The sequence below is a fragment of the Actinoplanes sp. NPDC049802 genome (assembly GCF_040656595.1).
Taxonomy (GTDB): domain Bacteria; phylum Actinomycetota; class Actinomycetes; order Mycobacteriales; family Micromonosporaceae; genus Actinoplanes.
Window position 1 is genome coordinate 57147 of the sequence record NZ_JBFAMR010000028.1, and the last position, 47814, is coordinate 104960.

Below are 47814 nucleotides of genomic sequence, written 5' to 3' on the forward strand. Positions count from 1 at the left end.
GTCCGTCGAGTTCGGCGACCTGACCGGCACCGGGCGCTTCGACATGTTCGTCAGCAACATCACGACGAGCTGGGGTATCGAGGAGAGCAACTTCCTCTGGAAGAACACCGCCACCTCCGCGGAGGACGCCAAGGCGAAGCTCAGCTCCGGCGTCGCGCCGTTCGACCAGAAGGCGGCCGACTACGGGATGGCGTTCACCGGTTGGGGCTGGGACGCCAAGATGGCCGACTTCGACAACAGCGGCCACCCCGCGGTCGTCCAGGCCGACGGGTTCGTCAAGGGCACCATCAACCGCTGGTCGTGGCTGCAGGAGCTGGCCATGAGCAACGACCTGATGCTGCAGAACCCGGACATGTGGCCCCACGCCCGCCCCGGCGACGACATCTCGGGGCACGAGGCCCTCGCGTTCTGGGCCCGCGGTGAGGACGGCGCCTTCACCAACATCAGCAAGGAACTCGGCATGGCGGTGCCGGTACCCACCCGCGGCATCGCGGTCGGCGACACCGACGGCAACGGCGGCCAGGACTTCGCTGTGGCGCGCCAGTGGGACGAGCCGATCTACTACCGCAACGACAACCCCGGCGACGGCGACTTCGTCGGCCTGCGGCTGCACCGGCCGGCGCTCGGCGACACCACCGGCGCGGCGACCACCCCGGCGTACGGCGCCAAGGTCCGCCTGACCACGGCGGACGGGCGAACCCAGCTGGCCCAGGTGGACGGCGGCGGGGGCCACAGCGGCCGGCGCAGCTTCGACGTCTTCTTCGGCCTCGGCGCGAACGGCGACCGGCCGGCCACGGCGGAGATCAGCTGGGTCGACCTCGACGGCGGCCGGCATGTCCAGACGCTGGAACTGAATCCCGGCTGGCACGACCTGATGCTCACCGAACAGGCAACGGAGGTAGCGGCGCGATGACGGAACTGGCTCAGGAGAAGACGCTTCCCGATCAGCGGCTCGTCGACCGGGCGGCGCCGCAGTCCCCCGCGGTGCCCGCCGCCCGGCCGCTCGCTCCGCGCGTCGACGGCAACGACCCCCGCTACAAGGCGCTGCGCAACTTCGCCATCTCGATGAGCGTCTTCAACATCCTCGGGTACACCGTCCTCGGCTTCGAACAGCCCTGGACGTGGCCGCTGTTGGCGCTGGCCGTCGGCTACAGCGCCGAGATCCTCATCGAGAAGGTCGCCGCCTGGGCACAGGGCCGCCGGCCGGCGTACGAGGGCCACGGCGCATGGGGCATGTACACGTTCCTGCTGCCGACGCACATCACCGCGCTCGCCTGCAACATGCTCCTGTACGCCAACGTCCACTTCTGGCCGATCGCCTTCGCCGTCGTGGTGGCCATCGGGCAGAAGACGGTCTTCCGCGCGCCGATCAGCGGCCGGATGCGGCACTTCCTCAACCCGTCGAACTTCGGCATCACCATCACCCTGCTGGCCTTCTCGTGGGTGAACATCGCGCCGCCCTACCACTTCACCGAGAACGTGCCGGACATGGTCCGAGTGCTGGTCCCGTTCGTCATCCTCACCGCCGGCACGGTGCTCAACGCGCTGCTCACCAGGAAGGTCCTGCTGATCATGGGCTGGGTCGGCGGCTTCGTGATCCAGGCGCTCATCCGGCACTGGATCTGGGACGTGTCCCTGTGGGGCGCGCTGGTCCCGATCACCGGTGTCGCCTTCGTGCTGTTCACCAACTACATGATCACCGACCCCGGTACGACGCCGTCGTCCGGCCGCGCGATGTTCATGTTCGGTGCCTCGGTGGCCGCGGTGTACGGCGTACTCATGCAGTTCAACGTCGTCTACACGCTGTTCTTCGCGGTGACCATCGTGTGTGTCGCCCGCGGCGCGTACTGGTGGTGCCGCCACCTGCGCGAGCGGTGGCGGCAACCGGCGCTCGCGCAGGCCGCAGTATGAGCGCGCCTGAGCTGCCGGGCGGCCTGGACGAGGACGAGCGGCTGACCCTCGAGGCGTTCGCCGACACGATCATCCCCGGCGAGTGCCGGTATCCGGGCGACCGCGCGATCGCGGGCGCCGCCGCCGGTGGCGGTGCGGTGGCCTCGGGCGCCCTCGATCTGCTGACGTCGGAGGAGGGTGGTATCGCCGGCGTGCTGCCGACGCTGGCGGCCGGTCTCAACGACCACGCGCGGAACCTCGCCGACAAGGAGGGCCTGGTTCTCGAGGACGGTGTCCCGCCGTTCGTCGCGCTGAGCTTCGGCGACCGGTCCCGGCTGGCCGCCGAGTTGACCGTGCCCGAGCACCCGGAGCAGGAGCTCTGGGTGCCGCTGGCCATGTTCAGTTTCATGGCCTGGGACACCGGGGCCGCCACCCACACCATCGAGGCCCTCGCCGCCGGCCATCCTGGGCTGACCGGCATGGGGTTCGCCCCGCCCGGCCCGGACGGACTGTGGCGGTTCCCCGACTTCTCCTACGGCCGGGAGCTGGCCACCATCCATCCGCACACCACCGAGTACGGGGATCCGGCATGAGCATGGACAGCACCGACGTGGTCGTCATCGGCAGCGGCTTCGGCGGCGCCATCCCGGCGTACCGGCTGGCGGCCGGCGGCGCGCGGGTCACGGTGCTCGAGCGGGGCCCCTGGCTGACCGCCGCCGATTTCGACCACGATTTCAAGTTCGGCGGTCCGGCCACCCGGGCCTTCGAGTTCACGCTCGGCGAGGGCATGAACGTGCTGGGCGGCAACTGCGTCGGCGGCGGGAGCGTGGTCTACTTCGCGGCCACGCCCCGCGCGCCGGGTTACACGTTCGAGCGCCAGGGCAGTCTCGGCCGCCGGATGTGGCCGCGCGCGATCGACCGCACCGCACTCGACCCGTACTACGACATGGTGTGCGAGTCACTGCCGGTGACCCGGCAGGACTGGAACGACGTCACCTACGCGGGCGGGCTGTTCGCCGCGGCGTGCGACCATGCGGGGCGCACGGCCAACCCGGTGCCGGCCGCCATCGACCGGGACCTGTGCACCAACTGCAACTGGATGATGTCGGGTTGCCGGTTCGACGCCAAGCGGTCCCTGTTGCTGAACTACCTGCCGGCCGCGGTGGACCACGGCGCCACCATCCGGGCGCTGCACGAGGTGCAGCGGATCACCCGGACCGAGGGCGGTTATCGGGTGCACTACAACACCGTGGACGAGGTGGACTACCGGGTCGTCACGGGCAGCGGCACGATCGACTGCCGGCTGGTCGTCGTGGCCGCCGGCACGGTCGCCACCCCGGTCATCCTGCAGCGGTCCGAGGAGGACCTCGGTGAGATGCCGTACGCCGTCGGCCGGTATTTCTCCGGCAACGGCGAGCGGCTGAACACCGCGGTCGTCGACGAGGGCAAGGTACGCGAGCTGTTCGGGTTGAGCCGGCCGGACGGGCGGGCGTACGAGGCGTACCAGATCGGCAAGGGGCCGGTCACCGCCACCTGGGACAAACTCGACGGCTCGCTGCCTGAGTTCAGCCGCCACTCCCTGGAACAACTCTATTTCCCGCCCGGCTTCGGCACGATCCTGGCGCAGGTGGCCGGCACCGACGGGCCCAGCAGCTGGTTCGGTGTGGACAAGAAGGAGATGTTGCGCCGCTGGCAGTCCTGGATGACGGTGTTCATCATGTCCGAGGACGACAACGAGGGTGTCTTCGGCCCGCCGCCGGAGACCGGCAACGCCGACCGGGTGTCGCAGCAGATGCTCAGCCGCGGGACGCTTAGCTACCGGCCCACCGCGAACACCCGGGCCGGCTGGGCACGGGCCGACGCGGACGTCCGCGACATCCTCGAGCGCGACGGCCTGGCCACGGTGATGCCGTGGTCGGACGATGTGATCGGCGCCTACACCGTGCACCCGCTGGCCTCGTGCCGCATCGGCGACGACCCCGGCACCTCCGCGCTGGACGACCGCAACGAGCTGCGCGGCCATCCGGGCATCTTCGTCACCGACGGGTCCGCCGTGCCGGGCGCGCTCACGGTCAACCCGGCCCTGACCATCTCGGCGCTGGCCGAACGGGCCGTGCCGGGCATCGTGGAGGCGGCCCGGGCTCGCGGGGTGCCGGTACGCTACGTCACCGAACCGCCCGCGCGGCGCCGCAGCACCAGCGGGTTCCGCGAGCCGGTCTGACACACGACGGCGGCCCGCCCTGACTTCCGGGGCGGGCCGCCGTCGTGTGTGCGATCAGGGCCGGGGCACGTCGAACAGCGCCGGGAAGCGGTTGACCAGGCCGAGGTCGCCCCGGGCGCGCAGCTTGCCGCGCAGGAACAGCATCCGGGCGCCCGCGTTGCCGGTGGTCATCTTGACGAAGTCGAGGGCGTCGAGCCACAGGGTCAGCTGCGGTGCCTGTGTGCCCGGGTCCCGCACCACGCAGCGTCCTCCGGCGATGTGCAGCTCGAAGACGTCCTCGCCGCCGTCCGGCCGGCCGGTGACACGCCAGTGCACGACGATGTCCAGCGTGCCCGCGCGGTCCGCCCGGAACACCTCCGGCATGCCCTCGACCAGCGGCACCAGGACGTCGTCCCGGGATTCGGTGAGGAGCCGGCGCAGGTCGTCGTCCGGCGCCTGTTTCACCCATGTCGCGAATGCGGCCCGGCCCTCGGCCGGGTTGATCTTCATCACCATTTCTCTCCTCCTTCCGGGAGGTCAGTTGCGCGGCATGTGGACGAAGCGGAGAAACGACGGCAGCAGCCACGGCCGCGGCCCGCCGACCACGACGTCCCGGCGGACCATGGCACGTGCGGCGCTCAGCCGCCCGAACAGCATGAGGTTGAGGCGGGACGGCCGGAACGTCACCCGTACGTCGGCCGGATCACCCGCGCCGCTGACGTGCACCCGCCCGTCGCGCAGCACCAGGCCGACCGGTGCGGTGTACGACGAGCGGAACTCCACGCCGATGGTGCGCTTCGGCGGGCGGCCGCCGTGGTCGAGGAGCACTCCGTAGTCGTGCCGGATCATGCCGACCAGGAACTCCTCGAGGAAGGTCGCGGCCTCGTGGTCCGGCATCGGCCAGGGCCGGCGGAGCGCACCGGCCATGTCCCAGCCGTGCACCAGGAACTCGTTGACCAGATGGGCCAGCACGCCGATGACCGGCACCCGGGAGCCGCCGAGCCAGGGCACCGGGCGCTCCGGGTCGGCCGCGACGGTCGCGGCCAGGAGCCGGTGCACCGCGTCGTGCAGGGCGTCGGCCAGCCTCTCGGGATCCCGCTGCGGCAACTGGTCGAGAACAACGGCATTGGTACGCCGTACGGTGTCGACGTTGGTGCGGGCGAGCAGTGCGGCGAGGCCGTCGACCGGCGGCCCGGGGGCGGCGGGGTCGAACACGGTCGTGTACCAGGAGGCGATGGACAGCACGTGGGCCGCCGAGTCGGCCACCGTCCACTCCCGTGTGGCCATCGCCGACCCGGCTGGTCCCGCGTGGCGCACCAGAGACACGAAACGGTCGCCGCTGTCGCGGGTGGCTCGCCGGACCCGCTCCCACCGCCGGTCGAGTGCGGTCACGCCTCCGGCTCGGACGTCCGCACGTGCAGGGACCGCTCCCGCGCGTTGCGGCGCACCGTCCGCCCGGTCTCGTTCAGTTCCTTCTCCGGACTGAACATGAGCACCTCGGTGCCGGCCCGGTGCTTGAGCGGCGTGTGGCCCGGCGGGGTGTAGAACGCCTCACCGGCGTTGTAGACCTCGTCGGTGTCGCCGACCCGGACGGTCATGCTGCCCTTGAAGACGTATCCCCAGTGCGGCGACTGGCAGCGGTCGTTCGGCAGTCCCTTGAGCAGCGGGGTGGCGTCGATGTCCTCTTCGAACAGGGTGAAGTTGGCCGAGTAGCCGTCGAGGATCTCGAAACGATCCTTGACCGTGCCCACCTCCTCGGACTTGGTGGCACTCTCGCGCGAGACCTTCGGCATGTCCATCAGCTCCTTCGTCGGCTCGACCGCATCCGGGTCAGATGTGGGTCACGTTAAGCGCTGCGCCGTACCGGACCCTCTTCCAAGCTGCGCATCACGTGCGCCACGACGGTGGGCACGACGTCACCCGGGATCTCCCCCACACCGGACCCCGGCGTCCGGCTGGCGCGCGAGGTGCCGGGCGCGGGCGTCAGCACGTGGTGCCCGTCGGCGCGGAGGGTCTCGACCGCCCGGCGGACGGCCGGGCTGGTCCACATGCGCACGTTCATGCACGGCTGGAAGTAGACGCCGGGGCCGTGGGTGAGGATCAGGGCGGTCACCAGGGTGTCGGCGATGCCGGCGGCGGCCTTGGCCAGGGTCGTCGCGGTGGCCGGCGCCACCACGAGGGTGTGCGCCCGCTGCAGCAGGGTCACGTGCAGCGGTTCGCTGGTCCAGTCGTCGTCGGTGTACACCCGGATCGGCAGCTCGGGGACGAACAGCGCCGCCGCGGTCCGGGTGGCGGCCACGGTGACGTCGTCGGCGTAACGCTGGGCCTGCTCGACCAGCCGGCCGGTGGAGACGGCCGCGCTGGATCCGCACACGCAGAGCACGAGCGAGCCCAGCGGAGCCGTCCGGATGCCGGTTGTCATCTGTTCACCTCTTCCGCATCGCCCCTGCAGACGAACCTTCGCCGACGTGGCGAGGGCCGGTCGGTGGTCCGGGCGGCCCCGGCCCTCACCAGGGTCGGAAAGATTCGCCCGATCGCCCTCAGAATGGGAATGGTTCACTCTCGAATCCACTCCCGTATTGCTGGGTACGGATACGTGCCATCGCATTTTTGGAGTGGCCCGGTGCGCCACTGTTGCCGCATTGTTAATGTCACGGCGGGGGAATCCGAATCACCCCGGCAAACAAATCTGGAGGATGTCATGGAGAGCATGACCGCAGTGCTGGCCGCGACCGACGAGCAGCTTCTGACCGCCGCGGACGCGGCCGCGATCGACTTCCGCGACGAGGCTCTCGCCCCGTCGATCGTGCTCGGAGAGCCCTGCGAGAACTGATCCACTGATCGCAGCTGAATGATGGTGCCGCATACGCGGCACCATCATTTGCGTTTCCCGACGGTTCTCCCGGGCGCCCCGAGGGCATGGTGCGCAATCCTAAAGACGTGCGGCCGCGCGGCGACCGAGATCCTGACCCGGTACGTACGTCCAGCGACCCTGAGAGGAGGTCCCCGTGTTCGATGTGATCGTCGTCGGAGGCGGTCCGGCCGGCCTGTCCGCTGCACTCACCCTCGGCCGCGCTGTCCGGACCACCCTGTTGATCGACTCCGCCGAATACCGGAACGCGCCGGCCGAGGAGATGCACAACTTCCTGACCCGGGACGGGACGCCCCCGAGCGAGCTGCGCGCGATCGCCCGCGCGGAACTCGGCCGGTACCCCACTGTCGAGATCCGCGACGCGGCGGTGGACAACGCGCGGGCCGTGGAGGGCGGCGAGGGATTCGAGCTGTCCCTGGCGGACGGTGACACCGTGCAGGCGCGTCGACTGGTGCTCGCCACCGGGCTGGCCGACGACCTGCCGCCCATCGACAACATCCGCGAGCTGTGGGGACGCGGCGTGTACCACTGCCCCTACTGCCACGGGTACGAGACCCGCGGCACCCCGATCGCCGTCCTGGACGCCGATCCCGTCATGGTCGGCCTCGCACTGCATCTGCGGCGTTTCAGCGACGACGTGGTGCTGTGCGCCAACGGAGGCGGGGATCAGCTCGACGAGCAGACCCGGGCGCGGCTGGCGGCCAACGGCGTACCGGTCCGTTTCGAGAAGGTCGTCCGGCTGGAGTCGGCCGGCGGCGAGTTGGAGAGCGTGGTCTTCGACTCGGGTGCGCCGCTGCCCCGGCGTTCCCTGTTCGCCCAGTCGCGGTTCGGGCAGCGGTCGAAGATCCCGGCCCAGCTGGGGTGCCGCCTGCTGCCGGACGGCTGCGTCGCGATCTCCGACTTCCACGAGACGAGCGTCCCGGGCGTGTACGCCGCGGGCGACATGGCGCACCGTGAGAGCCTGCCGATGCCGACCCCGTTCGTCATCGTCGCTGCGGCCGGCGGCACCATGGCCGCGATCGCGGCCGACAAGAACCTGGTCGCCACCGACACCGCCATCTGACCGCGCCGACCAGCAAAACGGCCGCCCGTGTTCGCACGGGCGGCCGGTTCGTGTCCGGGCGGTTCAGGTCCGGGCGGTTCAGGTCCGATCAAGATCTTCCAGGCCTTGAGGGTGGTGATCGTCCGTTCGCGGCGGGCGCGGATCCTGGCGTGGGCCCGGCCGACCGCCTTCCGCCGACGTGACGGCTTCGGCCGGAAACGTCGCCGCATGGGCCAGGGCGAGAAGTGCCCGGCGGCCCGGGTTCAGCCGCCGCCATCGAGATCTGCGCTGGTGGCGGTCGGTGCGGATGCGATCGGCGAGGTGGTTCAGGGTCCGGCGGGACAACGAGATCGTGGACGGACAGGACAGCATGGCGAGGCTCCCGGTCGCGGGCATCGGGTGCTGGCCGGTCTGCTGTCCTCCTGGAGCCTCGCCCTCATCGATCACCGCCCCACGCCGATGCGGGCGGACCTGCGAGATCAGGTTGGAAAAGGCTCAGTGGTGGTGGTGATCGTCGTCGTGGTCCACCTCGACCGGCAGTTCCTCGAGGTACTCCACGCGCCGCGGCCGCTCGCAGTACTTGGCGGTGAACGATTCCAGCATGGTGTCCTCGACGGCGACCGTCCGCCGGTGCTCCTCGCGGCTGCGCCACGGGTACATCATGATCAGGTGGTTCGGGTTCTCGTCGTACTGGTAGAAATGGGCGTGCCCGGCCCAGGCCGGGTCGGCGTGCGCATTCGGACCGACGATGTCGTCGAGTTCCTGCATAATCGGAATCGCCTTCTCGACGAATTCCGGCTTGATGAACCAGGTTTCCACGACGGTTACCATTGTGATTTCTCCGCTCTCGCGCTCGAATTTTGTTCCCGATCATCACACGCCTTTTCCGGCGCTTCTACTTCCCCGATGCTCACCGCACGGCCCGCTCAATCTCGCCCAGCAGCACCGCGACCATCGAGGCGGTCGCGGTGCGCCCCACGAGTCCGATGCGGAACGCTCCGCCGTCGAACGGGCTCAGCCCACCGGCCACCATGATCCCGGCGCCGGCGAGGTGCGCCCGGATCTCGTCGGCACGCGGGTGCCGGACGACGACCACCAGGCTCGCGGCGTGTTCCTCGGGCACCGGCACGGACAGACCGAGCCGGCGCACACCGGCGCGGCACTCGGCGGCCAGGCGGCGGCGCCGGTCGATCCAGGCGGTGGCCCCGGCCGTCCGGATACGCCGCACGCTGCTGCCCAGGACGTGGATCAGGCTGGTCGGCATGGTCACCGGCGTGGGCTCCCAGTCCGGGCTCTCGGCGGCCGCGTGGTCCCACGTGGCCAGGTCGAGATACCAGCTGGCCGGGCGCCTCGACCGGCTCCGGACCCGTCGCCGCCCGTCCTCGCCGAGCGCCACCACGGCGAGTCCGGCCGCGCCGCCGAGCCCCTTCTGCGAAGCGGTGACCAATGCGTCGATGCCCATGCGCGCCATGTCGACGTGCTCGCCGCCGGCTGAGGCGATGGCGTCGACCAGGGTGACCGCTCCGGCAGCCCGGGCCGCCGCGGCGAGCCGCTCCACCGGGTGGCGCACCCCCGTGGAGGTCTCCACGTGGGTCACCAGCAGGCCGTGGCTCCCGGGCATCAGCTCGGCCACCCGGTCCACGTCGACCGGGTGGCCGGGGACGCATGGCACGACGCGCACCCGCAGACCGTGCGCGGACGCGATCGCGGCGAGGCGGTCGCCGAAGTAGCCGGAGCCCACCACGACCACTCGCTGACCGGGCTCGAAGAGGTTGAGTACCGCCGCGTCCAGGCCGGCCGAGCCCGACCCCGGAAGGAGGTAGGTGCGTGCGGCGCCGAACAGTGCGCCCAGGTCGTCGAGGACCCGCCCGAGGTAGGCGGCCCACGGCGGTCCGTAGTGCGGCTGGACCGGTCCGCCGAGGAGTTCGGCGTCGGCCGGGTCGAGCCGGCACGGACCGGGGATCATCAGGTGCTCGACGTGGCCGGCGACCGCGGTGCCGCCCAGCGCGCGCCTGCCGGTGTCAGGCATTCGCCGGCTTCTCCTCGAATACCTCGATCACGTCCGCGTCGTGATCGGTGGGGCGGTCCTCCCAGTCCCAGGCGCCGGCCACCGCGAGGGTGGCGCCGGAGATGTAGTCGGCGCGGCTCGCGACGAGAAACGCCACCGCCTCCGCGATGTCGTCGCCCGTGCCGAGCCGCCCCGCCGGGACGCGCCGGGACATCCAGGCCGCCTGGCGGGGATGCAGGTGGCCGTTGTCGATCAGTCCCGGGGCGACACAGTTCACGGTGATGCCGTACGGGGCCTCCTCGACGGCCAGGGACCGGGTCAGCACCGCGATCCCGGTCTTGGCCACGGAGTACGCCGCGATGTGCGGCGCCCCGCGGACCAGCAGGGAGGCGGACAGGCCGATCATCACGATGCGGCCGTGCCGCTGGGCCCGCATGGACGGCAGCACGGCCCGCGTCATGTAGAACGCCGAGTTGAGATTGCTGTTGATCACGTCGTTCCAGCGCTCGGCGGACGTGGCGGCGACCGGGCTGAGGCTGAACTCACCGACGTTGTTGACCAGTATGGACACGCCCGCGCCGAAGTGCTCCTCGGCCGCGCGGGCGAGGCCGGCCGCCTGCTCGGGATCGCTCACGTCGGCCTGGATGCCGACCGCCGTGGCGCCGCCGGCCTCGAGCTGCGCCACCAGGGAGCGGGCGGCGTCGGCGTCGGAGCGGTAGTTGACCACGACCCGGGCCCCGTCGCGGGCGAGCCGCTCGCAGAGGGTCCTGCCGATGCCGCGGGCGCCGCCGGTGACCAGGGCGACGGGTCCGGAACCGTTCGAATGAGTCATTTGTACGCTACCTCTGCGGGGAGTCGTCCGATCGACGGGTGGTGGTGAGCCGGGTAGCTCTGCCACATCGTCGGCGCCACCACCATGTCCGTGCATCTCGGAAATTGCCTGCATTATCCGCTTATCAGGTATACGGGCATGGGGCCGCATCTGTCGCGCGACCGCCTGTCCGCCCGATCAGGGCGCCAAACCGGTGGACCGTGTCACCGTGGTGCCGGACCGCGGCCCGGCACCACGTCACAACGGGTTCGGTGACCCTGCGCGCCGCGGCGAGGGCCGGGCGGTCCGGCGCCACGTCACAACGGGTTCGGTGACCCTGCTCGCCGCGGCAGGACCGGGCGGCCCGGCGCCCTCGGCCCGACGCCAAGGGAAGGTTCAGTGGCACCCTTCGTGACTCGGCGAGATCCGGTCGCCGGGACCGGCGGGCTCGGCCCGATGCCGGGCCGAACAGAGTCAGTGCAGATACGAGGCTCCGTTGAGGTGCAGCACCGAGCCGCTGGCCCACTCCGCCGCCGGCGAGGCGAGGTAGAGGACGGCCGACGCCACCTCGTCGGGCCGGGCCACCCGCCCGAACGGGCTCTGCGCCATGATCTCGTCCGAGTCCGGGCCGGTCAGGTACGGCTGGGTCATCTCGGTCTCGACCCAGCCGGGCGCGACCGCGGCCACCGCGATGCCCCGCGGCCCGAGTTCGAGCGCGAGCGTCTGTCCCATCGCCGTCAGCCCGGCCTTGCTGGCCGCGCCACCCGAACTGTTGATCTCGCCGCGGTAGGCACCCCGGGAGGACAGGTTGATGATGCGCCCGCCCGGACCCATGTGCCGCACCGCGCACCAGGTGACGTTGGCCGACCCGAGCAGGTTGACCTCGACCTCCGCCCGCCACGCCTCCTGCCACTGTTTGTAGGAAGCCGACAGGACGGGCGCGTCGGTGAAGATCCCGGCGTTGTTGACCAGGACGTCGATGCCGCCGAAGGCGCTCGCCGTCGTCTCGACGAGGCGTTCCACCGCCTCCGGATCGGCGACGTCGGCCTGCACGGCGAGGTGGCCGTCGCCGGGGAACTCCCGGATCAGGTCCTCGGCGAGTTTGCCGGAGGTGTGGTAATTGACGGCCACCCGGTCGCCGTTGGCGGCGAACGCCTTGGCGATCGCCCGCCCGATCCCCCGGGAGGCACCGGTGACGAGGACGGCGCGGCCACTGGACTGAGTCATACGTCGTCTTCCCTCGCGTCGTCGGGCGCAGCCGGCTGCCCCCGGTCGGTCTTCTCGCGCTGTTCCCGGAAGTAGTCGTTGAGCAGCGACTTGCCCTCGGGCACGAACTTCGCGCACACGTGCACATGGTTCTTGCGGTTGCGGGACTGCGCTTGCCACAACCGGGCGCCGGCCTCGGCGACCGTGGCCGGCGCGGTGCCGGCGAGCTGCATCTGTTTGAGGTGGCGGCGCAGCACGCGGAACCGCTCCAGCATCTGCTCGTGCTCCAGATTGAGGGTCCCGGAGAAGCCCGGGCTCAGGAACGGCGGCGCCATCGACGGCCGGATGATCCGCTCGTACGTGCCCTGGCTGAAATCGGAGGCGTAACGCATCGTCGCGGTCGCCGCGTCGTACAGCACGCGAAGGTGGTCCAGACATGCGGTCAGCTCCGGCCAGTGCCCGGACTCGAGTTCCGCGTGGGCGTCGACCAGCAGCGTGTTCATCGCGGTCAGATGCAGGTGGAACAGCTGGTGGCCGAGCTTCCAGCGGAGCACCGCCCGGTCCGTGTCGGCCGCGTCGACGACGCGCAGCGGACCCGGCTGACCGGCCGGAGCCCGGTCGCCCGGGGAACGCCGGCTCACTACGCCGCCTCCCGGCTACGGGTGCCGGACACACCGACCCAGTGCTCGAGCGTGGTGTGCAGCACCACCAGGCATCCGGCGAGGATGTCGCAGCGGTCCTCGGCCGACAGGTCGGTCAGCGCCAGATCGGCGAGGATCCCGCGCTGCACATCCAGGCACGACCGTGACCACGCCTGCAGATCCGGCCGGTCGCGGCGCAGGCGGAAGTACCCGTCGTACTCGGCGGGGCTGGACACCCCGGTGGCCTCGTCGGGGATCCGGCCGTCCGCGGGCAGGGTGATGGGAGCGATGAGCCCGTAGTCCGGCGCCACGGCGTCCGCAGCCGACTGGTCACCGGTCATGACCGTCCTCCAGTTCTCGCAGCACCACGTCGCTCGCGTTGCGGCCCGGCACGCCGAAGACGCCGCCGCCAGGCCGGGTCCCGGAGCCGCAGAGATACAGGCGCGGGACGGGTGTGTGGTAGTCGGGCAGCCCGGCGACCGGACGGCCGGCGAACAGGTCGAGCGGCGACATGACGCCGTGGTAGAGGTTCCCGCCCGGCAGCCCGATCACACGTTCCAGGTCGGCCGGGGTGTCCAGCTTGCGACCGACGACCGCGGCGGTCAGGCCCGGGAGGTACGGCTCCACGTATTCCAGCACGCGGTCGATGTACGACTCCCGGGTCTCGTCCCAGCCGGCCCCCGCGAGCGTGTGCGGCACATATTGCAGGTACATGCTCATCACGTGCCCGCCGGGCGGGGCCAGGCCCGGGTCGAGGACGCTGGGGATCGTGCACTCCACCTGTGGCTCGTCCGGCGCCCGGCCCCGCCGCGCCTCGGCGTGGATCCGGTCCAGGTGGTCGAGACTCGGGATGATCATGATCGTTCCGCGCAGGTTCGGTCCGGCGTCGTCGAGGCCGCGCACCCGGGGCAGGCGATCGAGGGCCAGGTGCAGCTTGGCGGCGATGCCCGGGTAGAGGGCTCCGGTGATCACGCTGCGGTAGCCGACGGGCACGGCGTCGGCGTCCACGAGGCGCTCGAACGTCGTCCGCGGGTCGGCTGCCGAGACGATCGCCCGCGCCGTCAGCTCGCCTCCGTCGCTGAGCTCGACGGCCTCCGCACCGTCGGACCCGACCCGGATTCGCGTCACCGGCCGCCCGGTGATGATGTCGACGCCGTGCCGCCGGCAGTCCGCGGCCAGGGCCCGCGTGATGCCGCCCATACCGCCCCGGACGTGGCCCCACGCGGGCCGCCCCCACTCGCCCGTGGTGAGCTGGTGGTAGAGCATCAGGTACGCGCTGCCCGGTGCGGACGGCCCGCCGTCGAAGCCGGTCGTCCCCTCGGTGCACAGCGGCACCTTCACCTCGTCGGACTCGAACCATTCGTCGAGCAGTTCCCGCGCGCTGCCGAACAGCGCCGTGACGAGCAGCCGCAGATCCTCGTCGGACAGCGCCGTGGCGGTGCTCAGCGCGGTCCGCAGCGCCGGGATGTCCCGGAACAACGGTGTACGGGACGGGCCGGTCAGGTACGGCTCGACCACCTGGGCCAGGCGGCGCATGGTCCGCCCGAACTCGGCGTACGCCTTCGCGTCGCGGGTGGAGAACTTACCGATCTCGGTGGCGTTGGCGGCCTCGTCGGCGCCCAGTGTCAGGGTGCGCCCGCCGGGGAAGAGCGCGGTCACCGAGGGGTCCCGCTCCACGATCTCCAGGCCGTGCCCGGCGAGGTCCAGATCATTGATCAGGTCCTGCGGGAACAGCGCGGTCACCACGCTCGCCGTGGAGAATCGGTGGCCCGGAATCAATTCCTCGGTGACGCAGGCGCCGCCCACCACGTCGCGTCTCTCGACAATGGCGACCCGCCGGCCGGCCCGCGCTAGACGGGCCGCGCACACGAGGCCATTGTGACCCGCACCGACAATGACGGCGTCATACATTTCTTTTTGCAGTCGGGGTGACTTCACCACGCCATCCTCGGCTCGCTGAAAATTGCGCCGCATCTCCGAGAATGCCATCGCCCGGCAATGGCGTCGACTTGTGCTGCGGACGTTGCCGGGCCGCCGGGCAGGACCGCTCTCTGGAAGAAGAATCGCCGCCGCCGGGTCGTCAGGCTGGGTCTTTGACCGCCAGTCTGAGCAGCGTCGCCTCATGATCGACGCTTCGACCGTCTGTCCGGAGGGTGAGCTATGTCTGACACCGTACGTTCCCGCTGGGCCGACTCGGCAGCCGCGGTGCCGGCCGGAACCTTCGACGGCCGGCACTTCTGCACGACAGTCGGGTGGGCCCGGGCCTGGGAGGGGGTGTACACCGAGCGGATACGCGCGTTCCGGCACCTGATCCTCGAGGGTGGCGCCGAGTCCGAACTGGTGCCGTTCTACCTGGTGGACCACTCGCCGATCTGGCGGGACTACGAGGACGTGGCCGGAGTGCCGGGCGTCTTCTCCGGTCCGGTGGTCTTCTCCTCCACCGTCTACGGTGTGCACGGCGGTGCGGGCGGCAGCTCAGCCGCCTACCGGGCGTGCACCGTGGACCTGGGCCTGGAGCAGGCCGAACGGTGGGGCGCCGAGGCGCTCGTGCTGGCCAACCTCACCGGCGACGAGCTGGAGGCCTGGACCGCTGTCCGCCCGTCCGGTCAGGCCGTCCTGCTGGACCAGGCCTACGAGGCGCCGGTCGGCGGCTCCGAGGCGGCGTTCCTCGGCCGGATGACCTCCAAGGTGCGCCGCGAGCTGGGCCGGCAGTGGCGCAGGGCCGCGGAGAGCGGCGTACAGATCAAGATTCTGACCGGCATCGAGATGACGCCGGCGCTCGACGAGTTCACCGCGCTGGCGATCGAGTCCTCGGAGAAGCACACCGACAACATCTACGGGCCGGAGATGTTCCGCAACCTGGCCGCGGCACCCGGCGCCGTTCTGCTGGTCGCCGAGCACGAGGGCCGGATGGTCGGCGCCTTCTACTGCTTCCTCTACCGGGGCGAACTCAGCCTGGTCATCGCGGGGCTGAACAACGACCGGCTGCACGAGTTGAACACCTACGCCTTCCTGGTGTACGAGTCGGTGCGCTACGCGGTCGCCCACGAGGCCGCGGTGATCAACGTCGGTCGCTGCAACTACGCCTGGAAGGAACGTCACGCCTTCCGCGGCTGCGACGTGTGGGCGCTGGTCTACCTGGTCGGGTCACGGCCGGACACCGCCGAGGCGCTGGAGCGGATGAACAAGGGCATCCACGAGTACCTCGCACAGAACTCGGCCCGCGGATGATCGACACCAGTACGGCACGGCTGAGGTACTCGGGGCGCCTCGCCTTCCTGCTCACCACCATCGTCGGCACCAACATCGGCTACACCGCGTTGCTGCCGTACCTGCCCCGGCTGTCCGAGCGTCTCGGGCTGACGGCGACCACCCTGACGATGTTCCTCGTCGGCTTCGCCCTGGCCAAGGTCGCCGGCCAGCCGCTGGGCGGCTTCCTCGCCGACATCTGGGGATTGCGCACCACCGCGCTGCTCGGACTCACCACGGCCGCCGCCGGCATGGTGCTGATCATCGTCGCGGAGTCCGCCTACCCGGCGATCGCCGGCCGGCTGATCTGGGGGGCCGCCGACGGCGTGCTCACCCCGGTGCTGTACCGGGCGCTGACCGTGATCTCAGCCGAGCACGGGCGCGACCCCGCGAGCGGCTACGCGAAGCTGGGCAGCGTCGCGGTGCTGAGTTTCGCGGGCGGTCCGTTCCTGGTCGGGCTGGTGCACCCGTTCGCCGGCTACCAGGCGGTGCTGGCCGGCACCGCGGCGCTGACCGTGGTCAACGCGGTGGCCGCGTGGTTCGTCCTGCCCGACCGGGCACGCAGCCGGCCCGCCGAGGACGAGCCCGCGTCCGGGCCGGTCCGATGGGCCACGATGCTGCGCGCCGTCGCCTTCTTCGGCATCATCGACCTGTTCGCGAACCTGCTCTGGGCGGCCATGGAGCCGCTGGTGCCGCTCTACCTGGAACTGACCCACCCGGATCCGACCGGCCGGTCGGCGTGGGTGCTCGGCTTCGGCATGGTGGTGTTCGCGGCCGCCAACCCGTTGATCGCCAAGCTGCCCGGCCGCTGGCGGATGCCGCGCATGGCCGGACCCGGGCTCGCCGTGCTCGGCGTGTCCACGATGGCGTTGAGCATGGTGAACGACCTCATGTGGGGCCTGATCGCGGTCGGCTTCTTCATGGTCGGTCAGGCCTACATCTATCTCATCGCGCGGACCGGCATCCAGCAGCACGGCGGCGGCTCGGGCCGGGCGTGGGGCATCTTCGGCATGTTCTCCGACACCGGCCTCGTACTCGGGCCGCTGGTCGCGGTGTGGCTGTTCGAGGAGTTCGACTCCCAGGTGTTCCTCGCGCTCGGCCTGGGATCGCTGGCCACCGTCGCGCTGTCCGTGGCGGTCCTCGGCCGGCGTCCCCGGTAGCCGGCACTCACCCGGAACGCCGCGGTCGCCGAGCGCGACCGCGGCGTTCTCGTGTGCCCGTGATCAGGCGGCCGGCCGGCGGATCAGGTCGGCGGCCTTCTCACCGATCATGATGGCCGGGGCGTTGGTGTTGCCGCGCGTGATGGCCGGCATCACCGAGGCGTCCGCGACGCGCAGCCCGGTCACGCCGAGGACCCGCAGCTCGGGATCGACCACGGAACCCATCGCGCAGGTGCCGACCGGGTGGAAGATGGAGTGGGTGTAGCGGCGGATGTAGTCGACCAGGTCGGCGTCGGACTCCGAGGCCGGCGGGCGGAACGGCGTCACCGTGTAGGAGCCGAGGGCCGGCTGCCGGGAGATCTCCAACGCCATCCGCAAGGCCACCACCGCGTCGGCCAGGTCCTGCGGCTCGGCGAAGTAGTTGTGCACGATGCGCGGCTTGGTGGTCGGGTCCTCGGAGGCCAGGGTCACGCTGCCGCGGCTGCGCGGGGTGAGCATCGACGGGCCGAAGGACACCGCGTGCGAGGTCGGGATGCCGAGCCCGGTGTCGACGAACATCACCGGCGCCGAGAGGAACTCCACGTCCGGCGCGGGCAGCCCGGCGGACGTACGGCCGAAGCCGCCGACCTCGGGACCGTTGCAGGTGAGCGGGCCACGTCCCTCGGACAGGAATTGCTGCAGGTTCTCCGGCGCGCCGGCGGCCAGCATGCTGATCGGGTGCTCATGCGTGAAGATCAACGGGATGAGGATGTGGTCCTGCAGGTTCTGGCCGACGTAGGGCAGGTCCGCCACGACCGGGATGCCCAGCGGAGCGAGGCCGGCGGCCGGGCCGATACCGGAGTGCATCAGCAGTTGCGGTGAGTTGTAGGTGCCGGCGGCGAGGATGACCTCCCGCTCCGCCCGGATGGTGAACTCCTCGTCGAGGCGGTACCCGGTCACGCCGGTCGCCGTACCGTTGCCGATGAGGACCCGGTGGACCTGCAGGTTCGTCTCGATCGTCAGGTTCGGCCGGCCCAGCACCGAGTGCAGGAACGCGGTCGAGGAGCTGGCCCGGCGACCGTCCTTCTGCGTCAGCTGGAAGTAGCCGAAGCCGTCCTGCTCGGCGCCGTTGAAGTCGTCGTTCGCGCCGTGCCCCGCCTCGATCGCGGCCTCCACGAAGGCCGTCGACATCGGGTTGCGCGAGCGGTTCTCCGAGACCGCGAGCGGTCCGCCCACACCGTGGTAGTGCGACTCGCCCCGCTCGTTGTCCTCCGAGCGCTTGAAGTAGGGCAGCAGTTCGTCGAAGCTCCAGCCCGGTTGCTTCCACTCGTCGTAGTCGAGCCGGTTGCCGCGGATGTAGATCTGTGTGTTGATCGAGCTGGTGCCACCGAGCACCCGGCCGCGCGGCAGGTAGACGCGGCGCCGGCCGAGGTGGGGCTCGTCGTGGCTGTCGTAGTCCCAGTCCAGCGCGGTCCGGAAGAGCTTCGAGAATGCCGCCGGGACGTGGATGTTCTGCGCGGTGTCCGCGGGGCCCGCCTCGATCAGGCACACCGAGATGTCGGGATCCTCGCTCAGGCGGGACGCCAGCACACACCCGGCCGAACCGGCGCCGACGATCACGTAGTCATAGGTTGACACTTTTCCTCCATTCCTTTTCAGGACCATGATGGAGCACCGTCCGACGCCGCCCACACTTCCAGGTTGCACACTTGCGCGCCATTCTCCGCACTCTGGAACAAAGGTGTTCCCGATCTCGCTCATACGATTTCGACGGACAACCCTGAATCGACGAAAGGTCTTTCACCATGGCGGAGCAGAACGGCACGGGAAAAGGCACACTGGCGAGGACGCGCGCCGAGCAGGAATTCGAAGAGGTGTACCGCCGCTACGACGAGGCGTTCCGGGCCCGGGACGTGGAGACCTTCCTCGGGTTCTACCGGGAGGACGTGACGAAGATCGACGCCGGCGGCGACGTCCAGTGGAGCCGGGCCGAGGTCGCCGAGCTGTTCCGCGTGCTCTTCGAGATGGAGTTCACCTCGGCCTTCGAACCGCTGAAGACGGTGGTCACCGACAACACCGCGGTGGTGGTCCTGGACTGCACGCTGACCTTCGCCGACTTCACGGAGCGTTTCTTCACCGCGCTGACCTTCACCAAGGCGGACGGCGAGTGGAAGGTGCTCGCCGCGGCCAGCACCAACGTGCCGGGCTGAGAAGACACCAGACGGTCCCCGCGCCGCTCACCGGCAGCGCGGGGACCGTCGTTCCCGGACTTGCCTCAGCGGGTCGCGCGGGCCCGGTGTTCCGCGGTCAGCCGCTCCAGCGACGGAATGATCTCATTCGGACTGGGCACACCCAGCTGCTCGATCCGCAGCTGCTCCGCGTTGCGCGCGAAGGACGGATCGTCCAGCACCCGGATGAGCTGCTTGCGCAGCTTGTCGGGAGTCAGGTTGTCGCCGTCGGAGACGTAGACGCCGGCGCCACGCTCCTCCAGGCCGTTGGCCATCGCGATCGAGCCCCACCACTTCACGTGCCAGTAGGTGCCGTTCACGATCAGCTGCGGCACGCCGTACTCCAGCGCCGTGGAGAACGTTCCCGGGCCGCCGTGGTGCACGATCGCCGAGCACGTCGGCAACAGTGCGGCCAGCGGCACGAAGTCCACCACGCGCACGTTGTCCGGCAGACCGGCCGTCGTCCCGCCGAGCTGCCGCTCGTTGAACGTGGCGACCACCTCGATGTCGAGGTCCTCAACCGCCTCGAGCAGCGCCCGGGCCGAGGACTCCACCCCGTGCGACTCGCGGTTGGAGACCCCGAGGGTCAGGCAGACCCGCTTACGGGTGGGCTGGTCGTGCACCCAGTCCGGGACCGTGGCCGGGCCGTTGAACGCGACGTGACGCATCGGAACGTAGTGCACCCCGGCGCGCTGGGTGTGGTGGATCCACTGGGGCGCCGGGTCGATGGTCCACTGCCCGAGGACCATCTCCTCGTCGAACCGGGCACCGTGCCGTTGCAGGATCGGCTGCAGCCACTGTTCCATCGGATCGGGCGTCGTGGCGCCGCCGGCCCGGGCGCGCCGGAAGTCCGCGCGCACCTGCGCCAGCGTGTCGACGCCCCAGGGCATGCGCGCGTGCGCCGCGCCGGTGACCCGGGCGGCGACCGCGCCGGAGAACGCCAGGGTGTTCCAGATGATCAGGTCAGGGCGCCAGCGGCGGGCGTATTCCACCGTCTCGTCGATCAGCGCGTCCGGGCTGAGCATCTTGAAGAAGTCGAAGGCGAGATGGTGCAGCGTCGCCGCCGGGTCGCCCCACCCGTACTCGGTCTGCACCGACTTCGGGCGGGTCAGCGGGTCGGTCGCCGGAGCGACCGGGTCCTGCTCGGGCTCCGCGTCCTCCATGTCCTGCTTCATCTCCGGCCGTGGCCGGCCTACGGGCGCCGGCGTCAGGCCGATGGAGGCGATGTAGTCGGCCATGTCGGGCTGGATGGCGACCCGGACCTGATGCCCGGCGTTGCGCATCGACCACGCCAAGGGCGTCATGAGAAAGGCCTGGGACCTGTTGATGACCGGTACGAAAAGCACGCGCACGGGAATTTCCTCCCAACCTGGTTCGCTCTGTGGGTTTCCAGCGTCGCCGTCGGCGGGCCCCGGAACATCTCCTGACGTGCGCGTCCGTCAGGCTCGGACGGCCCGCGCCGAGGCGATCGCAGCCTCGTAGTCCGGGTGCTGCTCGACGGCCGGCACGTACTCCGCGTACACGATGCGATCGCCGGCATCGATCACGAAGACCGCCCGGGCCAGTAGGCGCAGCTCCTTGATCACCACCCCGTACGCGAGGCCGAAGGAGAGTTCGCGGTAGTCGGACAGGGTCCGCGCGTGTGCCAGGCCGGCGTCACCGCACCACCTCCGTTGGGTGAACGGCAGGTCGACGGAGATCGTCAGCACCTGGACGCCGTCGATGCCGCCGGCCTCCTCGGTGAAGCGCCGCGTCTGCTGGTCGCAGACCGGGGTCTCCAGCGACGGCACGGTGGAGACGATCCGCACCGAGCCGGCCGAGGAGGCCGGCGTCACCGGCGACATGTCGTTGGCCACGACGGTGAAGTCGGGAGCCCGGTCACCCACGCGCACGGCGCTGCCGAGCAGGGTGACGGGCTTGCCCCGGAACGTCGTGATGCCGGTCCGCTCCGCGGTGATGGTCATGATTCTCCTCCTGACGGATGAACCCTTGTCAACGTGGCGTGGCCCGTCGGCCCGGCACCCATGGTCCCGGCGTCTCGGCCGATGCCCTGTCAGGCATGGTTCGATGGGGCTATCCGGCCAACTCGAGGCTGACGTGATCGCTGATGGCCAGGCGGTGGTAGGGACTTCCACGGTCGAGGGAGCGCACGGCCGCTGAGCGGCCGATGACCGAACTCCGCAGGCCGCGGACCGACGAGATGGAGGCGCCGTCCTGGACGATGGACCCGGCCAGGTCGGTATGGGAGAGGACACAGTCACGGCCGATGGAGGTGTTTGGGCCGATCCGGCTGTCCTCGATGACGGTATGTGCTCCGACGATCGCCGGGCCTTCGATCCGGGAGCGGACGATACGGGCGCCGGCCTCGATCACCACGCGCCCGGTAACACGGCTGGCGCCGTCCACCTCGCCGGTGACAGCCGGCCGGAGGTGCCCCAGGAGCCGGGCGTTGCAGGCGAGCACGTCCTCGGGACGCCCGATGTCCCGCCAGTAGCCGTCGTAGCGGCTGGCCTCGACCGCCGCACCGCTGGCGAGCAACCACTGCACGGCATCGGTGATCTCCAGTTCACCCCGGCGGCCCGGGGCGATGGACGCCACCGCCCGGTGGATCGCCGCGGTGAAGAAGTACACCCCGAGAATCGCCAGGTCGGACCGCGGGTGGGCGGGCTTCTCGACGAGCCGCTCCACCGCGCCGTCCCGGCCGATCTCGACGACCCCGAACCGGTGCGGATCGGCGACCTTCTGCACCACGATCTGGGCCGCCGGCCGGCGGGCCTGGAACTGCATGCCGACCTCGGCGATCCCGTCCGGGAGTACGTTGTCGCCCAGGTACATGACGAAGTCGTCGGCACCGAGGAACGGCTCGGCCACTTGTACACAGTGGGCCAGCCCCAGTGGCGCGTCCTGCTGTATGTAGTGCACCCGCATGCCGAACCGGCTGCCGTCGCCGATCGCCGCGCGGATCTCGGCGGCCCAGCGCCCGACGATGATGCCGGCCTCGGCGACCCCCAGCCCGCGAAGGTCCTCGAGAACGTACTCGAGGATCGGCCGGTTCGCGAGGGGGATGAGCTGCTTCGGCATGGAGTGGCTGAAAGGGCGCAGGCGGGTGCCGGACCCACCCGCCAGCACGAGAGCTTTCACGGTTTCACTCGCAATCCGTCAGGTCGGGACGAACCCGGGATCAGCCTTTGATCGGGCTGGTCTGCCGCGAGACGATCCGCCAGTCGCCGCCGGTCTTGACGATGACCCACGTGCCCCGGACCTTGTCGTCGGCCGCGACGGAGTCACCACCGGCGGGGATGATCCCGCCGTCGGTGACGGCCACCGCGACGGAGTCGGTCAGCAAGCGGATCTCGAGGTGCTCCTCGGTCAGCCGGGTTCCGCGCAGGGAACCGCTGAAAGCCTCCGCCATGTACGACCGGATCTGCTCACGGTCGGTCAACTGGAGGTCGCCGACCAGCATGCTGCCGTTGTCGACGAACATGTCGGCGAAGGCGTCCGCGTCGTTGGACTCCCACGCGGCGCGCACGCGCAGAGCCGCGGTGAGGGCGGCTCCGCGCTCGCCGTTGGGGTACTCGCCGTAGTAGGTCGCCCACTGCTTGGCGCTCTCGACGAGCGACGCTGCTTTCTCGGTCATCGTGGTCCTCCCTTGCCGTGATGCGGTGTGGATGTCACCAGCGGAGCGTGGCGCCCTCGCCACGGGGGCTGTTCTGATAGGCGGCGAGCTGCCACTTGCCGTTCCTCTTGACGGTCACCCAGGTGGACCGGACGGCCAGTTCGGGGGCGATCTCGGTCTCGCCGGGCGCGAGGATCCCGCCGTGGGTGCGGATGAGCGCGACATCGTCGGCGACGAATCGCACGTCCACCGGCCGGCCGGTCACGCCGGTGCCCTTGAATGGTCCCGCGAAGGCCGCGGCCATGAACGCGAGAACCTCGTCCCGGCCCTTCTTGAAGACGTCACCCGGCAGGATCATGATGCCGTCCTCGGTGAACACCTCCGCGATGCCGGCCGCGTCGTTCCGCGACCACGCGGCGACGAGCCGCAGCGGCAGACCGAGGGCCTCCTTCTCCTTGTCGCTGGTGAACTGACCGTAGTAGGCGTCCAGCGCGTCATTCTTGCCAGCCACATCCTGCGACGTGCTTGTCGACATGTCGGAACTCCCATTCGAGTAGACCGGTGGAACTTCGGAGTGGAGCCGGTGAGAGGCGGCCCCTGCGTCGCCACACCATCGTCGGCCCGGCTCTCCGGACGGGCACCTTCGTGCTTGCGGCGAGCCGTGTCACCGCGTCTTCGTCAGCCCTTGATCGGGCTGCCCTGATGCGACAGCAGTTCGAGCCGGCCGGGCCCGCGCCGGACGACCACCCAGGTCGCCCTGATCTGATTCCGCGGTTGCAGTCCGTCGTCGGTGGACAGCACGATGCCGCCTTGCGTGACGAACACCGCGACGTCGTTGTTGAGGAACCTGACCTCGAGCGGCCAGCCGGTGACCCGGGCGCCGCGGAACGGTCCGGCGAAACCCGCGGCCATGTAGGACCGGATCTCCGCCCGGCTGGTCAGCTGCTCGTCGCGCATCAGCAGGCTGCCGTTCCCGGCGAACACGTCAGCGAATCGGTCCGCGTCGTTGGCCGCCCAGGCGGCCTGGATCCGCTGTCCGACGGTCAGCGCGGCCTTTTCATCGGCCCGCGTGAACTGCCGGTAGTACGACGGGTCCTCCGTCACCCCGGCGGCCGCCAGGATGGCCCCGGCATCACCCCACGACGAGTTGTCCTCGAACATTCCCATTCCTCTCACCAACAGACGGAGGTCCACCGCAGATCGGCGGACCGGGCGCGCCGGGTGCGCGGAGCAGGCTGCCGGGTGACTTCGGAGACCCACCCGGAGAGATCCGGACGGGATCGTCCGTCACACATACCGCCGGCGACCGTCCCGATCCCGCCGCCTTCCGCGGCCAGATCCCCGTACGAGTCCTGCGGATCGGTCATCGGTTCCTCCTCCGGACGAGTTCCCAAACCGCCGGGCTCCAGCATGCGGCCGGCGGCGGGCCCGGTCTTCTCCTGAGGTGCCGACCGGCGGCGGCCGCGGGAGACGGGCCGGGAAGGCCGATGCGACCCGCTCAGGGCAGCCGAACCCGCGTCGCATGGATCGCGCCGGCTACGTCTTTCGATACCCCGGGTGCACCCTTCGGCGGTTCGGTTGAACGGCGCCCTCCGGAACTCCTAGGGTTCCTAGGTGACAAGCGCGACCGAAGTGCCAGGCAATGCGCCGACATGATAGCGAGTCAGCCATGGTGGTTCAGCAGTTGGAAACGTGGCATCCAAGACCGAGGCCTTTCCGGGTGGGAATCCTGGTGGCCGACGAATGTATCCGGCACGGGCTCACCGTCATGCTGGACTCCCTGTCGATAGTCGACAGGGTGCACATCTGGGGTTCCCCGGATTCCATTCCGTGGATCACCCCGGTATCGCGGGAATGGAATCTCGACGTTCTCATCCTGCGATACGGAGATCTCGGCAACGACGCCACCGAAAGGCTGGCGCGCGATGCCGGTAATCGTGGACTGAAGGTTCTGATCCTGCTGAACCGGGATCAGGAGGACACCCTGGACCGGATCATCGCCATTCCGAGCGACGGCTTCATCGTGCAGGAGGAACTCACGTCCGCGTCGCTGGCGATGGCCATCACCGGCGTCACCGACGGGATGATGCCGGTGCCGGCGATGCTGGCGAACCGGTTGCTGACCCGGGCCCGCGAGGGCGGCCTGCGGCCGGCGACGGCCGGCACGAACCTGACGCCGCGGGAGCGTCAGGTCCTGCAGCTGCTCGTCGAAGGGCTGAGCAACAAGGAGATCGCACGGCGGCTGAGCGTCTCCCAGCATGGCGTCAAGCGCCTGGTGTCGAACGTGCTGGCCAAACTCAACTGCCCCAACCGCACGCAGGCCGTCGCGGTGGCGCTCACCGACGGGATCGTCGCGCAATCCCAGTGACCGTCCACGCAAGTCCCTCCACACTCGACAGGTTGGCAGTCATGGAGCACGAAGCACTCGGTGTCCCCGTCCATTTCGCTCAGCGTGGCGACGGCATGCCGATCCTGGTCCTGCACGGTGCGAACGTCGACCACCGGGAGATGCTGGGCAGCATCGATCCGGTGTTCGGCCGCACACACGAGTACCGGCGCGTGTACCCGGACCTGCCGGGGATGGGCCGCACCCCGGCGCCGGAGAAGCTGAACAGCAGCGACGACGTCCTCGATCTGATGCTGGCGTTCGTCGACGGCGTGATCGGCGACGAGTCGTTCCTGGTCATCGGCCACTCCGCCGGCGGCTACTTCGCGCGGGCCATCACCGGACGGCGCCCGGAGCAGGTGGCCGGAATGGCGCTGATCTGCCCGCTCGGCGAGAGCTTCCAGAAGCTCCCCGGGCATCAGGTGCTGCATTCCTCGGCCGATCCGGCCGAGGAACTCGAGCCGAAGGACGCGCGGGAGTTCCGGGACTACTTCGTCGTGCAGTCACGGGAGACCGTGCGTCAGTACAAGAAGTACGTCGTGCCGTCCCAAGCCCTGCTCGACGAGGCCGGCCTGGAACGGATGGGGGCCAACTGGATGTTCAGCACCAGCCCCGAGAACGGCTCGCCGTTCCCCGGCCCGGCCCTGATCATCACCGGGCGCCAGGACTCCATGGTCGGATACGCCGGGCCGTGGGACCTGCTCGAACACTATCCCCGGGCGACGTTCGCCGTCCTCGACCGCGCCGGCCACGCGCTGCCGCACGAGCAGCCCGGACTCGTCGAATCGTTGATCATCGAGTGGCTCGGCCGGGTCCGCGAGTTCCGCTCCGGGAAGGCCTCCGTCAACCCCCGCCGCTGAACTCCGGGCGGCCGCGCAGCGCGTCCCACGTCCAGCTCCCGACGCGCCGCGCGGCCGCCAGGCTCGCCCAGGAGGTCAGCTCGACAAGTGCCCGGTCGGCGGGTCGGCCGTCCCGGAACTCCGCGACGACCGACGGTCCGACCTGATACGAGGCCCGCGCGGTCAGCAGGGCCAACCTCCCCGCCGGCCGGTCGGCGGCGGAGAGCGCGGAGACGGCGTCCTCGACCCAGGCACGGCTCATCCCCGGGGCGTCGCCGGACCACCCCGACAACTCGGACAGCACCAGCTCGCGGACGGAGACCGGAACCGTCGCCTCGGCGGCCGCATCGACCGCGGCGGTCGCCCGCGCGAACGCCTCAGCGACGTGCGGGCTGCCGGCGGCCCAGCTCAGATCCGCGGGTGCCGTGGCCGGGGGCAGCAGATCCACCGACTCCCCCGGGCGGCGGGCCGCCCGGGTGTGAGGGCCGAGGATCCGGACCAACAGCCGGAGCAGCCGGCCCTGCATCGGGACCGGCAGATCGGACGGGAACGGCGACTCCCGGAGGAACACGTTGACCATGCGGTTGAGGTAATGGAAGGAGACGACCACTCCGATGAGTTCCGCAGCGTGCCCGGCCGGAAACGGCATGTCCCGCCGGTTGCCGGCGTGTCCGCAGCTCTCCGCCCAGGCGTCGATCTCCGCGAGGCCGGGGCCGGGCGCGAGGCCCCGCAGCGTGGCGCTGTGCACCTCCACGCAGTACGGACAGGTGTTGCCCCGGGAGACCGCGGTACCAACCGCCTCCTTGGTCGCCCGGTCAGCCCGCCCGGTGGCGATGAGCGTCTCCCGCAGCATCAGCCAGGAGGCACCGAGCACGTCCGGAGCCGGCGAGTGCAGCGCGATCGGCGGCGCCAGCATCCCGAACTCCCGCTCGAGACGGTCGTACACCCCCGCGACGAGGCCGGTGGCGGCCTCCGGCCTGACCGGGTCGATGTGCCGGATCTGGGCCAGCGAGCTGCGACGTGCGACCCGGCGAAAAATGCCCGCCATGACGTGCTCCCTAACGGCGACGACAAGTGGTCGGCAATCTGTTTCCGATCCCCATTGTTCCGTGCCGCCACGGCCGGCGAAAAGAATCGGTCGGCGTCACCGGCATACCTAGCCACCCGGGTAGGCCGGGCCTAGCCACCTTGCGCCACCGCATAGCTCTGGCGAATACCGAATTCATTGACGACGCTGATAGCAACCGACAAGCGTACGATTGAAGCTGACAACTGTGGAGATCTCATGCAAGCGGTCGAGCAGGCGGTCGAGCGAGCCGTTGAACACGTTATCGAGGCCATTCACGAAAGTTATGGCGAGGAACTCTGCATCGATGATCTGGCACGCACCGCCATGTACAGCAAGTTCCATTTCACGAGGATTTTCCAGCGGGTCACCGGACTCACGCCCGGACGATTTCTCTCCGCCGTGCGGCTGCAGAAGGCCAAGCAGTTCCTCACGTCGACCTCGCTGACGGTCACCGACATCAGCCACATGGTCGGTTACACCAGCGTCGGCACCTTCAGCTCCCGGTTCGCCTACAGCGTCGGGGTGCCACCGCGCACCTACCGGAGACTCGGCGGGGTGCGGCCGTGGACGTCCTTCGCCGACAGCCGGAGCAGCGGGGGTCCCCGAGCCGCCGGGCAAACGCGGGCGTCGCTGCGCGGAGACGTCTCGTTCACCGAGACGGCGGCCTCCGGACCGGTCTTCATCGGGCTGTTCCCGGGCCGCGTCCCCGAGGGCGAGCCGGCACGCTGCATCGTCGTACCCCGGCCCGGGCCCTACGTGCTCGACGACATCCCGCCGGGCTCATGGCACGTGACCGCGTGCTCGCCGCAGCACACGCCGGGCCGTCCAGCCGCCGGCCGCCTCGCCGCGGTCGACGGGTTCGGCCTGACCGCCGACGACCAGAGGATGGCGATCAGCCACCTCGGTCCGGTCACCGTGCACGCGGGGACGACGCGGATCGCCGATCTTCAGCTCCGCCCGATGCGCCCGCTCGACCCCCCGGTCCTGCTCGCGCTGCCCGAGATGCGCCCCGAGATGGCGGTGGCCGCACCGCAGCAGGCGGCCTGAGGCGGTGTCCCGCCCCGGCGGTCAGGTCGGGGCGGTCCCAGTTCTACGGATCGAGGGCGGCCGTTCCTTGACCGTGATCAGCGACGCCGCCGCCGCCTTGTTCACGGCGTCGATGCGCGACACCGCCCCCAGCTTCACGAAGATGTTGCGCAGGTGACGCTTGACGGTGGCCTCCGTCAGGCCGAGCCGGGACGCGATCTGCGTGTTGCTCAGAGCCTGCGCCGTCAGCTCCAGCACCTCCCGTTCACGGGCGGACAGCAGGTCGGACGACGACTCCTGCGCCTGGGCCAGGCTCTCCCTGGAGACCGCGAGGATGACGCGGCCCGGGTCGAAGTGGACGCTGCGGATCGCCGACATCAACTCCTGCCGGTGCACGCTCTTGAGCAGGTAGCCCCGGACGCCCTCGACGAGCAGGCTGCGCAGCAGTTGGGGGCCGTCGTACATGCTCACGATGATCACTTTGGACTCCGGCGCGGCGGTCCGGAGCCGCCGCACCGTCGTGGTCACGTCGTCGCCGGGGATTTCGACGTCGAGCAGGATGACACTCGGGCGCTTCTCCGCGGCCTGCGCCAGGGCGCTCGCGCTGTCGCCGGCCTCCGCGACCACCACGAGGTCGTCCTGCGCCTCGAGGATCTCGCGGAGTCCCTCACGCAGCAGGGCATGGTCGTCGACCAGCATGATCGTGATCTGATCAGGTGCCTGCGGCATCGTCGCTCCCCCATCGAGGGACAGCGGCGGCCGGCGGGAGCCATCTCACCTCGGCCGAACCTCCTCCACGGTCTCCTCAGCGCAGCGCCTTCACCAGGATGCTATCGGAACCGTCCGGCCACTTCGGAATCCGAAAGCGGACACGGCGGCGTGGCGAACGGGGGGATGATGCCGAGATCAGCCCGAGTACGACTTGGCGCTGCATCCGTGAAATGGTGCACCGCTCGCGCCGGGTCACCGCGGCTCGGCCAGGAATGTCGCCACGAGTTCGTTGAAGACCTCCGGCTCCTCGTAGAAGAGCAGATGCGCGCGGTCGGGAAGCACCGCCAGCTCGGAGCCGGGGATGGTGCGGTGCAGCCACTCCTGCGCCATGGTCGGGACGTGGCTGCGGGCACCTCCGACGATCAGGGTCGGAACGGTGATCCGCGGGATGACGTCGCGCCAGTCGCTGTAGACGTAGTCGAACATCAGCGACGCGGCGGCTTCGGCGGGCATCCGGAGCACCTCGCCGACGAGCCACTCCACGTCGGTGCGGTCGGCGGTGACGAACGAACCGACCAGGCGACGCACGACGGCCTCCTGGTCGTCGCGAAGGGATCTCACCATCTCCATCGCCTCGGCCGCGGTCCACACCGCGCCCGTGTCGGCGATGTCCTGCTCGGTCATCTCCGGCGTCCGGCACAGCAGGACGGTGCCGTCGACCAGGACGAGCCGGGCCAGCCGCTCGGGCCCGAACAGGTCGTAGTAGCTCCAGGCCACGGCACACCCGAGTGACCAGCCCAGGAGACTGACCCGCGAGAGCCCGAGCGCATCGATGAGTTCGCTCAGGTCCTTGGCCAGCCGGGAGAGGCGGTAACCGTACGACGGCTTGCCGGACTCGCCGTGCCCGCGCTGGTCGTAGACGATCACCCGGTACCGGTCCCGCAGGCCGTCGAGCTGGTGGACGAAGACCGAGGCCGGCTGGGCGATACCCGGGATGATGATCAGCGGCGGGCCGCTCCCGGCCTCCCGGTACGACAGTCGCACCCCGTCCGATGTCACAACCTCAGGCACCGATCGACTCCCCCACCGCTCGCCGTCAGCTGATCCTTACCGAGCGCAGACGATAAGCCAACCCCGTACCGGGATCGAGCCGGTGACGACGGACCCGCCGCGGGATGCCCCTCAGACGCTGGCCTCGGCGGGAACCTGCACCGGGGCCAGGGCCGGCCGCCGAGCCGCCGGCACGGCGTCACTGCCACGCAGCGCGCGCCCGACCGCGGACCGGGTCGCGGCGACCGCGGCGGCCACCATGTCTTCATCGAGCCCCACGCCCCAGACCGGCCGCACGGCGCCGTCGACCCGGCACTTCGCGTACACCGCGAAGCCCAGTCCGGCGTCGGGGGCCTCCGTGTCCGGGGACGGGGACGATCCCCCGATCTCGGCCACCACCGCGTCGGTGCCCAGCGAGGCGAGCACCGCTTCGACCACCCGGGCGTCGTCGTGCGCCGCGTCGCCGACCCCGCGATTGCGCCGATCGACGTACAGGGTGGCGGACACCGCCGACGGGCGCACGGCCATCGGTTCCAGGTATTCGGTCTCGAAGATCCGCCACATCTGGGCCGGGCTGATCTCACCACCGCACGCGTCGGTGCAGTCCTGCACCACGCGGGCGAAGTCGATCTGAAGGTCGCGCGGCAGGTTGAGGCAGTGCCGGACGCGCATCACGTAGGCCACGCCGCCCTTTCCCGACTGGCTGTTGACACGCACGATCGACTCGTACGTGCGCCCGATGTCCTTGGGGTCGATCGGCAGGTAGGGCACCTCCCAGCTCATCTGCGCGGGCGCCTTGCCCTGCTGCTTCGCCCGGCGTTCGAGCGCGGTGAGCCCTTTGCTGATCCCGTCCTGGTGGAGCCCGGCGAAGGCGGTGAAGACCAGGTCGCCACCGTACGGGTGCCGGGGGTGCACCGGGATGTCGGTGCAGTACTCGGCGACACTCCGGATCCGCTCCATGTCGGAGAAGTCGATACCCGGATCGATGCCCTGGGTCAGCAGGTTCAGCCCTAGCGTGACCAGGCAGACGTTGCCGGTACGCTCACCGTTGCCGAACAGGCAGCCCTCGATCCGATCGGCTCCGGCCACCATGGCCAGCTCTGCGGCGGCCACCGCCGTGCCGCGGTCGTTGTGCGGGTGGACCGACAGGCAGATGTGCTCGCGTCGGGACAGGTGCCGGTCCATCCATTCGATCTGATCGGCGAACATGTGTGGTCCGGACCGCTCCACCGTGGACGGGAAGTTCAGTACGATCTCGCGACCCGGACCCGGCTGCCAGACGTCCATGACGGCTTCACAGACCTCCAACGAGAAGTCCATCTCGGTCTCGTTGAACATCTCCGGGGTGTACTCGAATGCCAGGTCGGTGCCGCCGAGCAGGCTTCCGGCGTACTGCTGCACCCAGCGGGTGCCCTCGACGGCGATGTCCCGGCACTGTCGCCGGTCGATCTGGGACACCAGGCGGCGGCTCACCGGTGCGGTGGCGTTGAAGACGCAGATCGTCGCCCGGCGCGCGCCACGCAGGCTCTCCACGGTACGGCGGATCAGCGCGTCGCGGGCCGGCGATCCCACCGTGATCCGGACGTCGTCGGGGATCCGGTCCTCCTCGACGAGCAGGCGCACGAAGTCGTAGTCGTCCTGGCTGGCGGCCGGGAAACCGATCTCGATCTCCTTGTAACCCATGCTCGTGAGCAATTCGAACATGACGAGCTTGCGCCGGGGGCACATCGGTTCGGGCAGTGACTGGTTGCCGTCTCGCAGGTCGGTGGTGAGCCAGCGGGGCGGGCGGTCGAGTGTGCGGTCGGCCCATTGGCGGTCGGGCAGCTCGATACGACGGAACGGAGCATAGCGGTGATGCGTGTCCATGGGTCCTCTCCCGATCGATCGGACTGGTGTCGAGTTTCCAAATTCAGTCACGAATGTGGCCGCACGTGGATCGGCGCGGACCGCCTCAGACTCTTCCCGTGAAGGTGTTCCTGCACTGTTGACGCCGCATTCCTCGGCAGCTGACGAGTCCGGATCCACCGATCCGCGGACCGCGATCGACAGGTGACAATCTCCTTATCACCGACAAAGGAGCGAACCGCCAGGATCGGGAGCATGGGCTCTTGTCAGGGACGCGTCGAAATTAACTCAGCGCCGACTCGACGGCAACCAAGCGAAGCAAAACCGGACCCGGTCGAACCGTAGGGAACCCTGTGCGGTATCGAAAGTTGTAGGCCGGGCGACCGGCCGACACAACTCCGCCGCCGCGACGCCCGGCCGGCCCGCGCACCGCCTCGCCCAGGAATGCGCCGGCCTCCGTAGCCCTGGGTGTGGCCTGCACGAACGGCCGGACCGGCAGCCCGTGTCGGGGTTCGGTCCCGCCCGATGCGCTCGGGTCGGCCCGCTTGATCGGATCGATCCGGACGCTCATTCACAGCTCCGGACTCGGTGCCACCGGTGTCGGCGGATCGGTATCAGAAGTCGGGATTCCCATATTCCGTCGTGCGGAATGCGGCTTCTCGGCGAGCCGATCTCTTTGCCGTTAGACATCGATCAGCAAGAATCCCCACCATGGACACGTACCTGACCCCGAGCACGCCACGACCCCACGTCATCCCACGGCTGGGCCTCATCGCGCGTCTGTGCGTGATCGATGCACGTCCCACCGTGCTCCTGGTCTTCCTGCTGCGTTTCCTGGTGGGCAGCGCTTTCGCCGGTGCGGACCTCACCCGCGACGCTGTGGTGCGCATCGGCGCCACCGCGCTGGTGTGGGAACTCGCGGTGTTCGCGGTCTACCTGTTCAACGGCGTCACCGACGTCCACGAGGACCGGATCAACGGCTCGCGGCGGCCGATCGCCCGCGGCGACCTGTCGACGACTGCCGCCGGCCGGGTCGTCGTCGGCGCGTCCGTTCTCGCGGTCGGCGGCGCCCTGCTGCTCGGCGACGCCGTGCTCTGGCCGGTGCTGGCCCTGCTGGCGCTGGGCTACTGCTACTCCAGCCCGCGTGTCCAGCTCAAGCGGCACGCCACCACCTCGGTTCTCACCGGGATCACGCTCGGGCTGCTGACGTACTTCGCCGGCCACATCGCACACACCGGCGGCTGGTCGTGGCCCAGTCCGGCACTCGTCGTCTTCGTCGTGGCCGCGAGCGCCTGGATGGGCATCGTGGGCGGGGTGACCAAGGACCTGTCGGACGTGCCCGGCGACGTGGCGGCGGGGAGGCACACCATCGCCGGAGCGTGGGGCGAGCGGCGGGCGCGGTACACGGCGGCGGTCTCGGCGATGGTGCTCGCCTCGGCGTTCGTCACCTCCGCCGCACTGACATCGCCGCTGTTGCTGTGGCCGGGAATATCGATGCTCATCGGTGCAATCGCGATGACCGTGGCATGTCTGGGCGGAATCGCCGGAGCCACCCGGAAGGACAGTCGTGCACCATATCGGGTGTTCATGACTACGCAATACTTCCTCAATATCTCCGCAATCCCCCCCATTCTGTCCGGTTGATGGTTTCGTCGTCCTGGGAACTGATCTCAGCAAGATCCGCTTGTGTATTTGCAGTTGAAATGGGTCGGATGCAGCGCAGCAGCGGCTATGTCACCGATGCGGCGTGGGTTGATCGTGCTGTGACGCAGGACTTTCCAGCGGCCGATCAGGATGGCGAAGCCGCGTTCGCCTGCCGGCGCAGAGCGCGTAGGAGCCGGCTGCAGGCGCGGTCGTCGATGGCGAGGGGTTCACCGTCGGCCGGTTGCTTGACCGGGGTCTTGATGCCTTGGCCGGTGCCTTCGTAGCCGGAGTCGGCCAAGGCGGGCAGGACGAGTTCGGCGGCGGCCCAGTCGAGTGCGGCGGTCACACCCAGGTCGCGGGCGCAGCTGGTGTCGTGCAGGTGCCCGGGCACGACGTTCGGCGGCGAGCAGCCGGCCGAGGTACTGCACCAGGTCCCCGGGGACGTCGACCATGGCACGATGAGCCAGCACGTGGAACCCTCTCGAATGGATCTGTCGCAAGACCTGATCTATCGATCGCTCCACATCCGTTTCGAGGACGTCCGGTACTACCGATTCACCCGTGTCGTACCGATCAACCGCAGTTCCTCGCTGAGATCAGTTCTGTGTAGGATGAACTCGGGCCCAAAAGGGCGAGCGGTTCATCTATATTTCGGGACGAATTCCGGACGATCCGCGTGCGGGTCGACCGCACTACGGGGGTTCGAGCAGGCTGTGGCTGATGACTCCCGCGAAGGCGCGGAGCTGGCGAGGAGCACCTTGGCCTCGCTCATCGAGCATGAGCGCGCCGAGATCCTGGCCGCTTACATGCGCGCGCTGGAGTCCGCGAACAGCACCGTGGCCGGTGACCCCACCGCCCGCGCGCAGACCATCGCGCACGCCGGTCAGACGTTGACCGACATCACGCGCAGTCTGCGGGCAGGCCGGGTTCTGATCGACGGGGGTTCCACGATGCTCGCCTGGGACATCGGCGAGACGCGCGCGTCGCAGGCCATCCCCACCCGGGAGTCCTGGCAGGCCGCGACGGTGTTCGCCGAGACCGTGGTGCAGTGGATGACACACCGCCTGGACGCCGGAGCCCTCGAGACCTTCGGCATCGTGATGCTGACGCTCAACCAGAGCATCACCATCCGGATCCGCGAGGCGACCGGCGCGTACACAGGCTATCTGCTGAACCGGATCCACGAGGCCCACCTCGGCGAACGCCACCGCATCGCCCGGGAGCTGCACGACCGGGTCAGCGAAGGGCTGAGCGTGGCACACCGGCGGCTCGAGCTGTTCCAGGACTACCGCGAGAAGGATCCGCTCAAGGCGGCGGCCCAGGCCGGGAAAGCCCAAGAGGCGGTGCTCGGTTCCCTCGAGAGCCTGCGTGGCGTGATCAAGGACCTACGCCTGGAAGCGCCCTTGAAGAGCCTCGAGAAGGCACTGGCCGGATACATCGACTCGGTTCCCACCGGTGACCACCAGTTGCGGCTGAAGGTGAACGGCGACGAGACGTGGCTGCCGACCACGGTGCGCGAGGAGTCGTTCCTCATCATCCGGGAAGCCATCCGCAACTCTCTGACCCACGGCGCCGCCGGTGTGACGCTCATCCAGGTGGACATCGCCCCTCACGAGCTGCGCGCGGTGATCGAGGACACCGGCGGCGGCTTCGACCCGTCCGGCGTGCCGGCGTCGTCGACCGCCGGCCTGTCGTCGATGCGGGAGCGCGCGGCCCTTCTGGGCGGCATCATGTCGGTGGTGTCCCAGCCCGGACACGGCACCCAGGTGGAACTCACCGTGCCGCTGCAGACCCCGCACGCGGACTGCGACTGAGACCGTCGCGGCTCAGCCGGGCGGACGCCGTCCCCAGCACCTGATGTACGCCCACAGCGTGTCCCGGAAGTCCGGGTCGTCCAGCAGCGCCTGCGCCTCGGCGTAGACCGCCTCGGACACCAGACCCTGCTCCATGAGAAAGGGCCTCACCTGAGCGATCGACGAACGCCAGAACTCGTCGGTCACGCCACCGCCGCCGAAGGTGTCCACTGTGACCGACATGCCGATGTCGGCCAGCCCGGCGCGCCGGAGCTCGACGGACAGCCGGCGTGCCCAGCGCGGATCGGACCCCTGTGCTGTGAACAGCCGTTCCACGGCCGCCCACATCGTGTGCATGGCCGGGTGAGGTGTGGAGTCGACCGTGAACATGTCGGCGTCGCTCACCACCAGCCAGCCGCCCGGCTTCAGCCAGGCCGCCACCCTGCGCAGCACGGCGTCCCGATCGGGCAGGTGCATGAACAGCGCCCGCGCGTGGATGACATCGAAGGACCCGGGCGGGAAATCCCCGCTCCGCACGTCGTGCCGGACGATCTCCAGCCCGCTCGGCGGCCCGTCCTCCAGGAAAGACGTGTCGAGGTCGGTGGCGACCACCCGGCCCTCCGGGCACCGCTCCGCCAGCCAGCGGGCGATGGATCCGGCCCCGGCCCCGAGTTCGAGGCAGTGCCATGACGATTGGATGCCGAGGCCACCGAGGACGCTGATCTCGTCGGGATCCAGCATCTGCTCCATGACCCGCAGACGCCTCAGCTCGGTCGGCAGGCTGTGGCTGAGAATGCCATCGGCATACCTGTCCGCTGCGTCTTCGTCGTGCGCGTCAGCGCCGTCGGCGTCGAGCTGAAACGTCATCGCTCCTCACCAGTTCAGTTCGGGCCGGGCGGCTGATTCACAGTGAACCATCTACCTGGCATCAGGGCCGATTCCTCCGGTCGCCCGACCGGTGCCGGGCCGCGGCCCACGCGCCCCGGGGAAGGTTCGTGTCCGGTAGACCAGATCAGGACGGATACCCGCCGTCAATACTGACGGCCGCCAGATCCTCGATCCGTGCGTGCAGCCGATCGAGATACGCCTCGCTCTCGGGTTTCATGAGCACACTGCGCAGGATGCTGCCGCGCGCCGCGTCGATCGTCACCGTGTGTCCCCGCTCCCGCAGTGCCGTCCCGGTCACCGCGTAGGTGGCCAGGAACACCGGATCCTCCTTGTCCGACATGCCGCGCGCCATGATGTCGCTGGACACCCGGCCGATCGCGGACAGCGCCGGCTCCGCCAGTCGCGGCAGGTAGGTGACGATGTCGAGCTGCGGCGGTTGATAGGGGACGAGCACCTCGGACCGGGTCAGCAGCGACGCCCAGCGCAGCGCGGCCCGCCGACCCGGTCGCAGCACCGCGCCGAGACCGTCCGGTGTCGGCGGGAGCAGCCGGAACGTCAGCCACAGCGCGGCCGCGGCGGCCCCCGCCCGGCTGCACTCCAGGGAGATCTCGCCCAGGTGCAGTTCATCGGAGGTGAAGTAGGTGTAGGGCGAGTCGTGGGCGAAGTGCCGGCCCACCGCCGGGTCGCGATACAGGACCGCGCCGCAGCCGTACGGCTGCAGCCCGTGCTTGTGCGGGTCCACCACGACGGAGTCGCAGTGCGCGATGGCACGCCACGGCTCCGGATCGACTCCGCCGTCCTCCGGTGGCACATCGGCGAGCAGCGTGAAGAATCCGCCGTAGGCCGCGTCCACGTGCAGCCGCACCCCGTATCGCTCCCGCAGCGCCAGCGCCTCGTGGACCGGATCGACCGCTCCCAGTCCGGTGGTGCCGGCCGTCAGCACCACGGTGCCGATCCGGCCGCGCGCCAGCAGTTCCTCCAGCGCGCCCAGGTCCATCCGGCCGTCACCGGTCGTGGGCACCGAGTGGCCCTCGACCCCGAGGAGGTGGCACATCCGGGCGTGTGTGTAGTGGCTGTCCGCGCTGTAGGCCACACCGAGCCCGGGGTGCGACTCCCTGGCGACGAAGAGCGCCTCGAGGTTGGCGATCGTCCCACTGGTGGTCAGGTGACCGAGATGCTCGCCGAATCCGAACATCGTGGCCAGTTGCGCCACTACCTCCTTCTCCATCCGCGCGGTGGCCGGCCCGCCGTCCAGTGCGTGGTTGTTCGGATTGATCTGCAGGGCGGCCAGGTAACCGGCGATCGCCGCCGGATGCGGGGGTTTGAGCATCTGGCCGGCGTACCGGGGATGGAAGAACGGATAGTTGTCGTGCAACCGATCGGCGAACGCACCGAACGCCTCGGTGAAACGCTTCTCGGAGACGACCAGCGAAGGATGCGGCTCGAACGGCCCGAAGCCGTCCGCCCACTCCTGGTACGCGTCAATCGCCGTGCTGGTCCATCGCCGCAGATCCACGCGGTGAGTCTAAGGATCCGCACGTCAGCGAACTTCTCCTGAAATGCCACGTCGCCGGAGTTCCGGGCACCCCCACCGGCGGACAGGGTGCGCAATCAGGAACAAATTCGGGACCGGCCCGCGGGCGACAATCGGGTGATGAACGCACCGGCGATCGAGACTTCGGGCCTTGTCAAAGTGTTCGGCGACAACCGCGCGGTCGACGGCGTCGACCTGACGGTGCCAGCCGGCACCGTCTACGGTCTGCTCGGCCCCAACGGCGCGGGTAAGACCACTGTGGTACGCCTCCTCGCGACCCTGCTGCGACCGGACGGCGGCACGGCCCGGATCTTCGGCAACGACGTGGTGAAACAGGCCTACGCGGTTCGCGGCCGGATCAGCCTCACCGGTCAGTACGCCTCGGTCGACGAGGATCTGACCGGCACCGAGAACCTGGTCCTGCTCGCCCGTCTGCTCGGCTATCCCAAGTCCCGGGCCCGCGAACGGGCCGCACAGCTGCTCGATGCATTCGGCCTGACCGATGCCGCGGACCGGCAGGTGAAGAAGTACTCCGGCGGCATGCGCCGGCGCCTCGACATCGGCGCGAGCATCCTCAACACCCCGGACCTGCTCTTCCTCGACGAGCCCACCACCGGCCTCGACCCGCGCAGCCGCAACCAGGTGTGGGACATCGTCCGCGCCGTCGTGGCCAACGGCACGAGCGTGCTGCTGACCACCCAGTACCTCGACGAGGCGGACCAGCTGGCCGGCCGGATCGCGGTGATCGACCACGGCCGGGTGATCGCCGAGGGCACTCCGGGGGAACTCAAGTCCTCGATCGGCGCGGGCACGGTGCACGTCCGCCTCCGCGACGCCGACCGGCGGCCGGACGCCGAGCGGATCCTGGCATGGGCGCTGAAGACCGAGGTGACTCTGGACCCGGATCCGGTTGCGCTGACCGCCCGCGCCGAGCACTCCGGCTCCGAGCGGGGCGCCGCCGAGCACGCCGCCAGGGCGCTGGCCGAGCTGGCCGCCGCCGGGATCGTGGTCGACGACTTCTCCCTCGGCCAGCCCAGCCTGGACGAGGTGTTCCTCGCGCTGACCGATCGTCCGGCAGTTTCCGCCCCGTCCGGCAGCGCCGTTGAGGAGGCCGTCGCATGAGCACCACCGTCACTTCCCCCGAGACGCCGGACTCCGAGGCGCTCTACGTACCGGCGCCGGAGACGATGGCCGCCGTGATGGCTCGCAGCGAGCGGCCGCCGCGGCCGAGCGCGTGGAGTTCGTCGCTGACCTTCGGCTGGCGCGCCATGCTGAAGATCAAGCACGTTCCCGAGCAGCTGTTCGACGTGACCGCCTTCCCGATCATCATGACTCTGATGTTCACCTATCTGTTCGGCGGCGCTCTCGCCGGGTCGACCGGTGAATACCTGCAGTTCTTCCTGCCCGGCGTCATGGTGACCAGCGTCGTCATGATCACCATGTACACCGGTACGGGCCTGAACACCGACATCGAGAAGGGCGTCTTCGACCGGTTCCGCACATTGCCGGTGTGGCGGCCGTCCGCGCTGGTCGGCATGATCTTCGGCGACGTGCTGCGCTACATCCTGGCCGCCACCACGATCGTCCTCCTCGGCCTGGCGCTGGGCTTCCGCCCCGGCGGCGGGTTCACCGGCGTGCTCGGCGGGATCGGCCTGCTGGTCGTCTTCTCGTTCGCGTTCTCCTGGATCTGGACCATGTTCGGCCTGCTGATGCGGTCGGAGAAGTCGGTGATGAGCGTCAGCATGATGGTGTTGTTCCCGCTGACCTTCCTCAGCAACGTCTTCGTCAACCCGAGCACGATGCCGGGCTGGCTGCAGGCGTTCGTCACCGTCAACCCGATCACCCAGCTGGTGGCCGCCGTCCGCTCGGTGATGGCCGGCGCCTGGGACTGGTCGGCGATCACGTGGACGCTGGTCGCCAGCGGCGTCCTGGTCGCGGTCTTCGGCACGCTGACCATGCGCCTCTACAACCGAAAGTGACCTCACACCTCCCCCCCGGACGCCGGGAGGCGGCCCATGAGGCCGCCTCCCGGTGAGCCAGCAGCCCTATATCGGACATGCTCTTGGCGCCGAGCACGATCGCGACGGCGAGCGAGACCAGGGCGGTGCCCCGATCCCACCAGCCCGGCCCGGCTGCCGCGTGTCAACCATCGGCGGCTGTTCGATCTCGCCTTCTTCGACCAGCCATCGGAAGAATTGCTGCAACGCCTTGTACTTGTTCAGGGCCGTAGCCGCGGAATGGGGTTCGATGAGCCTTTTCATCCTGAGTGGGCAGGGTTCTCGACGTGGTGCAGGACGAGGATGGCCTGCACGATCGGGGTCGCGCGGTGGGGGCTGCAGCGGAGTTTCGCCAGGACTTTCCAGGTCTTGAGGGTGGCGTCGGCGCGCTCGCCGATGGCGCGGATCCGAGCATGGGCCCGGTTGACCTTCTTCTGCCAGGCGGAGAGTTTCGGCCGGTAGCGGTGGCGTTTGAACGGTGTCCGGATGCTGCCGCGGGCGCCTTGGTACGCCTTGTCGGCGAACGTCATCACCTTCGCGCTGGTCAAGACCTCGATGATGGCGTGGGTGCGGGCGGCGGTCAGGTCATGGACGGCACCGGGCAGAGCGGCGGATGCCCAGATGAGCCGGCCTGCCGCGTCGGCTATGACCTGCACGTGCACACCGTGGCGGCGGTGTCTTCCGGAATAGTAGGGCTTCTGGTCGGCGACCCGGTCGATCGGGATGAGGGTGCCGTCGAGGATGACGTATGCGAGCAGCCGGATCCTGTTCATCGCCGTTTCGAGGTCGTCGGCGGTGGCGGCCAGCAGGTCGATGGCCTCGCGAACGTACCGCCACGCGGTGGTGACGCCGATCTCGAAGCTGCAGGCCAACCGGGTCAGGGTGTCGCCGTTGCGCAGGCGAGCAAGGGCGAGCAGGGCTTGCCGGCCGGGGTCGAGACGACTCCATCGGGACCGGCGCTGAGCGCGGTGGGCACGGATGAGGCCGGCGAGGTGGTTCAGGCTGCGGGTGGACAACGAAATCGCGGCAGGGTAAGACAGCACAGCGAGGCTCCCGGTTGGGGCATCGGATCTTGGTCGACTGCTGTCTTACCGGGAGCCTCGTCCTATATCGACTCCGGCGTCCTGACCCCGCCGTGGCCTGCACCGTCACGATGAAAAAGGCTCAATGTGTACTGTGGCGGAGCCCATACATTTGTTCTAGGAGCGCCGGATGGCAGGTCGGGCCAGTCTTGTAGCCACCATCGAGTCTCCAATCGATCGGGACCTGGCGGATTACCCGGAAGTGTTGCACTGGCCTGGGCGCCGATTGCTCGTCCATCGCGGTGACGCAGAGGTGGTGACGCGCGACATTCGGTTGCCGAATGCCGATTCGCTGCCGGAGGTCCGTTTCCCGGCGCCGTGGCCGCGCGGGATCGGCAAAGTCTCTGTGGCGCCCGATCAGAATGCGATGGTGTTTGCCGGTGTGCACGCCGTCCGGCTTGTCGGGGCAGATGGTGCGACCGTGTGGGAATTGCGGCACGGCTGCTGGGCCGAGCAGTGCGCCGAGTTCCACGAATCATTCGCCGAATACGCCGGTGACCGGGCGCACACTCGCGCCAACCGCGGCTCCGCCGCGTTCAGCGCCGACGGCTCACTGGTCTGGGCGCATGTCCGTGGCCCGCTCGCCGATGTCCCGGCCACGGAGTCGGGACAGGAGTTGTGGGTGCTGCTGGAAGCGGCGACCGGGCGGATTCTGGGCCACGCGCCGACGCAGACCTACGCTTCCGGGTCCCAGCACACAGTGTTCCCGGATCCGGCACGGATGGCTCTGAGCGTCGCCGAGGGCGAGGAGGACTCCCCGGTGTTCCACGGGCGCTGGGACGGGCGGGAGTTGACCGTCGAGCAACTCGACATCGACCTCAAATTGCTGGACGTGAGCCCTTCCGGCCGGTTCCTCATGACCGTCACCAGCGGGCAGGAATTCATCATCCTGTACGACGCCGAGGACGGCGCGGAACTGCGGGAGATCGAGGTCGAGCCCTCGGTTCCACCCCACCCGGACAGCACCGACGAGGACGACCGGAGGCTGTGGGACTACGAAGGCGCATTCGTCGACGACGACATCGTCATCGCGGGAACGACCGAATCCGATCTGGAATTCGGCGACAGCCGGCACTGGCTCATCGACACACGCGACATGAGCCTCCTTGCGGAGGCGAGCTATCCCCTTCCGATCGACGGGCCGCCCCGCCCAGCTGGAGACGGCACGTGGTACACGGTGTCCTGGGACGGCACAGCCGTCCTCCTCTGGAGCCTGACGGCGGAATGAAGTTCCCCCTCGGAGCCGGACACCTGGAAACCAGACAGCAGTCTGGGGGAAGGATGTCCCGGTGCCCCGTCCTTCGAAGTACAACGAGGATCTCCGGCGCGACGCCGTCGAGTTCGTGCGGTCCTCGGGCCGTACGCTGCGCGATGTCGGCCGTGAACTCGGTGTCAATCATGGGACCCTGCGCGGCTGGGTCAACGCCGCGAAACGCGCCGATGAACAGCGTGCCGGCCGCGGCGGTGCCGACGGCGGCGACCTGAGCGGCGTCGAACGCGACGAGCTGCGCCGGCTGCGTAAAAAGGTGGCCGAGCTGGAGAAGGAGATCCTCCGGAAAGCGGCCGCCTATTTTGCGACGGATATAAGCATTTGACCGGCCGCTACCGGTTCATCTCCGAGCACGCCGAGGTGTACGGCGTGACGCGGCTGTGCCGTGTCCTGGCGGTCAAGCGCAGGCAGGGCTACTACGAGTGGCTGGCCGCCCAGCCCGTCCGGCAGGCCCGTCAAGACGACGACGAGCAGCTCGCCGCCCTGATCCGGCAGATCCAGGCCGAGCACCGCGGCTACGGATCCCCGCGGATCACCGCCGAGCTGCGCCGCCGGGGGCTGCGGGTCAACCGCAAGCGCGTCGAGCGGGTGATGCGCGAGCGTGGCCTGGCCGGGATCACCCGACGCCGGCGGCGGTCGCTGACCAAGCCCGACGCGAAGGCGGCACCGGCACCGGACCTGATCCGCCGCGCTTCACCGCCCCCGCACCCGGGGTGCGCCTCGCTGGCGACATCACGTACCTGCCCACCGCCGAGGGCTGGCTGTTGGATGATTGATGCGCTCATGGGATCGATTATCTGTCTCGGGCCTTCGTTCGTGACGGTGACCTTGCCGGACTGATCGCCGAAGGGATGGCCGGGGTGACCTCCAATCCCACCATCTTCCAGACGGCGATCGCCGACGGCGACGCCTACGACGAGCAACTACGTGAGGTTCTGCGCACCCAGGACGACCCGAAGCAGGTGTTCCTCGCCCTGGCGCAGCACGACGTGCGCGCCGCGTGTGACCTGCTGCGGCCGGTGTACGACCGCGGTGACTCCTCCCGCGACGGATGGGTGTCGCTGGAAGTCGACCCGCATCTGGCCCACGATGCCGAAGCCACCGTCCAGGAGGCCGTCGCTCTGCACCGGCTGATCGACCGGCCCAACCTGTTCATCAAGATCCCCGGCACGCAGGAAGGTCTGGCGGCGGTCGAGGAGACCATCGCCCGCGGGATCGCTGTCAACGTGACGCTGCTGTTCTCGTTGCAAAGGCACCAGGCAGCAGCGGAGGCCTACGTGCGCGGGCTGCGCCGACTGCGCGACTCCGGCGGCGACCTGCACACGGTGGCCTCGGTGGCCTCGTTCTTCGTCTCGCGCGTCGACACCGAAGCCGACCGGCGCCTCAAGGCTCAGGGCGGCCCGGCCGAGCTGAAAGGCACCCTCGCCGTCGCCAACGCCAAGCTCGCCTACCAGGCGTACCGAAAGATCTTCACCGGCGACGAGTGGGACGAACTGCAGACCGCCGGCGCGTCCTCGCAGCGGTGCCTGTGGGCGTCGACCTCGATGAAAAGCCTGGATCGGCGGGATGTCACCTATGTCGAGGAACTCATCGGCCCGAACACCGTCACCACCATGCCCCGTGCCACGGTCGAGGCGTTCCTGGACCACGGCAAGGGCGATGACACGCTGACCCGCGACGTCGACGAGGCACGGCGGGTGTTCGAGCGTTTCGCCGAGGCCGGCATCGACTACGACGACATCACCGCGGTGCTGGAACGCGAAGGCGTCGACGCGTTCGTCGCCTCGTTCGACAAGCTCTTCGAGGGCATCGCCGGTAAACGGGCCGAGCTCGTTCAGTCCTGACCGGCACGCCCCTTTCACCCCCGCAGTGAGGACATCGATATGACCCAGATTCATCATCTCGACCGACAGGTCACCGCCCCGGTCGCCGGCGCCGTGGGCTGGGACGAGCTCGATGTCCGGGCCGTGGACACCGCCCGTCTGCTGGCCGCCGACGCGGTGCAGAAGGTCGGCAACGGCCACCCGGGTACGGCGATGAGCCTGGCCCCGTTGGCGTATCTGCTGTTCCACGACGTCATGCGGCACGACCCGAACGACGACCAGTGGCTGGGCCGCGACCGTTTCGTGCTGTCGGCCGGGCACACCAGCCTCACCCTCTACACCCAGCTCTTCCTCAGCGGCTACGGCCTGGAACTCGACGATCTGCGCGCGCTGCGGACCTGGGGTTCGGCCACGCCGGGGCATCCCGAGTACCGGCACACCCGCGGCGTGGAGATCACCACCGGGCCGCTCGGGCAGGGCCTGGCCAGCGCGGTCGGCATGGCCATGGCCGCGCGCCGCGAGCGTGGCCTGCTCGACCCGGACACCGCGCCGGGTGAGAGCCCGTTCGACCACCACGTGTACGTGATCGCCTCCGACGGCGACCTCATGGAAGGCGTCACCGCCGAGGCCAGTTCCCTGGCCGGTCATCAGCAACTCGGCAACCTGGTCGTGTTCTACGACGCGAACCACATCTCCATCGAGGACGACACCGACATCTCGTTCAGCGAGGACGTCACCGCCCGCTACGCCGCCTACGGCTGGCACGTGCAGACCGTCGACTGGACCCGCACCGGTGAGTACATCGAGGACCTCGACGCCCTGCACGCCGCGATCGAGGCCGCCAAGGCCGACACCGGCCGGCCGTCACTGATCAAGCTGCGCACCGTCATCGGCTGGCCCGCCCCGACCCTGCAGAACAGCGGCAAGGCGCATGGGTCCGCCCTGGGCGCCGACGAGATCACGGCGACCAAGCGGCTGCTCGGCTTCGACCCGGACGCGTCGTTCACCGTCGAGGACGAGGTGCTGACCCAGGCCCGTACGGTCGTCGCGCGCGGGGCCCGCGTACACCAGGAATGGTTGCCCGGTTTCGAGGCCTGGCGGACCGCCCACCCGGACCGGGCCGCGCTGCTGGACCGGCTGCTCAAGCGTCAGCTGCCCGACGGCTGGGAATCGGCCCTGCCGACCTTCGCGCCCGACGCCAAGGGCATGGCCACCCGCAAGGCGTCCGGGGAGATCCTGTCCGCGCTGGCCCCGGTGCTGCCGGAGCTGTGGGGCGGCTCCGCGGACCTGGCCGAGAGCAACAACACCACCATGACCGGCGAACCGTCGTTCATCCCGGCGCAGCGGCAGACCCGCAACTGGACCGGCGGCCCGTACGGCCGGACGCTGCACTTCGGCATCCGCGAGCACGCCATGGGCTCGATCCTCAACGGCATCGCCCTGCAGAGCCTGACCCGCCCGTACGGTGGCACGTTCCTGGTGTTCAGCGACTACATGCGCCCGGCGGTGCGGCTGGCCGCGCTCATGCAGTTGCCCGCCACCTACGTGTGGACCCACGACTCCATCGGCCTCGGCGAGGACGGCCCCACCCACCAGCCCGTCGAGCACCTCGCCGCGCTGCGGGCCATCCCCGGCCTCGACGTCGTCCGGCCCGGCGACGCCAACGAGACCGCCGTCTGCTGGCGCACCGTCCTGGAGCACACCGACCGGCCCGCCGGCATGATCCTCACCCGGCAGAACCTGCCCGTACTCGACCGCGGCCCCGGCGGATACGCCGGTGCGGACGGCGCGGCCCGCGGCGGCTACGTCCTGGCCGGTACCGGCGACGACGCCGACGTGCTGCTGATCGCCACCGGCTCGGAGGTGCAGATCGCCCTGGACGCCCGCGACCTGCTCGCCGGCGACGGCATCGCCGCCCGTGTGGTGTCGATGCCGTGCCGGGAATGGTTCGCCCAGCAGCCCCTGTCCTACCGCGACGAGGTGCTCCCGCCCGGCCGGCGCGCCCGCGTCAGCGTCGAGGCCGGCATCGGCCAGGGCTGGCGCGACATCGTCGGCGACGCCGGGCGCATCGTCAGCCTCGAACACTTCGGCGCCTCCGCCGACTACGAGCGGCTCTACCAGGAGTTCGGCATCACGGCCGCGGCGGTCGCCCAGGCGGCCCGCGACAGCATCCACGCCACCACCGGCCCGGTCCGCCCCGGCGGCGACCAGCCGACCGCCTCCCCGACCACAGGTGGCACGGGCGACCGACCGGAGTGACCTACATCCTGTTTGGAAAGACCCGCACCGGGCATCCCTTCATCGAAGGCAACGAATGCTGGTTGCCATCCGGAGCTTCCTGCATCAACCCCTGCCGCCAAAGCGGTACGGCGGTCCACGCATAACACAGCTCCAGGAGAAATACATGTCCAGCACCACCACCAACCGCACCGACACCTCCTCGAACGGCGCGTTGCGCCGCCGTTCGACCGAGACCAAGGCCGCGTTCAAAACCACCGAGTTCATCGCGTACGTGGTCATCACGGTGGCCGTCCTGATCGCCTCCCTGGTGGTCGACGGCAACGGCAACGGCGACAACGGTGCCGGCGGCGACTACTTCCGCGCCGACCGCGCCTGGTTCTACGTCGTGCTGCTGACCATCGGTTACCTGGTCAGCCGGGGCCTGGCCAAGTCCGGCAGCCGCGAGCACGCCGACGCCTGACAGCACTGACGACCGCCGCCGACCCCACGCGGGCCGGCGGCGGTCGCGTTTTCCCCGACTGCGAAGGGCTTTCCCGTGGATGTCATGACAGTTTCCGGCCCCCTCCGATCCGCCGTCGTCGTGAACCCGGTGAAGGTGCCCGACCTCGACGAACTGCGCCACACCGTCACCGACGCGCTGACCGCCCGGGGCTGGCCGGTGCCGATGTGGCTTGAGACCACCGTCGACGACCCCGGTGCCGGCCAGGCCACCCAGGCCGTGCGTGACGGCGCTGAGCTCGTCTTCGCCTGCGGCGGCGACGGCACCGTCATGGCCTGCGTGACCGCTCTGGCCGGCTCCGACGTCGCCCTGGCCGTGCTGCCCGCGGGCACCGGCAATCTGCTGGCCGCGAACCTTGGGCTCTCCGCCGACCTGGCCACCGGCCTCGAGGTCGTCCTGCAGGGCGGACGCCGCCGCATCGACGTCGGCGTCGTCGGCGAGCAGAGCTTCGCCGTGATGGCCGGCATGGGCTTCGACGCCCACATGCTCGACGCCACCAACGACACCGCCAAGAAGCACATCGGCTGGCTCGCCTACGCCGCCGGCGCCACCAAGCATCTCCGTGACCGGCCCATGCACCTGCGCATCACCCTGGACGACAAGCCGGCCTTCACCCGCCGGCCCCGCACCGTCATCGTCGGCAACGTCGGCCGGCTCCAAGGGGGCATGCGGCTGCTCAACGACGCCCAGCCCGACGACGGCCTGCTCGACGTCGCCATCCTCAGCCCGCGGACCCTGCAACACTGGGCAGCGCTCGGGTGTCGGATAAACCCATCAGGCACTCGAACGACTAGGGAAATCAAACCGCAACGGTTGAACCGTTGCACGTGTATGCCGGGGCGCCGCTTTATCTGTGTCGGGAGGCGAGCCACACGCTCCTCGGCCGCTGCGCGGTACGGCAAACGGTCCCTCTCCTGGTGGAGAAGGGACCGTCAGGTGTCGGCGGGATCAGGCGGCGCTGGCTTGCTGGCGGCACTGGTGGTTCTGGTTGTGCCGGAGGGCTTCTTCGAGCTGGTCCTCGAGGATGATGATCCGGCAGGCGGCCTCGAGGGCGGTGCCGTGGTCGACCATCTCCCGGGCTCGTGCGGCCAGCCGCAGCTGGTAGCGGGAGTAGCGGCGGTGGCCGCCGGCGGACCGGAACGGGATGATCAGTTTCGCCTCGTCCAAGCGGCGCAGGAAATCCTGCGAGGCGCCTACGATCTCGGCGGCACGGCC

General features: G+C 69.7%; 50 protein-coding genes and 2 pseudogenes (1 of these 52 cut by a window edge). 23 read left to right on the top strand and 29 right to left on the bottom strand.

The window, feature by feature from the left end; all coding sequences use genetic code 11:
• The 4 genes in view from AB0I88_RS20615 to AB0I88_RS20630 are tightly spaced (each overlapping or abutting the next) and all read left to right on the top strand, a layout consistent with a single transcriptional unit that may run on beyond the window.
• On the top strand, window positions 1-913 hold the end of the coding sequence (locus AB0I88_RS20615) for a CRTAC1 family protein (RefSeq protein ID WP_361026576.1). It extends 1061 nt beyond the left edge of the window; 913 of the gene's 1974 nt are visible here — the last part of the coding sequence; its start codon lies off the left edge, out of view; the stop codon is at window positions 911-913.
• The gene (locus AB0I88_RS20620; RefSeq protein WP_361026579.1) at window positions 910-1911 is read left to right on the top strand and encodes an enediyne biosynthesis protein; all 1002 of its coding nucleotides are present in this window, start codon (window positions 910-912) and stop codon (window positions 1909-1911) included. Before AB0I88_RS20615 ends, AB0I88_RS20620 begins: the two co-directional genes overlap by 4 nt.
• Window positions 1908-2483, top strand: coding sequence for a DUF5987 family protein (locus AB0I88_RS20625; RefSeq protein ID WP_361026582.1), 576 nt, complete (start codon window positions 1908-1910; stop codon window positions 2481-2483). The genes AB0I88_RS20620 and AB0I88_RS20625 overlap by 4 nt, the downstream gene beginning before the upstream one ends.
• A complete protein-coding gene (locus AB0I88_RS20630; protein WP_361026585.1) occupies window positions 2480-4111 on the top strand; it encodes a GMC family oxidoreductase in 1632 nt (543 codons plus the stop codon). The genes AB0I88_RS20625 and AB0I88_RS20630 overlap by 4 nt, the downstream gene beginning before the upstream one ends.
• Window positions 4112-4165: 54 nt before the next feature.
• Here the strand turns inward: AB0I88_RS20630 and AB0I88_RS20635 are convergent, their stop codons facing one another.
• The 4 genes from AB0I88_RS20635 to AB0I88_RS20650 are packed head-to-tail and all read right to left on the bottom strand — an operon-like array spanning window position 4166 to window position 6512.
• The gene (locus AB0I88_RS20635; protein ID WP_361026588.1) at window positions 4166-4606 is read right to left on the bottom strand and encodes an SCP2 sterol-binding domain-containing protein; all 441 of its coding nucleotides are present in this window, start codon (window positions 4604-4606) and stop codon (window positions 4166-4168) included.
• 21 nt (window positions 4607-4627) lie between these two features.
• Window positions 4628-5482: a maleylpyruvate isomerase family mycothiol-dependent enzyme gene (locus tag AB0I88_RS20640; protein ID WP_361026591.1), complete on the bottom strand. Its 855-nt coding sequence runs from the start codon at window positions 5480-5482 to the stop codon at window positions 4628-4630.
• The gene (locus AB0I88_RS20645) at window positions 5479-5883 is read right to left on the bottom strand and encodes a hypothetical protein (protein WP_361026594.1); all 405 of its coding nucleotides are present in this window, start codon (window positions 5881-5883) and stop codon (window positions 5479-5481) included. Before AB0I88_RS20645 ends, AB0I88_RS20640 begins: the two co-directional genes overlap by 4 nt.
• Before the next feature lie 53 nt (window positions 5884-5936).
• Window positions 5937-6512 carry a flavoprotein gene (locus AB0I88_RS20650; RefSeq protein WP_361026597.1) on the bottom strand — a complete coding sequence of 192 codons (576 nt, stop codon included), beginning with the start codon at window positions 6510-6512 and terminating at the stop codon, window positions 5937-5939.
• A 279-nt stretch (window positions 6513-6791) separates the two neighbouring features.
• Here AB0I88_RS20650 and AB0I88_RS20655 point away from each other — a divergent pair, with 279 nt between their 5' ends.
• The gene (locus tag AB0I88_RS20655; RefSeq protein WP_361026600.1) at window positions 6792-6923 is read left to right on the top strand and encodes a hypothetical protein; all 132 of its coding nucleotides are present in this window, start codon (window positions 6792-6794) and stop codon (window positions 6921-6923) included.
• A gap of 175 nt (window positions 6924-7098) precedes the next feature.
• Entirely contained in the window at window positions 7099-8025 is a 927-nt protein-coding gene (locus tag AB0I88_RS20660; protein ID WP_361026603.1) for an NAD(P)/FAD-dependent oxidoreductase, read from the top strand.
• A gap of 207 nt (window positions 8026-8232) precedes the next feature.
• On the opposite strand, the pseudogene AB0I88_RS20665 reads toward AB0I88_RS20660, so the two are convergent.
• The 8 genes and pseudogenes from AB0I88_RS20665 to AB0I88_RS20700 form a co-directional block, all read right to left on the bottom strand.
• Window positions 8233-8376, bottom strand: a pseudogene (locus tag AB0I88_RS20665) (IS5/IS1182 family transposase); the annotation flags it as partial.
• Window positions 8377-8499: 123 nt separating this feature from the next.
• Window positions 8500-8823 (bottom strand): hypothetical protein, encoded by a 324-nt coding sequence (locus tag AB0I88_RS20670; RefSeq protein ID WP_361026606.1) that lies wholly within the window; start codon window positions 8821-8823, stop codon window positions 8500-8502.
• A 91-nt stretch (window positions 8824-8914) separates the two neighbouring features.
• The gene (locus tag AB0I88_RS20675; protein WP_361026609.1) at window positions 8915-10033 is read right to left on the bottom strand and encodes an aminotransferase class V-fold PLP-dependent enzyme; all 1119 of its coding nucleotides are present in this window, start codon (window positions 10031-10033) and stop codon (window positions 8915-8917) included.
• The gene (locus AB0I88_RS20680) at window positions 10026-10844 is read right to left on the bottom strand and encodes an SDR family oxidoreductase (RefSeq protein WP_361026612.1); all 819 of its coding nucleotides are present in this window, start codon (window positions 10842-10844) and stop codon (window positions 10026-10028) included. The genes AB0I88_RS20675 and AB0I88_RS20680 overlap by 8 nt, the downstream gene beginning before the upstream one ends.
• 453 nt (window positions 10845-11297) lie before the next feature.
• Window positions 11298-12050 (bottom strand): SDR family oxidoreductase, encoded by a 753-nt coding sequence (locus AB0I88_RS20685; RefSeq protein WP_361026615.1) that lies wholly within the window; start codon window positions 12048-12050, stop codon window positions 11298-11300.
• Window positions 12047-12670, bottom strand: a complete 624-nt coding sequence (locus tag AB0I88_RS20690; protein WP_361026618.1) for a hypothetical protein — start codon at window positions 12668-12670, stop codon at window positions 12047-12049. The genes AB0I88_RS20685 and AB0I88_RS20690 overlap by 4 nt, the downstream gene beginning before the upstream one ends.
• Entirely contained in the window at window positions 12670-13011 is a 342-nt protein-coding gene (locus tag AB0I88_RS20695) for a hypothetical protein (protein WP_361026621.1), read from the bottom strand. Before AB0I88_RS20695 ends, AB0I88_RS20690 begins: the two co-directional genes overlap by 1 nt.
• Entirely contained in the window at window positions 13001-14794 is a 1794-nt protein-coding gene (locus tag AB0I88_RS20700; protein WP_361026624.1) for an NAD(P)/FAD-dependent oxidoreductase, read from the bottom strand. The genes AB0I88_RS20695 and AB0I88_RS20700 overlap by 11 nt, the downstream gene beginning before the upstream one ends.
• 36 nt (window positions 14795-14830) lie before the next feature.
• Between AB0I88_RS20700 and AB0I88_RS20705 the strand changes: the two genes are divergently transcribed.
• Entirely contained in the window at window positions 14831-15901 is a 1071-nt protein-coding gene (locus AB0I88_RS20705) for a GNAT family N-acetyltransferase (protein ID WP_361026627.1), read from the top strand.
• A complete protein-coding gene (locus AB0I88_RS20710) occupies window positions 15898-17079 on the top strand; it encodes an MFS transporter (protein WP_361026630.1) in 1182 nt (393 codons plus the stop codon). The genes AB0I88_RS20705 and AB0I88_RS20710 overlap by 4 nt, the downstream gene beginning before the upstream one ends.
• Window positions 17080-17142: 63 nt before the next feature.
• On the opposite strand, the gene AB0I88_RS20715 is transcribed toward AB0I88_RS20710, so the two are convergent.
• On the bottom strand, window positions 17143-18696 hold the full coding sequence (locus AB0I88_RS20715) for a GMC family oxidoreductase N-terminal domain-containing protein (RefSeq protein WP_361026633.1): 1554 nt from the start codon (window positions 18694-18696) through the stop codon (window positions 17143-17145).
• A gap of 167 nt (window positions 18697-18863) precedes the next feature.
• Between AB0I88_RS20715 and AB0I88_RS20720 the strand changes: the two genes are divergently transcribed.
• Window positions 18864-19268, top strand: a complete 405-nt coding sequence (locus AB0I88_RS20720; RefSeq protein WP_361026636.1) for an SgcJ/EcaC family oxidoreductase — start codon at window positions 18864-18866, stop codon at window positions 19266-19268.
• A gap of 65 nt (window positions 19269-19333) precedes the next feature.
• Here AB0I88_RS20720 and AB0I88_RS20725 read toward each other — a convergent pair whose 3' ends face one another.
• The 6 genes from AB0I88_RS20725 to AB0I88_RS20750 form a co-directional block, all read right to left on the bottom strand.
• The gene (locus AB0I88_RS20725) at window positions 19334-20638 is read right to left on the bottom strand and encodes an activator-dependent family glycosyltransferase (protein WP_361026639.1); all 1305 of its coding nucleotides are present in this window, start codon (window positions 20636-20638) and stop codon (window positions 19334-19336) included.
• Between the two features lie 87 nt (window positions 20639-20725).
• Window positions 20726-21250 carry a thiol peroxidase gene (gene tpx, locus AB0I88_RS20730; protein ID WP_361026642.1) on the bottom strand — a complete coding sequence of 175 codons (525 nt, stop codon included), beginning with the start codon at window positions 21248-21250 and terminating at the stop codon, window positions 20726-20728.
• Between the two features lie 109 nt (window positions 21251-21359).
• Window positions 21360-22427 carry a glucose-1-phosphate thymidylyltransferase gene (locus tag AB0I88_RS20735; RefSeq protein WP_361026645.1) on the bottom strand — a complete coding sequence of 356 codons (1068 nt, stop codon included), beginning with the start codon at window positions 22425-22427 and terminating at the stop codon, window positions 21360-21362.
• Window positions 22428-22467: 40 nt separating this feature from the next.
• Complete coding sequence (locus AB0I88_RS20740; protein WP_361026648.1) at window positions 22468-22923, bottom strand: SgcJ/EcaC family oxidoreductase; 456 nt, start codon at window positions 22921-22923, stop codon at window positions 22468-22470.
• A 34-nt stretch (window positions 22924-22957) separates the two neighbouring features.
• Window positions 22958-23437 carry an SgcJ/EcaC family oxidoreductase gene (locus tag AB0I88_RS20745; RefSeq protein ID WP_361026651.1) on the bottom strand — a complete coding sequence of 160 codons (480 nt, stop codon included), beginning with the start codon at window positions 23435-23437 and terminating at the stop codon, window positions 22958-22960.
• A 143-nt stretch (window positions 23438-23580) separates the two neighbouring features.
• Window positions 23581-24063 (bottom strand): SgcJ/EcaC family oxidoreductase, encoded by a 483-nt coding sequence (locus AB0I88_RS20750; protein ID WP_361026654.1) that lies wholly within the window; start codon window positions 24061-24063, stop codon window positions 23581-23583.
• A gap of 508 nt (window positions 24064-24571) precedes the next feature.
• Here AB0I88_RS20750 and AB0I88_RS20755 point away from each other — a divergent pair.
• On the top strand, window positions 24572-25270 hold the full coding sequence (locus AB0I88_RS20755; RefSeq protein WP_361026657.1) for a response regulator transcription factor: 699 nt from the start codon (window positions 24572-24574) through the stop codon (window positions 25268-25270).
• A 41-nt stretch (window positions 25271-25311) separates the two neighbouring features.
• Complete coding sequence (locus tag AB0I88_RS20760) at window positions 25312-26148, top strand: alpha/beta hydrolase (RefSeq protein ID WP_361026660.1); 837 nt, start codon at window positions 25312-25314, stop codon at window positions 26146-26148.
• Here the strand turns inward: AB0I88_RS20760 and AB0I88_RS20765 are convergent.
• Entirely contained in the window at window positions 26132-27175 is a 1044-nt protein-coding gene (locus AB0I88_RS20765; RefSeq protein ID WP_361026663.1) for a carboxymuconolactone decarboxylase family protein, read from the bottom strand. The genes AB0I88_RS20760 and AB0I88_RS20765 overlap by 17 nt on opposite strands.
• Window positions 27176-27349: 174 nt before the next feature.
• Window positions 27350-27538: a hypothetical protein gene (locus tag AB0I88_RS20770; protein ID WP_361026666.1), complete on the bottom strand. Its 189-nt coding sequence runs from the start codon at window positions 27536-27538 to the stop codon at window positions 27350-27352.
• Between AB0I88_RS20770 and AB0I88_RS20775 the strand changes: the two genes are divergently transcribed.
• Window positions 27521-28243 carry a helix-turn-helix transcriptional regulator gene (locus AB0I88_RS20775; protein WP_361026669.1) on the top strand — a complete coding sequence of 241 codons (723 nt, stop codon included), beginning with the start codon at window positions 27521-27523 and terminating at the stop codon, window positions 28241-28243. The genes AB0I88_RS20770 and AB0I88_RS20775 overlap by 18 nt on opposite strands.
• Window positions 28244-28264: 21 nt before the next feature.
• Here the strand turns inward: AB0I88_RS20775 and AB0I88_RS20780 are convergent, their stop codons facing one another.
• The 3 genes from AB0I88_RS20780 to AB0I88_RS20790 form a co-directional block, all read right to left on the bottom strand.
• The gene (locus AB0I88_RS20780; RefSeq protein WP_361026672.1) at window positions 28265-28951 is read right to left on the bottom strand and encodes a response regulator transcription factor; all 687 of its coding nucleotides are present in this window, start codon (window positions 28949-28951) and stop codon (window positions 28265-28267) included.
• A 234-nt stretch (window positions 28952-29185) separates the two neighbouring features.
• Window positions 29186-30004, bottom strand: a complete 819-nt coding sequence (locus AB0I88_RS20785; RefSeq protein WP_361026675.1) for an alpha/beta hydrolase — start codon at window positions 30002-30004, stop codon at window positions 29186-29188.
• A 111-nt stretch (window positions 30005-30115) separates the two neighbouring features.
• Window positions 30116-31849 (bottom strand): 2-isopropylmalate synthase, encoded by a 1734-nt coding sequence (locus tag AB0I88_RS20790; protein ID WP_361026678.1) that lies wholly within the window; start codon window positions 31847-31849, stop codon window positions 30116-30118.
• 690 nt (window positions 31850-32539) lie between these two features.
• Between AB0I88_RS20790 and AB0I88_RS20795 the strand changes: the two genes are divergently transcribed.
• Window positions 32540-33472 carry a UbiA family prenyltransferase gene (locus AB0I88_RS20795; protein WP_361026681.1) on the top strand — a complete coding sequence of 311 codons (933 nt, stop codon included), beginning with the start codon at window positions 32540-32542 and terminating at the stop codon, window positions 33470-33472.
• A gap of 145 nt (window positions 33473-33617) precedes the next feature.
• On the opposite strand, the gene AB0I88_RS20800 is transcribed toward AB0I88_RS20795, so the two are convergent.
• Window positions 33618-33929, bottom strand: coding sequence for a hypothetical protein (locus tag AB0I88_RS20800; protein ID WP_361026684.1), 312 nt, complete (start codon window positions 33927-33929; stop codon window positions 33618-33620).
• A gap of 1 nt (window position 33930) precedes the next feature.
• Here AB0I88_RS20800 and AB0I88_RS20805 point away from each other — a divergent pair, with 1 nt between their 5' ends.
• Entirely contained in the window at window positions 33931-35286 is a 1356-nt protein-coding gene (locus tag AB0I88_RS20805; RefSeq protein WP_361026687.1) for a histidine kinase, read from the top strand.
• Window positions 35287-35298: 12 nt separating this feature from the next.
• On the opposite strand, the gene AB0I88_RS20810 is transcribed toward AB0I88_RS20805, so the two are convergent.
• Window positions 35299-36132, bottom strand: coding sequence for a methyltransferase domain-containing protein (locus tag AB0I88_RS20810; protein WP_361026690.1), 834 nt, complete (start codon window positions 36130-36132; stop codon window positions 35299-35301).
• 145 nt (window positions 36133-36277) lie between these two features.
• Window positions 36278-37669 carry an aminotransferase class I/II-fold pyridoxal phosphate-dependent enzyme gene (locus tag AB0I88_RS20815; RefSeq protein WP_361026693.1) on the bottom strand — a complete coding sequence of 464 codons (1392 nt, stop codon included), beginning with the start codon at window positions 37667-37669 and terminating at the stop codon, window positions 36278-36280.
• Between the two features lie 138 nt (window positions 37670-37807).
• On the opposite strand from AB0I88_RS20815, the gene AB0I88_RS20820 reads away from it, so the two are divergent.
• Together AB0I88_RS20820 and AB0I88_RS20825 are read left to right on the top strand one after the other, a co-directional pair.
• Window positions 37808-38809 carry an ATP-binding cassette domain-containing protein gene (locus AB0I88_RS20820; protein ID WP_361026696.1) on the top strand — a complete coding sequence of 334 codons (1002 nt, stop codon included), beginning with the start codon at window positions 37808-37810 and terminating at the stop codon, window positions 38807-38809.
• Window positions 38806-39666 carry an ABC transporter permease gene (locus AB0I88_RS20825; protein WP_361026699.1) on the top strand — a complete coding sequence of 287 codons (861 nt, stop codon included), beginning with the start codon at window positions 38806-38808 and terminating at the stop codon, window positions 39664-39666. Before AB0I88_RS20820 ends, AB0I88_RS20825 begins: the two co-directional genes overlap by 4 nt.
• Window positions 39667-39944: 278 nt before the next feature.
• On the opposite strand, the gene AB0I88_RS20830 is transcribed toward AB0I88_RS20825, so the two are convergent.
• Window positions 39945-40727 (bottom strand): transposase family protein, encoded by a 783-nt coding sequence (locus AB0I88_RS20830; RefSeq protein ID WP_361026702.1) that lies wholly within the window; start codon window positions 40725-40727, stop codon window positions 39945-39947.
• A 169-nt stretch (window positions 40728-40896) separates the two neighbouring features.
• Here AB0I88_RS20830 and AB0I88_RS20835 point away from each other — a divergent pair, with 169 nt between their 5' ends.
• From AB0I88_RS20835 to AB0I88_RS20865, 7 genes and pseudogenes are all read left to right on the top strand, one after another.
• The gene (locus AB0I88_RS20835) at window positions 40897-41994 is read left to right on the top strand and encodes a hypothetical protein (protein WP_361026705.1); all 1098 of its coding nucleotides are present in this window, start codon (window positions 40897-40899) and stop codon (window positions 41992-41994) included.
• A gap of 61 nt (window positions 41995-42055) precedes the next feature.
• Window positions 42056-42361 (top strand): transposase, encoded by a 306-nt coding sequence (locus AB0I88_RS20840; RefSeq protein WP_361026708.1) that lies wholly within the window; start codon window positions 42056-42058, stop codon window positions 42359-42361.
• The gene (locus AB0I88_RS20845) at window positions 42358-42876 is read left to right on the top strand and encodes an IS3 family transposase (RefSeq protein ID WP_361026711.1); all 519 of its coding nucleotides are present in this window, start codon (window positions 42358-42360) and stop codon (window positions 42874-42876) included. The genes AB0I88_RS20840 and AB0I88_RS20845 overlap by 4 nt, the downstream gene beginning before the upstream one ends.
• Window positions 42834-43880 carry a transaldolase gene (tal, locus tag AB0I88_RS20850; RefSeq protein WP_361026726.1) on the top strand — a complete coding sequence of 349 codons (1047 nt, stop codon included), beginning with the start codon at window positions 42834-42836 and terminating at the stop codon, window positions 43878-43880. Before AB0I88_RS20845 ends, tal begins: the two co-directional genes overlap by 43 nt.
• Before the next feature lie 39 nt (window positions 43881-43919).
• Window positions 43920-46118, top strand: a complete 2199-nt coding sequence (gene tkt / locus AB0I88_RS20855) for a transketolase (RefSeq protein WP_361026714.1) — start codon at window positions 43920-43922, stop codon at window positions 46116-46118.
• A 145-nt stretch (window positions 46119-46263) separates the two neighbouring features.
• Window positions 46264-46560 (top strand): hypothetical protein, encoded by a 297-nt coding sequence (locus AB0I88_RS20860; RefSeq protein WP_361026717.1) that lies wholly within the window; start codon window positions 46264-46266, stop codon window positions 46558-46560.
• Between the two features lie 84 nt (window positions 46561-46644).
• A pseudogene (locus AB0I88_RS20865) lies at window positions 46645-47322 on the top strand (diacylglycerol kinase family protein); the annotation flags it as partial.
• 225 nt (window positions 47323-47547) lie between these two features.
• Here the strand turns inward: AB0I88_RS20865 and AB0I88_RS20870 are convergent.
• The coding region (locus tag AB0I88_RS20870; RefSeq protein ID WP_361026729.1) for a MerR family transcriptional regulator at window positions 47548-47814 on the bottom strand (267 nt) is incomplete at its 5' end.

Excerpts from the sequence above, each read along its gene's own strand:
- AB0I88_RS20620 (WP_361026579.1), top strand. The coding sequence starts at position 910 with ATGACGGAACTGGCTCAGGAGAAGACGCTTCCCGATCAGCGGCTCGTC.
- AB0I88_RS20625 (WP_361026582.1), top strand. The coding sequence starts at position 1,908 with ATGAGCGCGCCTGAGCTGCCGGGCGGCCTGGACGAGGACGAGCGGCTG.
- AB0I88_RS20630 (WP_361026585.1), top strand. The coding sequence starts at position 2,480 with ATGAGCATGGACAGCACCGACGTGGTCGTCATCGGCAGCGGCTTCGGC.
- AB0I88_RS20635 (WP_361026588.1), bottom strand. The coding sequence starts at position 4,606 with ATGGTGATGAAGATCAACCCGGCCGAGGGCCGGGCCGCATTCGCGACA.
- AB0I88_RS20645 (WP_361026594.1), bottom strand. The coding sequence starts at position 5,883 with ATGCCGAAGGTCTCGCGCGAGAGTGCCACCAAGTCCGAGGAGGTGGGC.
- AB0I88_RS20650 (WP_361026597.1), bottom strand. The coding sequence starts at position 6,512 with ATGACAACCGGCATCCGGACGGCTCCGCTGGGCTCGCTCGTGCTCTGC.
- AB0I88_RS20655 (WP_361026600.1), top strand. The coding sequence starts at position 6,792 with ATGGAGAGCATGACCGCAGTGCTGGCCGCGACCGACGAGCAGCTTCTG.
- AB0I88_RS20675 (WP_361026609.1), bottom strand. The coding sequence starts at position 10,033 with ATGCCTGACACCGGCAGGCGCGCGCTGGGCGGCACCGCGGTCGCCGGC.
- AB0I88_RS20680 (WP_361026612.1), bottom strand. The coding sequence starts at position 10,844 with ATGACTCATTCGAACGGTTCCGGACCCGTCGCCCTGGTCACCGGCGGC.
- AB0I88_RS20685 (WP_361026615.1), bottom strand. The coding sequence starts at position 12,050 with ATGACTCAGTCCAGTGGCCGCGCCGTCCTCGTCACCGGTGCCTCCCGG.
- AB0I88_RS20695 (WP_361026621.1), bottom strand. The coding sequence starts at position 13,011 with ATGACCGGTGACCAGTCGGCTGCGGACGCCGTGGCGCCGGACTACGGG.
- AB0I88_RS20700 (WP_361026624.1), bottom strand. The coding sequence starts at position 14,794 with ATGAGGCGACGCTGCTCAGACTGGCGGTCAAAGACCCAGCCTGACGAC.
- AB0I88_RS20705 (WP_361026627.1), top strand. The coding sequence starts at position 14,831 with ATGTCTGACACCGTACGTTCCCGCTGGGCCGACTCGGCAGCCGCGGTG.
- AB0I88_RS20710 (WP_361026630.1), top strand. The coding sequence starts at position 15,898 with ATGATCGACACCAGTACGGCACGGCTGAGGTACTCGGGGCGCCTCGCC.
- AB0I88_RS20720 (WP_361026636.1), top strand. The coding sequence starts at position 18,864 with ATGGCGGAGCAGAACGGCACGGGAAAAGGCACACTGGCGAGGACGCGC.
- tpx (WP_361026642.1), bottom strand. The coding sequence starts at position 21,250 with ATGACCATCACCGCGGAGCGGACCGGCATCACGACGTTCCGGGGCAAG.
- AB0I88_RS20740 (WP_361026648.1), bottom strand. The coding sequence starts at position 22,923 with ATGACCGAGAAAGCAGCGTCGCTCGTCGAGAGCGCCAAGCAGTGGGCG.
- AB0I88_RS20745 (WP_361026651.1), bottom strand. The coding sequence starts at position 23,437 with ATGTCGACAAGCACGTCGCAGGATGTGGCTGGCAAGAATGACGCGCTG.
- AB0I88_RS20750 (WP_361026654.1), bottom strand. The coding sequence starts at position 24,063 with ATGTTCGAGGACAACTCGTCGTGGGGTGATGCCGGGGCCATCCTGGCG.
- AB0I88_RS20755 (WP_361026657.1), top strand. The coding sequence starts at position 24,572 with ATGGTGGTTCAGCAGTTGGAAACGTGGCATCCAAGACCGAGGCCTTTC.
- AB0I88_RS20760 (WP_361026660.1), top strand. The coding sequence starts at position 25,312 with ATGGAGCACGAAGCACTCGGTGTCCCCGTCCATTTCGCTCAGCGTGGC.
- AB0I88_RS20765 (WP_361026663.1), bottom strand. The coding sequence starts at position 27,175 with ATGGCGGGCATTTTTCGCCGGGTCGCACGTCGCAGCTCGCTGGCCCAG.
- AB0I88_RS20775 (WP_361026669.1), top strand. The coding sequence starts at position 27,521 with ATGTACAGCAAGTTCCATTTCACGAGGATTTTCCAGCGGGTCACCGGA.
- AB0I88_RS20770 (WP_361026666.1), bottom strand. The coding sequence starts at position 27,538 with ATGGAACTTGCTGTACATGGCGGTGCGTGCCAGATCATCGATGCAGAG.
- AB0I88_RS20780 (WP_361026672.1), bottom strand. The coding sequence starts at position 28,951 with ATGCCGCAGGCACCTGATCAGATCACGATCATGCTGGTCGACGACCAT.
- AB0I88_RS20790 (WP_361026678.1), bottom strand. The coding sequence starts at position 31,849 with ATGGACACGCATCACCGCTATGCTCCGTTCCGTCGTATCGAGCTGCCC.
- AB0I88_RS20795 (WP_361026681.1), top strand. The coding sequence starts at position 32,540 with ATGGACACGTACCTGACCCCGAGCACGCCACGACCCCACGTCATCCCA.
- AB0I88_RS20805 (WP_361026687.1), top strand. The coding sequence starts at position 33,931 with ATGAGCCAGCACGTGGAACCCTCTCGAATGGATCTGTCGCAAGACCTG.
- AB0I88_RS20810 (WP_361026690.1), bottom strand. The coding sequence starts at position 36,132 with ATGACGTTTCAGCTCGACGCCGACGGCGCTGACGCGCACGACGAAGAC.
- AB0I88_RS20820 (WP_361026696.1), top strand. The coding sequence starts at position 37,808 with ATGAACGCACCGGCGATCGAGACTTCGGGCCTTGTCAAAGTGTTCGGC.
- AB0I88_RS20825 (WP_361026699.1), top strand. The coding sequence starts at position 38,806 with ATGAGCACCACCGTCACTTCCCCCGAGACGCCGGACTCCGAGGCGCTC.
- AB0I88_RS20835 (WP_361026705.1), top strand. The coding sequence starts at position 40,897 with ATGGCAGGTCGGGCCAGTCTTGTAGCCACCATCGAGTCTCCAATCGAT.
- tkt (WP_361026714.1), top strand. The coding sequence starts at position 43,920 with ATGACCCAGATTCATCATCTCGACCGACAGGTCACCGCCCCGGTCGCC.
- AB0I88_RS20860 (WP_361026717.1), top strand. The coding sequence starts at position 46,264 with ATGTCCAGCACCACCACCAACCGCACCGACACCTCCTCGAACGGCGCG.